Genomic DNA, 55,866 nt, shown 5'->3' on the forward strand with positions numbered 1-55,866 from the left:
CCGTGGACTACTCGCTGGCGGACGCCGAGGTACCGCACCTGCTGCTGCACCAGCGGCAGTCGTTGGTCGCGGTGGACCCCCGCTCCACCGAGCTGGAGGAGGCCCCGACCTCGGCCACCTCGGACCTGCCGCCCATCCCGGCGAGCTGGGAGCGGCTCGCCGCCAGCCGGTCGCTGGACGTCGTGGCCGGGGTGGACCAGCGCCAGCTGGCGATCTGGAACCGGGGCGTCATCACCACCCGGACCCTCGACGGTGCGCTGGCGACGCCGTCGACGGATCCCTTCGGGTTCGTGTGGACCGTCCGCGCCTACCAAGGGGGAGGGGAGGTGCTGCTGCTGGACACCGCGGACCCCATGGCCGAGCCGCAGGTCGTCGAGCACGACTGGGACACCGCGGCGGAGGTGGCGGAGGTGCGGCTGAGCCCGGAGGGAGCCCGTGCGCTGGTGGTGCTGCGCGAGGGGGACACCGAACGGATCGCCCTGGCGGGGGTCGAGCGCTCGGCGGACGGCACCCCCCGTCGCCTGGGCTCCCTCCGGGCGCTCCTGCCGGACGTGCAGGCCGTGGAGGATCTCGCCTGGGCCGACGCCGACAGCCTGGTGGTCCTCGGGGCGCCGCGGCAGGACGGCACGCAGCAGGTCTGGTCCACGGACATCGGGGGCTGGCCGCAGGATGAGGGAACGGTCGATCACGCCGCGGCGATCGCCGCCTACCCGGAAGAGCGGGGGGACGGGATCCTCGTGCGCACCCGCGGTGGGCGGGTGCTCAGCAAGGCGGGGGCGAGCTGGTTCGTGGCGAACGTGGCCAGCGACGTCGTCGTGCCCGGTCGCTGAGCTCGGTGACCCGCTCGTCCCCAGGCCCCGGCCGGCCGGGGCGCGGAGGGCCCCGGAGGTGGGCTTCGCTGGCCCCGTGGGTGATGGAGCGGGAGTGCGCGGGTGGCGGGCCCTGGCGGACCTGGCCCTGCCCCTGACCTGCGCCGGGTGCGGCGGGCCGGGCAGCCGGTGGTGCCCGGGGTGCGCCGACCTGCTGGCCCGGGAGCTGCTGCCAGGCGTCGTGACCGGGCGGCTCGAGGGAGTGCCGGTGCTCGCGGCGGGGGACCACACCGGAGCCCTGCGACGGCTGGTCACCGCGTACAAGGACGGCGAACGACGCGACCTGCGCCCGCTCGTGGCCCGGGTCCTGGTCCGGCCGCTCACGGTGGCCGTCGGGCCGCGGGAGGGGGTGCCCCTCGTCGTCGCCCCCTCCCGCGGCGCCACCCGCCGGCAGCGGGGCGACTCCCCGGTGGCTGATGCGGTGCGGGCCGCCACCCGGCTGCTCCCCGGGACGCGCTCGTCGGTGGCCGACGTGCTGCGGGTCTCCGGCGCGGTCCGGGACCAGACCGGGCTCGGACGTGCCGCCCGTGCCGCCAACCTGGCCGGGCGGGTGCGGGTCCGTCCGGGGTGGGAGCCACCGGCGGGCCCGGTGTGGCTCGTGGACGACGTGGTGACCACGGGGGCGACGGCCACTGCCTCGGTGGAGGCCCTGCGGGCGGTGGGCTGCACGGTGGCCGGTGTGGTGAGCGCGACGCGCGTCCTCTGAGGTTGCCCCGGGCCCGATCGGAAGGGGAGCCGACCCTTGTGGGGCGGGGTGTTCGGGCGTATCGTCGGGTCATGGAGCCCCGAGTTCGAGGGGGTGGTCCTCTGGAGCGGCGCTGAGCCCCGCAGACCACCCGTACCGGGCCGCCCGAGTGGAGCGGCCCCGACTCCTTGGGGAGGAAACCATGCAGGTCACCGTCACCGGACGCAAGACCGAGATCACCGACCGATTCCGCGACAAGCTCGACGAGAAGCTGGAGCGGGTCGCCGCCATCGCACCCTCCGTCGACCGCTGCGAGATCGTGTGGAGCCACGAGCCCAACCCGCGGCGGGCCGAGGGCAGCGAGCGGCTGGAGATCACCTGCTTCGACCGCCGGACCGTCGTGCGGGCCGAGGCGACCGCGGACCGGGAGTACGAGGCGCTCGACGCCGTGGTGGACAAGCTCAGCGAGCGGCTGCGTCGCCTGCACGACCGGCGCAAGGTCCACAAGGGGCGCCCGAAGGCCTCCGTGGCCGAGGCGACCGCGCCCCTGGAGCCCGTGGAGCCGGGCGGGTCGCTCGTCGAGGAGGCCCAGCGCCGGCAGCGCGAGGCCGAGCTGGTGGAGCAGGGCGTGGACCTGGAGATGCTCGCCTCCGACCCGGTGATCGCCGGGATGGGAGGCGACGCGAACTGCCCGATCAGCGTCCGCACGAAGGTCCACGAGGCCCAGCCGATGGCGCTCGACGAGGCGCTGGCCCGGATGGAGCTCGTGGGTCACGACTTCTTCCTCTTCGTGGACTCCGGGACCGGCCAGCCGTCGGTGGTCTACCGGCGCCGGGGGTGGAGCTACGGCGTGATCCGGCTCGACATGCAGACGGACGTGAGCCCGGAGGTCGAGGGAGCGGCGGAGCCCGCGGCCCGGGCGGCCGGCTGAGCGGGTCGACGACCCCGCCGTGGGCGTGACCCGGCGGGACCACCTGTCCGGTGAGGGGCACCCGGTCTACCGTGACCGGGTGCCCCTCACCCCTGGTCCCGCTCGTCTGACCCTCCGGCAGGCCCGCCGCATCGCCCTGCTCGCCCAGGGCTTCGGCCGGCGCCGCCCGGTGACGGTGACCCAGCAGCACCTGCTCGCGACCGCGCGGCGGACGGGGATCACGCAGATCGACTCGGTGAACGTGCTCTCCCGCAGCCACTACCTGCCCTCCTTCGCGCGGCTCGGCCCCTACGACCGGGCCCTGCTGGACGGGCTGCGCGACGGGCGCGGTCCGAGCGGGCGGCGCACCCGACACCGGCTGGTCGAGTACTGGGCGCACGAGGCCTCCCTGGTGCCGGTGGAGGACTGGGCGCTCTACGGCTTCCGGATGCGCCGGGCGCGCGACGAGGCCTGGGGCGGGATGCGCGCCGTGGCCCGCGAGCACCCCGGCCTGGTGGAGGCGGTGCAGGAGACCGTGCGGGCCCAGGGGCCCATGACCGCCGTGGAGGTGGAGGCGGCGCTGGAGCACGCTGAGGAGGTGGGCTCCGAGCAGTGGGGGTGGAACTGGTCGCTGGTGAAGGCCGCCTGCGAGCACCTCTTCTGGGCCGGGGAGCTGACGAGCGCGGGCCGGAACGCGCAGTTCGCGCGGCTGTACGCGGTGCCGGAGACGGTGCTGCCGGCCGAGGTGCTGGCCCGGGGGCCGGTGGGGGAGCGCCCGCTGCCGGACGAGGAGGCCTTCGTGGCGCTGGTGGAGGCCGGGGCGCGGGCGCACGGCATCGGGACGCTGCGCTGCTTCCGAGACCACGCGCGGCTGAAGGTGCGACAGGCTCGTCCGGCGCTGGAGCGGCTGGTGGCTGACGGCGTGCTGCGGGAGGTCGAGGTGCCCGGGTGGTCGCGGCCCGGGACGCCGGTCTACCTGCACCGGGACGCCCCGCGGCCCCGGCCGGTGGGGGTCCGGACGCTGCTCAGCCCCTTCGACCCGGTGGTCTGGCAGCGGGAGCGGGCGGAGGCGCTGTTCGGGTTCGCCTACCGGATCGGGATCTACACCCCGGCCGAGCAGCGGGTGCACGGGTACTACGTGCTGCCCTTCCTGCTGGGGGACGAGCTCGTGGCGCGGGTGGACCTCAAGGCCGACCGGCAGGCCGGGGTGCTGCGGGCGCCGACGGTGCACACCGAGCCGGGCGCTCCGGCCGAGACCGAGGCCGAGCTGCACGCGGCCCTGGCCGAGATGGCCGGCTGGCTGGGGCTGGACGCCGTGGACGCGGCCCCGGCCCGCCCCAACCCCGAGGCCTGAGCCGGCCGGGCCCGGGGCCTCGCGTCATCCCCGGCCCCGAGGCACCCCGGTCCGGTCCGCAACACCCGAGGTGCGCACCGGTACGCATCTCACCCGTCAGCCTTCACCCAAATGCGCACGGGTTCGCACGTGGACCGTTGAGATGCGGACCGGTGCCGTTCTGGGGGACCAGGCGATACCCACGACACCCGAGGTGCGGACCGGTACGCATCTCAGGTGTGTGTGAGCGGGGCCGCGACCGGGGCCTTCAGCAGGCCGGGAGGTCCTCGGGCAGCAGGTCGTAGAGCACGTCGTCCGCAAAGGTGCCGTCCCCGAGGTTCCCGGCCCGCCGGGCCAGGCCGATCCGCTGGAAGCCCGCGCCCTCGATGGCCCGCCGCGACCCGGCGTTGTCCGCCGCGTGCCGGATCGTCAGCCGTCGCAGCCCCATGCCGCCGGACCCAGCCGGGGTCAGCGCGTGCCGCACCAGCAGCTGCAGCGCCGCCGAGACCACGCCCCGTCCGCGGGCCTCGGGGTGCACCCAGTACCCGATCTCGCTGCGCTCCCCGGGCTCCTGGACGTCGATCATCCCCAGGAGCAGCCCGTCGGCATCGCGGATGGCCCAGCCGGCCCACGTCCCGTGCAGGCACCCCCGGGAGAGCGCCGCCACGAACGACCGTGCGTCCGCCTCGGTATACCCCGCGTGGATGCGCCCCGGCCCGCCCAGCCAGCGCACCGACTCCGGGTCCCGGCAGGCCTCCACGATGCGGGCCACATCGGCCGTCGAGTCCGTCACCGCGGCGAGGACCAGCCGCTCACCCTGGCGCGTGGAGCCCTGCAGCGTGGCCGGCAGCCGCCGCCGGGCCACCGTGGCCGCACCGACCTCCACCCGGTCCTCACCCACGGTCCACGCCCACCGGGTGATCGCGTGCCGCGCTCCGGTGGGCTCGGCGTCGTCCACGGGGTGGGCGGCCGGCTCGGTGCCCCACAGCGTGAACCCGGCCCGTTGCAGCACCGCCTGCGAGGCGAGATTGTCCTCGTGCGTCGTGGCCACCACCCGCGCCCGTCCCAGCCCGCCCTCGGCCACCGGGCGCGTCACGAAGTCCAGGACGGTGTCCAGCGCCCGCTGCAGCACGCCGCCGCCCCGGTGCGCCGGGTTCACCCAGTAGCCGACCTCGGCGGTGTCCGGGAAGTGCCGGTCGGCCAGCCCCAACAGGTTCATCGCGCCCAGCAGCTCGCCGGCCAGCTCCGTGCCCTCGGCCCCGACCACGGCATAGGTCAGGTCCGTCCCGGCCAGCCGACGCTGCTCGCGCTGCGCCACGTACTCGCGGGCCTCGGCCACGTTGCCCGGGGCGCCCATGAAGCGCCAGTGCTCCGTCTCGCTCGGCATCGCGGCCAGCGCCGGGACGTCGTCCGCCGTGAAGGCCCGCAGCACGATGCCGTCGCCCTCCAGCACCGGCTGGGGCAGCCCCGCCTCGGCCCGAGCCCGCGGAGCCACAGCCGGCCGCGCCGCCGGGGGAGTGCCGCGGGGCGTGCCCTCGGGCAGCCGCGCCTCGTGGAGCAGCTCGAAGGCCCAGGAGTCCTCCAGCTCCTCCCCGGCACCGGCGCTCGCCAGCGTCTGCCCGACCACCCGGAAGCCCGCCCGCAGGTGCGCCCCGATCGACGCCGTGTTGCTCGCCCGCGCCTCCGAGCCGATGCGGACGAGCCCCAGCCCGCCCTCGTCCTCGGGGGCGAAGGCGTGGTCCACCACCTGCAGCAGCCCGGCGTGGAGCAGCCCCCTGCCGCGCCCGGCCGGGTGCATCCAGAAGGAAAGCTGTGCGCTGGTGGGCTGGTAGGGGTTCCCGAGCCGGAACAGGCTGATGCCGCCCAGCGCCTCGTCGGTGGCCGGGTCGCACACCGCCCAGTGGATGCCGGTCCCGGTGGCCATCTGCTCCCGCAACCCGGTCAGCCAGGCGGTGAACTCCGCCTCCCCGGCCGGAGGCACGGAGGTGTGCATGTAGCGCAGTCCCTCGGCGTCAGGACCCTCGGCGGGCCGGTCGCCCTCGGTGAAGGCCCGCAGCCGCACCCCCGGGAGCTCGCGCCCGCGCCCGTCCACACCCGCCGCCCCCTCCAGGGTGACGGCCGCGCGCCAGGGGTGCACCGGTTCCATCGGCTCCCCGGCCCGCCAGGTACCCACCCAGCCGTCGAAGGTCTCCCGCTCCTGCGGCATGAGCCCACGCACCGCCGAGGAAAACCGGAAGCCCAGCCGCCACCCCGCCCGGCGCGAGGCCCAGTTGCCCACCGCCGTGCGCCAGTGGAGCGTCTCCAGCCCGCCGTGCTCGGTGGCCCACGCCATCGCCAGCCGGCAGGCCGCCGTCATGACCCCCTGCCCGCGCGCTTCCGGGTGCAGCACCAGGCCCAGCTCGCCCACCCCGCCGCCGATGGGGCGGATCTCCACCTGGCCGGCGAAGCGCCAGCCGCCCTCGTCGGTCGCCGAACGGTCATCCCTCGCCGCGCCCTCGTGCAGGTCGATCGCCCAGCCCATGACCGCGCGCTCGTCCCCGGTGGCCCGGGCCTCCCACCCCTCGCGCATGTGGCCGACCCACCACTGCGCCTCACCGGTGCCGTAGGGGGAGGGGACCGTCGTCCACCGCACCGCCTCGGGGTCGGTCGAGGTCTCCACGACGGCGGGGACGTCCCTCGCGTCGTGCAGTCGCAGGCGGACCCGGCCGTCGGTGAGCACGGGGCAGGCGGTCGAGGCGGGGGGCCCGGCAGGTGTCGCGTCGGTCATCGGCCCATCCAACACCAGCCGCGCCCCAGCGCTCCACCGCGTTCCGGCGCGGCCCCCGGAGCGCTCCGCCGGCGTCAACTAGGCTGTCCCAGCCGCCGGGCGGATCGTGCAGACCGCACCGGACACCGAGGACCACGAGGGAGACCACAGTCGTGCCGAAGATCTTGGATCGCGTGCTGCGTGCTGGCGAGGGACGCATGGTGCGTCGCCTCGAGGGCGTCGCCACGGCCGTGAACGCCCGCGAGGCCGAGATGCAGGCGCTCTCGGACACCGAGCTGTGCGAGCAGACCGACCGCCTCAAGGCCCGCCTGGCCGACGGCGAGTCGCTGGACGCGCTCATGCCCGAGGCCTTCGCGACCGTGCGCGAGGCGGCTGTCCGCACTCTGGGCAAGCGCCACTTCGACGTGCAGATCATGGGCGGGGCGGCGTTGCACCAGGGCGCCGTGGCCGAGATGAAGACGGGTGAGGGCAAGACCCTCGTGGCTACCCTCCCGAGCTATCTCAACGCGCTCACCGGCAAGGGCGTCCACGTCGTCACGGTCAACGACTACCTCGCCGAGTACCAGGCCGAGCTCATGGGGCGCGTGCACCGCTTCCTCGGCCTGGAGACCGGGGTGATCCTCTCCTCGCTGAACTCCACCCAGCGCCGCGAGCAGTACGCCAAGGACATCACCTACGGCACGAACAACGAGTTCGGCTTCGACTACCTGCGCGACAACATGGCCTGGTCGGTGGACGACCTCGTGCAGCGCGAGCACCACTTCGCGATCGTCGACGAGGTCGACTCGATCCTCATCGACGAGGCCCGCACGCCGCTCATCATCTCCGGGCCGGGCGACCAGGCCACCTCCTGGTACGGCACCTTCGCGGAGATCGCCCGGAAGCTCGAGAAGGGCGAGCCGGGGGACAAGCTGCGCGGCATCGAGCCGACCGGTGACTACGAGGTCGACATCAAGAAGCGCACCGTCGGCGTGCTGGAGTCCGGCATCGAGAAGGTCGAGGACCACCTCGGCATCACCAACCTCTACGAGGCCCGCAACACTCCGCTGATCGGCTACCTGAACAACGCCATCAAGGCCAAGGAGCTGTTCACCAAGGACAAGGACTACGTCGTCATGGACGGCGAGGTCCACATCGTCGACGAGCACACCGGCCGCCTCCTGAAGGGCCGCCGCTACAACGACGGGGTCCACCAGGCCATCGAGGCCAAGGAGGGCGTGGAGGTCAAGCAGGAGAACCAGACCCTGGCCACGGTCACCCTGCAGAACTACTTCCGCATGTACGACAAGCTCGCCGGCATGACCGGTACCGCCCAGACCGAGGCGGCCGAGCTCCACTCGATCTACAAGCTGGACGTCATCCCGATCCCGACGAACCGGCCGCTGGCCCGCGTGGACCAGCGCGACCTGGTCTTCGCCGACGCCAAGCACAAGTTCGACGCCGTGGTGGAGGACATCGTCGGGCGGCACACCAAGGGCCAGCCGGTCCTGGTCGGCACCACGAGCGTGGCCAAGTCCGAGTATCTCTCGGAGCAGCTCACGCAGCGCGGCGTGAAGCACGAGGTGCTCAACGCGAAGTACCACGAGCAGGAGGCCGCGATCGTGGCCGAGGCCGGCCGCAAGGGCGCGGTCACCGTGGCGACGAACATGGCCGGTCGAGGCACCGACATCATGCTCGGCGGCAACCCCGAGTTCATGGCCGTGGCCTCGTTGAAGAAGCGCGGGCTGGACCCGGACGAGAACCCGGAGGAGTACGAGGCCGCCTGGGACGACGCGCTGGCCCGGGCCGAGCGCGCGGTGGAGGCGGAGCACGAGGAGGTGCTCGAGCTCGGCGGCCTGTACGTGCTGGGCACCGAGCGCCACGACTCGCGCCGCATCGACAACCAGCTGCGCGGCCGGTCGGGCCGCCAGGGTGACCCGGGGGAGAGCCGGTTCTACCTCTCCCTCGAGGACGACCTCATGGTTCGCTTCAACTCCGGCCTCATGCAGCGGGCGATGGCCAGCGGCGACCCGTCCGAGCCCTTGGAGGCCGGCATGCTCACGAAGATGATCGAGCGTGCCCAGACCCAGGTGGAGAGCCAGAACTTCGAGTCGCGCAAGAACGTCCTGAAGTACGACGACGTGCTCAACCGGCAGCGCGAGGTGATCTACGCCGAGCGCAAGCGGGTGCTGGAGGGGGCCGACCTGGAGCAGCAGGTGCGGCACTTCATCAACGACGTGATCATCGACTACGTGAACGGTGCGACCGCCCACGGATATGCCGAGGACTGGGATCTCGACGAGCTGTGGGGCGCCCTGGAGGAGCTGTACCCGATCTCGCTGACGGTCGACGACATCGTCGAGGCCGCCGGGGGGATCGGCGGCGTGGACGCCGAGCTGCTCGTGGACGAGCTGACCTCCGACGCGCAGTACGCCTACGACGCCCGCGAGCGGGCCATGGGCGAGGAGGTCATGCGCCAGCTGGAGCGTCGCGTGCTCCTGGGCGTGATGGACCGCAAGTGGCGCGAGCACCTCTACGAGATGGACTACCTCAAGGAGGGCATCGGCCTGCGGTCGATGGCGCAGCGCGACCCGCTGGTGGAGTACCAGCGCGAGGGCTACCAGATGTTCGGTGTCATGGCCGACTCGATCAAGGAGGAGGCCGTCATGGGGCTCTTCCAGGTCGAGCCGAGCGCGCAGGGTGTGCAGGCGGTGGCCTCCGGCGAGGCCCGCCGCAAGCACGGTGGTGCGGTGGACGCGAACGAGGACCAGCAGCGCTGGCAGTACACCGCCCCGACCGCCGAGGGCACGGTGGAGCAGCGCACTGCCCGGGGGGCGCAGGGCAACCGTGCCCAGCGCCGGGCGGAGAAGCGCCGCCGCTGAGCGGAGAGCACACGCCACGACGGGGGCGGGTGGGCATCACGCCCGCCCGCCCCCGTCGCGCTCCCGGTGGGTTCAGCCGATCTCCAGGGCGGTGAGCATCCACCGCCCGTCGAGGCCCTCCAGCCGCAGGGCGATGGCACGCACCTGCCCGCGGACGACCACGACCGCCGAGGCCTCCACGATCCCGTCGCGGACGTGACAGGTCCGGACGCTGCGCACCCGGGTGCTGCCGGTCGCCGTCCCGTGGCGGCGGGCCAGGGTGCTGCGCCGGGCGAGCCGGTGGAGGATGTCCAGGGTCACCCAGCGGGTGAGCTGCTGCGCGGAACGCGAGCCGTCCATGACCTCCACGAGGGTCCGGCAGAGGTGGGCGGTCCACGGGGTGGCCGGGGGCAGGTCCGCGGTCGGGGTGGGCTGGCGGTCGAAGGTGACCTCGCTGCCGCGGGGGAGGGCCGTCGGCTGCGCGCTCATCGGACGTCCTCCGTCCCCGGCACACGCAGCTCGGTCCCGGGCTGCAGGAGATCGGGGTCCTCGCCGACGAGCTCGCGGTTCTCGGCGTACCAGCGGGGCCACTCGTGGGCGATCCGGGCCGGGCTCGCGTCCTCCCCCAGGTGACGGGCGGCCAGCTCCCACAGCGTGTCACCGGTGCGGACGGTGACCGTCTTCGGTGCCGGGCCCGCGCTCTCCGCGGTGCGCTCCTCGGTCTCTGTCAGGAGGGGGCGCAGGTCGAGCGGGTCGGCGGTCAACGAGCCGGCCACGCTGCTGCTCGTGCTCCCCGCCCTCGGTGCGGCGGCCTCACCGGGTCCGGCGTGGGCCGTGCCGGAGCTGGTGGCGAGTCCCACGACCAGCGAGAGCAGGGCACCACCGGCCCACGGCCCCAGGGCCCGCCGCGCCGAGCGGAAGGGGGCTCCGGCCATCCCCGGCACCCGGGCGAGGCCCTCGAGGGCGAGCACCCCGGCCAGCCAGGCGAGGACGACCGTCAGGCAGAGCTGGACACCCCAGGTGAGGGCAGCGGCGGGGTGCGTGGGGTCGAGGACGGCCTCGGCCCGGCGCGTGAGGCCGCGACCGAGCTCCACGGTCAGGGCGCTGAGGGCCAGGCCCACCGCCCCGGCGAGCAGGGCCGCCCACACGGGCACGCGACCTGGCGAGGAGTGCTTCTCCTCGCGGTGCAGGGCCCGGTGGGCCAGGGAGGGGACGGGGGCGTGCATGTGATCACCTGCTCGGTCGGTGTGTTGTCGATCACGAATATAGCCACATCATGTCGTTTGGTGTCGTTTGATGTCGAATCCTGTGGATGCGTGCGGATCCATGTCGAAGTGGTGGGGTGGGCTCGGCCGGCGACCGGGGTGGTCAGGGTGCTGCGACCTCCGGCCGGGGTCGGGCGGGGCTGGTTACGGTGACCGCATGACGGATCGCTGGGACGCGCTGTTCGCCGACGTCGCGGGGCGGCTGGCCGCGGAGCGCCGGGCCGAGCTGGAGGACGAGGTCGCCGAGCGGGTGCGCATCGAGCGTGCTCGGATCTCGCTGATGGACCGGCTCGACGCCCACCGGGGGCGAACCCTCGCCCTCGAGACGGTGGGCGGCGGGGTGGTGCAGGGGGAGGTGCGGGAGGTCGGTGAGGACTGGCTCCGTCTGAGCACCCGGGGCGGTGACCGGCTCGTGGGCCGGTGGGCCGTGGCCGGGGTCGCGGGCCTCACGGCCAGGGCCCGGCCCGCGGGGGAGTCGGTGGCCCGACGGGTCACCTGGGTCAGCGTGCTGCGGGAGCTCTCCCGGGACCGGTCATCGGTGCGGGTGGCCGGCTCGCAGGGCGGGCTCGTGGAGGGACGGGTCGACCGGGTGCTGGCCGATCACCTGGACCTGGCCGTGGGGCCCACCGCCCGCGAGGCCCGGTCCGTCCGGGTCATCCCCTTCGAGGCAGTCGCCTGGGTGGGTGGGCCCGGGGCCTGACCCGGGTTCAGGGCCGGTCGGCCTCGACGAGGGCCCGGGTGGCCTCGTACTGCCGGGCGATGTAGTTCTCCAGCTCGGAGATCTCCACCCGCCACTGACCGCGGCCACCGACCTTGATGGCGGGGAGGTCCCCGGAGCGCACGAGGGCGTAGGCCTGGGCGGCCGAGATGTCCAGCGTCTCGGCCACGTCGCTGAGAGCCATGAAGCGGCGGGGCACGTCTCCTCCTGGTCGCGCTCGTTCGACGTCCTCCGCGGCGCCTGGTGCCGCGGGGCGGGGCCGATCCAGACCGAATCCTGACCTGTTGGCCACCTGGTGTTCATCCTATGTCGGCACGCTCCTGCCCACCCGGTTCGTCCACAGGCCAGAGGAGACACGATGTTCGGGCGCAGCAGTCGGCAGGGCGGCGCGGAGCTGGAACGGCCGGAGAGCCCACCGGCGCACCGCCTCCGTCGCCCCCGGTGGACCGACGCGCGGCTGCTCGTCGGCGCGGCCCTGGTGCTGGGCTCCACGCTCACCGGCGCGGCGGTGGCCGGGGGTGATGCCGGGCCGCAGCACTGGGAGGCCGCCCGCGACCTCCCCACCGGGCACGTGCTCACGCGGGCGGACCTGAAGCCGGTCTCGGCCGGAGACCGCCCGGCCCACCTCTCGGGGACCGACCCGCTGGGCGCTGCCGGCGGGAAGGGTGCCGTCCTCGTGCAACCGCTCCGCAGCGGGGAGCTCGTGCCGCGCAGCGCCCTCGGCTCGCCGGGAGAGCTGGACCTGCGACGGGTGTCGGTGCCCGTCTCGGCCGGCAGCGCCTCGATGCTGGCCCCCGGTTCCGTGGTCGACCTGTGGACCGTCCCGGAGGGGGCGGCCGGTCAGGACGAGCGCCCGCGCCCCGAGCGGGTCCTGGAGTCCGTCGAGGTGGCCCGGGTGCAGTCCGTCGCCCAGTCCGCGGCCGCCGGGCGCCCGGTGGACGTCGACCTCCTCGTGCCGGAGAAGGGCGTGGCCGAGGTCCTCGCCGGGCTCGGCGACGGGGAGGCCCTGGCCGCGGTGCCAGTGGCCGGATCGCTCGTGGCCGGCGAGGGCGAGCAGTGACCCGCGATGTCCTCCTGGCCGTCGAACCCTCCTGGGACGCCCCGCTGGCGGCCACCCTCTCCCGGGTGCCGGGCCTGCGCGTGGTGCGACGCTGCGTCGACCTGCCCGATCTGCTCGGGGCGGCGGAGGCGGGGCTGGGGGAGCTCGCCGTCGTGTCGGCCGGGTTGCGGGACCTGGACCGGGAGTGCGTCGTGGGCCTGCAGGAGGCCGGGCTCCAGGTCGTCGGGGTCCATTCACCGGCTGACGAGGGGGCCGAGCGGCGCCTCGCCCAGTGGGGCGTCAGCGCGACCTGCTCCGTGGAGGACCCCCTGCCCCGCTGGGAGGAGGTCGTGGCGGGGCTGGGGGCAGCCCCCGGGCCCACCCCCGAGGAGGGTGCCGCGGTCGACGGACCGGCAGGTGGGAGGCTGGACCCGCTGCCCGAGCCCACCGGGCGGGTGGTCGCCGTCTGGGGCCCGCCGGGTGCGCCGGGACGCACGACCGTGGCCGTCGAGCTGGCCGCCCTCCTGGCCCGCCGTTCCGAGACGATGCTCGTCGACGCGGACACCCACGCCCCGGGGCTGGGGCAGCACCTGGCGCTGCTGGAGGAGGCGTCGGGGCTCATCGCCGCGGTGCGGGCCAGCGAGGAGGGTCGCCTCGACGCCCCGGCCCTGGCCGGCTGCGCCCGCCGGGTGGGGGAGCGGCTGCGGGTGCTCACCGGGATCGGCCGGGCCGACCGGTGGCCGGAGGTGCGGGCCGGCGCGCTGGAGGACGTCCTGGGGATGGCCCGGAGGCTCGTCGACCTCGTCGTGGTTGATCTCGCCAGCCCGGTGGAGGACGACGAGGTCCTCGCCTACGACACCCGTGCACCCCGCCGCAACGCCGCTGCCCTGACGGTGCTGGGCGCGGCCGACCTGGTGGTCGTGGTCGGGGGCGCCGACGCGGTGGCCCTGCAGCGCCTCATCCGCAGCACCGACGTGCTGGACCCGGTGCTCGCCGGGACGCCGCAGGTGCTCGTCCTCAACCGGACCCGACGCACCGCGGCCCGCGAGCCGGAGCTCCAGGAGACCGCCGAGCGGCACCTCGGGCGGCGGGCGGACCTCCTGCTCCCGGAGGACCGGGCCGTCGTCGACCGGGCGCTCCTGGCCGGGCGCCCGGTGGTGGAGGAGGCGCCACGCTCGGCGCTCGCCCGTCGGCTGGGTGATCTCGTCGGGCTGGTCGACACCCGTGCCACGATGGGTGCATGACCCACGACCTCCGTGCCTTCGCCGCCCTCTCGCTCGAGGAGCTCACCGCCCTCGTGGGGGGTGAGGAGGTGGCCCCGGTCCGCCCGTGGCGGGTGGTGGCGGTCCCGGCCGACCCCACCGCCGAGCCGTCGGAGGAGGAGGCCGAGGAGGCGATGGAGGCCGCCGCCGACGACGCCCTGGCCGCCGGGCTGCCGGTGGTGGTCCTGGCCGCCGACCTCCCGGCCGGCGTGCTGCGTGGCGACGCGGCACCGGTCACCCTGCGGCAGGCGGCTTCCTTCCACCTCGGGGACGACGTCGCCCTGGGCGAGCCGGAGGCCGTCGGTGCCCCCTGGGAGCTCTCCTGGTACGCGACGACCGAGGCCGCGGTCGTGCAGGACCTGCTGCGGGCGGCGCCGGAGCCGCACCCGGAGGGGTGACGGGAGCTCCCACCGGTGGTGGTCGCCGCCGTGCGTCCGTGACAGCATGGGGCAGAGGTCTGCCCGCCGCGCCGCTGGCGCGAGGTGGCCCGTTGAATCCCGCACCCCACGAAGGAGCACCTCCATGGATGCTGTGACGACCCCCCCGTACCCGGTGAACGAGCCGGTCAAGGACTACGCCCCCGGCAGCCCCGAGGCCGAGGAGCTGCAGGCCGCGCTCCGTGAGATCGCCGACAACCCGATTGACCTGCCGCACTGCATCGGTGGCGAGTGGGTCCAGGGTTCCGGCGCGGAGATCAAGGTCGTCCAGCCCCACGCCCACGCCAAGGTGCTGGGCACCGCTCGTGAGGGCACCGCCGAGGACGCCCGCGCTGCGATCGACGCCGCGAAGGCCGCCGCCCCGGCCTGGCAGGCCCTCTCCTTCGACGACCGCGCCGCCATCTTCCTGCGCGCCGCCGAGCTGCTCACCGGTCCGTGGCGCGCCCGCATGAACGCCGCCACCATGCTCGGCCAGAGCAAGTCGCCGCTGCAGGCCGAGATCGAGGCCGCCTGCGAGCTCGCCGACTTCTGGCGCTTCAACGTGCACTACGCCCGCGAGCTGCTCGCCGGCCAGCCGACCGTGAGCCCCAAGGGCAGCTGGAACCGGCAGGACCACCGCCCGCTGGACGGCTTCGTGTACGCGGTCTGCCCGTTCAACTTCACCGCCATCGCGGCCAACCTGCCCACCGCCCCGGCGCTCATGGGCAACACCGTGGTGTGGAAGCCGTCGACCACCCAGGCCCGCGCCGCCCACATGACCATGGAGCTCCTCAAGGAGGCCGGCCTCCCGGACGGCGTCATCAACCTGGTGCACGGCGTGGGCCAGGACATCTCTGACGTGGTGCTGGCCGACCGTGACTTCGCCGGCCTGCACTTCACCGGCTCCACCGCCACCTTCAAGATGCTGTGGAAGCAGATCGGGGAGAATCTCGACAGCTACCGCTCCTACCCGCGCATCGTGGGTGAGACCGGCGGCAAGGACTTCGTCGTGGCCCACCCGTCGGCCGACACCGCCGTCCTGAAGACCGCGCTGATCCGTGGTGCCTTCGAGTACCAGGGCCAGAAGTGCTCCGCCGCCTCCCGTGCGTACATCCCGGAGTCGGTCTGGGCCGAGATCAAGGACGACCTGGTCGAGCGCACCGAGGCGCTGACCATGGGTGACGTCACCGACTTCTCGAACTTCATGGGTGCCGTCATCGACGACCGCGCCTTCGCCCGCCACAAGGCCGCGATCGACGCGGCCCACGCGGACGACTCCGTGGAGATCATCGCCGGCGGCACCTACGACGACTCCGAGGGCTACTTCGTGCGTCCGACCATCGCCGTGGTCTCCGACCCGACCCACGAGATGGTCACCACCGAGTACTTCGGCCCGATCCTCGCGGTCTACGTGTACCCGGACGACCAGTTCGAGGAGACCCTCGAGCAGATGAAGGACGTCACCGACTACGCCCTGACCGGTGCGGTGATCTCCCGCGACCGGCAGGCCCTGGCGCACGCCACCGAGGTGCTGCGCTTCTCGGCCGGCAACTTCTACCTCAACGACAAGCCGACCGGTGCGGTCGTCGGCCAGCAGCCCTTCGGCGGCTCCGGCGCCTCGGGCACCAACGACAAGGCCGGCTCGATGGCGAACCTGCTGCGCTGGACCAGCACCCGCTCCATCAAGGAGACCTTCGTGGCCCCGACCACGGACGGCTACCCGCACATGGGCTGAGTGATCACCCCCTGAGCGAAGCGCTCACGCCGAAGGGCCCCACCGTGCGAGGTGGGGCCCTTCGGCGTGCTGCCCGTGCGGACGGCGCCCGGCGGCGGGGTCAGTGGGTGGCGAGCCACTCCCGGGACGCCTTCTCCTCCACGCCCAGCACCTTGCCCACGTAGGGCTCGGCCTGCTTCTCCAGCTGCTTGCCCAGGAAGGGCACCTTCACCGTGAAGTCGCCGGTGGTGCGGAAGACGGTCTCCTCCCCGCGCGGCTCGATCCGCAGGTCCGCCTCCAGACGGGCGGGCGCGTTGCCGGCGGTGACGGTGAGCTTCCCGGAGCGGGAGCCGTCGGCCTCGGGGGCGCCCCACTCCTGGTGCTCCTGGAGGGTCACGGTGTCGCCCACGACCTTCCGGGCCATGTCCGGCAGTCGGCCGGTGGGCATCTTCCGGGTGCTGCGCACCACCGGGCCGGGGCCGTCGGTGGTGACCTCCAGGGTGTGCTCCGTGGCCCCGGTGCGGCGGATCTTGTCCTCCACGTAGGCCGGGTCGCCGAGCATGGTGACCACCTCGTCGAGGGGCGCGGGCAGGGTGAACTCGTGATCGATCCTCATGGCTCCACGCTAGTCGGGATCGACGTGCTCACGTGCGCCTGCGCTGCCCGGCACCCGGCGACGAGCTGCTTGGCGGCCCGGATCTGTCCCAGTCGGGTGACTCCTCGGGCCGGTGCGCGGGGGATCTCCAGGAGCGCGTCGCCGTACTCCTGGAGGGCGGCCCGGAGCTCCCGGGCCGCGGCCGCCGGGCCGCTGGCGCCGGCCTCGTCGAGCTGCCGGGCGGCCCGGCCGAGGGCTGCCGCCGTCGCGGCGATGGCCCCGCGATCGGCCCTCCCGTCGGGGGCGATCAGCGCGGTGGGCAGGGGTTCGGCCTCCAGCGGCGGCCCGAGGGTGGCCTCGACGATCGCCAGGAGGGCTTCGTCGACCGCGTCCTGGGCGCCCGCGTGACCGACCCAGACGGGCAGGTCGAGGAGCGGGAGCACCGCGGCGGCGATGCGCTGTTCGGGAGTCGGTCCACCAGCCATGCGTGCACCCTAGGTCGACCTCCTCGGAGCGTGTCGGGTGCTGTGCACAGGGAGTGTGACGGGGGCTACAGTCGTCCCGGGCACGGAGTTGTGCCCGCCCTGCTCAGGAAGAGGATGATTCGCAGATGACGACCCAGTCCGGCATCGTGCCGAACGAGGACCGCTCGGCCGCCGAGGAGCACGCGGAGGAGGTGGCCGCGCAGCGCAAGCAGCTGATCGCCGCCGCGGGGGAGCGTGTCGGGAGCGGCGGGGGACTGCTGACCCCCGAGCTGGTGGACCACTACTGGAGCGCGGTGCACGACGCCGACGTGGTGGACCGCACCGTCGAGGAGATCATCGAGATCCCGACCCAGCACCTCGAGACCGGTGCCCGTCGTGACACGGCCACCGCGGTCGTGCGCGTGCTCGAGGGGGAGCACGGCTCCGGGGTCCAGGTCGTCACCGACGACATGCCCTTCCTGGTGGACTCGGTGACCTACGAGCTGCACCGGCTCGGCTGGGACGTCCACTCGGTGGTCCACCCGCAGGTCGTCGTCACCCGGGGGACGGACGGCGAGCTGCAGTCGCTGCGCCCCTGGGCCGCCGACGAGCAGCCGGCCGACGGCGAGCTCGTGGAGAGCTGGATCCACGTCGACGTGCGCCAGGCGGGTGTCGAGGCCGACGTCCAGGAGGTCTGCCCCGAGCTGGAGCGTGTCCTGGAGGACGTGCGCGTGGCGGTGGAGGACTGGGAGCCGATGCGCGAGCAGGCCGCGGAGCTCACCCGCTCCCTGCGCCAGGCACCCCCGCCGACCGTCGACGCCGAGGAGGCCGCCCAGGGGGCCGACCTCCTCGAGTGGCTCGTGGACGACCACTTCACCTTCCTCGGCATCCGTGAGTACGCGCTGGACACCGTGGACGGCGAGCTCGTCCTGCGGGCCGAGCAGGGCACCGGTCTGGGCATCCTGCGCGGCGACCGCCAGCGCTCCCACGACGTCTCCCGCCTGCGCCGCGAGGCCCGGGAGAAGGCGCACGAGCCGCGGCCGGTGACCCTGACCAAGGCCAACAGCCGCGCGACCGTGCACCGCAACGTCCACCTCGACTACGTGGGCGTGCGCACCTTCGACGAGCAGGGCGAGGTCACCGGTGAGATCCGCATCCTCGGTCTGCTGACCTCCACCGTCTACAACGCCTCGGTGCGCGAGATCCCGGTGGTGCGCGAGAAGGTCCAGGCCGTCCTCGACGCCTCCGGCTTCGGCTCCACCAGCCACTCCGGCAAGGACCTGCTGGCCACCCTCGAGGCGATGCCGCGGGACGACCTCTTCCAGACCGGGCCGGCCGAGCTGGAGGCCATCGCCCACGACATCCTGTGGATCCAGTCGCGCCGTCGCCCGTCGGTGCTGGTGCGCCGGGACGAGTTCGGCCGCTATGCCACCGTCACCGCCTTCCTGCCGCGCGACCGGTACAACACGGACGTCCGCACCACGATGACCCGGGAGCTGGCCGAGTACTTCGACACCGAGCTCATCGACTTCACCGCCCGCGTCACCGACCAGACCATGGCGCAGCTGCGCTTCGTGGTCCGGCTGCCGGACGGCCGCGACTTCGGCGAGATCGACCTGCCCGAGCTGGAGCGCCGCCTCATCGAGGCCACCCGGACCTGGGACGAGAAGGTCACGCACATCAGCGAGACCAACGGCATCGACGACGCCTACCTGCTCCCGCGCCTGGCGGCCCTGCCGCAGGTGTACCGCGACGACTTCGCGCCCGAGGAAGCCCTGGAGGACCTCGGCCGCCTGGACGGCCTGGACGGCGAGGACGACGTCGACGTGCGTCTCTACGCGGACGACGACGAGGAGACCGCGGCGACCGACCGTCGCCTCAAGGTCTACCGCCGGGGCCCGGCCACCCTGTCGGACATCCTCCCGGTGTTCTCGGACTTCGGGCTGGAGGTCGTCGACGAGCGCCCCTACGAGGTGCGCGACGAGAGCGACGCGACGCGGATCTACGACTTCGGCCTGCGCGCCGCCCGCCCCGAGCTGTGGGAGTCCGATGACTCCGAGGCGACCGCTCGCCGCTTCGAGGAGACCTTCAAGGCCGCCTGGAGCGGTCAGGCCGAGAGCGACTCGCTCAACGCGCTGAGCCTCACCGCCGGCCTGGACTGGCGCCAGATCGTCATCCTGCGTGCCTACGCCCGCTACCTGCGCCAGACCGGTTCGGCCTTCTCGCTGAACTACATCGAGGAGGCGCTCACGGCCAACCCGCGCCTGGCGGGCCTGTTCGTCGAGGCCTTCGAGATCCTCTTCGACCCGAGCCGCGAGGGCGAGCCCGAGGCCCGCCGGGCCGAGGCCGAGCCCGTGCTCCGGGAGTACGACACCCTGCTGGAGGAGGTGTCCAGCCTCGACCAGGACCGCATCCTGCGCGGTCTGCGCGAGGTGCTGGGCGGCACCCTGCGCACCAGCTTCTACGTGGAGGACCTCGACGGCTCGCCGAAGCCGTACGTGGCCCTCAAGCTCAGCCCGGTGGACATCGAGCTGCTCCCGGAGCCGCGACCGATGTTCGAGATCTTCGTCTACGGCCCGTCCGTGGAGGGCGTCCACCTGCGCTACGGCTCGGTCGCCCGCGGTGGCCTGCGCTGGTCGGACCGTCGGGAGGACTTCCGCACCGAGGTGCTCGGCCTGGTCAAGGCACAGATGGTGAAGAACGCCGTCATCGTGCCGACCGGCTCGAAGGGCGGCTTCTACGCCAAGCAGCTGCCGGACCCGTCGGTGGACCGTGGCGCCTGGATGGAGGAGGGCAAGCGCGCCTACACGCGCTTCATCTCCGGCATGCTCGACGTCACCGACAACCTGGTCGACGGCGAGGTCGTGCCGGCCCGTGACGTGGTCCGCCACGACGGCGACGACACCTACCTCGTGGTGGCGGCCGACAAGGGCACGGCGAAGTTCTCCGACCTGGCCAACTCCATCTCCGAGTCCTACGGCTTCTGGCTGGGCGACGCCTTCGCCTCCGGTGGCTCGGCCGGTTACGACCACAAGGCCATGGGCATCACCGCCCGCGGTGCGTGGGAGTCGGTGAAGCGCCACTTCCGTGAGCTGGGGCACGACACCCAGACCGAGGACTTCACCGTCGTCGGCATCGGTGACATGGGCGGTGACGTCTTCGGCAACGGCATGCTGCTCTCGGAGCACATCCGCCTGGTGGGTGCCTTCAACCACCTGCACGTCTTCGTCGACCCGAACCCGGACGCGGCGGCCACCCACCCGGAGCGCAAGCGTCTCTTCGAGACCCCCGGGACCACCTGGGCCGACTTCGACAGCTCGCTGATCAGCGAGGGCGGTGGCGTGTTCGAGCGCTCCGCCAAGAGCGTCCCGGTCTCCCCGCAGATGCGCGAGGCCCTCGGGCTCGAGGACGAGGTCGAGACGATGACGCCCAACGAGCTCATCCACGCCCTGCTCCAGGCCCCGGTCGACCTGGTGTGGAACGGCGGCATCGGCACCTACATCAAGGGTTCGGACGAGTCCGACGCCAGCGTGGGCGACCGCGCGAACGACGCCATCCGCATCACCGGGCAGCAGGTCCGGGCCGCGGTGGTGGGCGAGGGCGGCAACCTCGGCGCCACCCAGCTGGGTCGTATCGAGGCCGCCCGCAACGGGGTGCGCATCAACACCGACGCGATCGACAACTCGGCCGGTGTGGCCTCCTCCGACCAGGAGGTGAACATCAAGATCCCGCTGAACACGATGGTGCAGTCCGGTCAGCTGGACCTGGAGGAGCGCAACGAGTTCCTCGCCGCGATGACCGACGACGTCGCCCGGATCGTGCTGCGGGACAACTACGAGCAGAACGTGCTCCTGGGCAACGCCCGGGCCCGCTCGGCACAGATGGCCCCGGTGCACCAGCGCCTCATGCGCTTCCTGGAGCGCGAGGCCGGGCTGGACCGCGCGCTGGAGTTCCTGCCCTCGGCGGCCGAGCTGAACCGGCGGATCGAGAACGGCGAGGGCCTGAGCTCGCCGGAGTTCGCCGTCCTGGTCGCCTACGCCAAGCTGCAGCTCAAGGACGCCCTGCTGGAGAGCGACCTGCCGGACGACGAGTGGTTCACCTCCGCGCTGCTCGACTACCTGCCCCCGCAGATGGGCGAGAAGCACGCGGACCAGATCCTGGAGCACCCGCTGCGTCGCGAGATCATCGTGAACTCCGTGGTCAACTCGATGGTGAACCGTGGTGGCATCACCTTCGCCTTCCGGGCGCTGGAGGAGACCGGTGCCCAGGCGGCCCAGGTGGCCCGTGCCTACGTCGTCGCCCGCGAGGTCTTCGACCTGAAGGGCTTCGTCGAGCAGGTCGAGGCGCTGGACAACGCGGTGCCCACCGAGGCGCAGACGACCATGTACCTCGAGTTCCGTCGCCTGCTGGACCGCGCCGTGCGCTGGTTCGTGGGCAACCGCCCCGCGAAGCTCGACATCGGTGCCGAGATCGAGCGCTTCCGGGCGGCGGTCGCCGAGGTCGGGCCGAAGGTCCCGGAGATGCTGCGGCTCGAGGAGCTGGAGCGCTTCGAGGAGTTCCGCGACGGCCTGCTGGCCCAGGACGTGCCGGAGGAGCTGGCGGTCCGCTCGGCGGCCCTGCTGGACGTCTACTCGCTGCTCGACGTCGTCACCCTGGCCGGCGAGGTCGACCAGGACGTCGAGGAGCTGACGCGCCTGTACTTCGCGGCCTCGGAGGAGTTCGGCTTCGACGCCCTGCTCAACGAGGTGGCGCGCCTGCCGCAGTCCGACCGCTGGGGCTCGCTGGCCCGCGGCGCGCTGCGCGACGACCTGTACGCGGTGCACCTGGACCTCCTCCGCGCCATCGTCGCCTCCGGGCACGAGGGCACCCCGGAGGAGCGGGTCCAGGCCTGGGCCGAGGCCAACGGCGAGGCCTTCGCCCGCACCGAGGCGACCCTCCGCGACATCCAGGCGCTCGAGGAGCCGGGTGTGGCCCCGCTCAGCGTGGCCCTGCGCACGCTCCGCTCGGTGGTGCGGCTGGGAGCCAGCTCCTGACCCTGCACCCCGACGTCCTGCTGGCGGATCTCAGCGATGTCGATCTCGACTGGCTGCGGCTGCTGGTGGGGGACTGGCAGGTCCTGGCGGACCTGTCGCTGGCGGACCTGATCCTCTGGGTGCGCCGTCCCGGCCGGGACGGCGCACCCGAGGAGTGGTCGGCCGTGGCCCACGCGCGTCCCACGACGGCACCCCTGGTGTTCGTCGAGGATGTCGTGGGCCGTCGTCGTCCCGGTGACGAGCAGATGGACTGGGCGGCCGCCCGCGGGGGTCGGGTCCACGTGGGGGCCCGCGAGGTGCGCCCGGGCACGCTCGTGGACGAGGACGTCGTGGGGATCCGGACCTCGCGGCACGCGCGGCGCTGCGTGGCGGTCCTGACCCGCCACACGCCGGCGGCGGTGCTGCGCTCGCCGCACCGGCTGGAGCAGCAGTACCGGGTCATGGCCGACGACCTGCTGACGATGGTCTCCGAGGGGGAGTTCCCCACCGTGGCCGCTGCGACCGGCCGGCGTCGCGGGGCGCCGCGGGTGGGGGACGGGGTGATCCACCTCGACGCCGAGGGCACGATCACCTCGGCGAGCCCGAACGCGGTGTCGGCGCTGCACCGGACCGGTGTGGGGGAGGGGATCGTCGGGCAGCGGCTGCTGGACCTCGTCTCCGACCTGCCCCGCACGGCCTCGAGCTCCCTGAGCCCGGTGGACGAGGGCCTGCCGGTGGTCCTGGCCGGGCGGGCCGCCTGGTGGGCAGAGATCGACACGGGGGTGGTGCAGGTGGCGGTCCGGGCGATCCCGGTGGTCATCGGGGGGCGCCGGACCGGTGCGGTGGTGCTGCTGCGGGATGTCACGAGCCTGCGCCGGGGTGAGGAGGCGCTGCTCTCCCACGAGGCGTCCGTCCGGGAGGTCCACCACCGGGTGAAGAACAGCCTGCAGACGGTGACCGCCCTCCTGCGCCTGCAGGTCCGGCGGGTGGAGGACCCGGCGGCCCGGGAGGCGCTGGAGACCGCGATGCACCGGCTCGGGGCGATCAGCGTGGTCCACGAGAGCCTCGCCCAGACGGCGGAGGAGGAGGTGGACCTCGACCCGGTGGTGGACCGGGTCGTGCGTTCGGTCACCGAGCTGGCCCGTGAGGTGGGGGAGGGCGGCGGGATGGGCTACCAGCGGCGCGGCTCGCTGGGGCGGATGCCCTCGGAGCGGGCCTCGGCGGTGGCGATGGTGGTCAGCGAGCTGGCGCAGAACGTCGTGACGCACGCCGCGGCCTCGCAGGTGGTCGTCGAGGCGCGCCGGGCGCGGGTCGGGGAGCACCGGGTGCTGGAGGTGTCCGTCGAGGACGACGGGGCCGGCATGACCGGGGACCGCGCGGCCTCGGGCACCGGGTTGGGGCGGCAGATCGTGGAGGCGCTCGTGGCTGACCTCGGGGGCACCATCCGGTGGGAATCGGCCCGCCCGCAGGGAACGCGGGCGGTCTTCACCGTGGCGCTCTGACGTGCGGCGAGGGGAGGGGTCGGGTGGGGGCGGGGGATCAGCTGGCGCGGCGGGCGCGGGCGTTGCGGCGCTTGAGGGCGCGACGCTCGTCCTCGGAGAGTCCGCCCCAGACACCGGCGTCCTGTCCGCTCTCGATGGCCCACTGCAGACAGGTGTCCACGACCTCGCAGCGTGCACAGACCTTCTTGGCCTGCTCGATCTGCTCCAGGGCGGGACCGGTGTTGCCGATGGGGAAGAAGAGCTCGGGGTCTTCCTCGAGGCAGGCTGCCTTGCTCCGCCAGTCCATGTTCACACCTTTCACGGGCGCCGGGGCGCCGGATCTACGTCGTGCCGTCGGTGGCCGGAGCTCGGGTCGTCCGGCCCCTCGTCTGCAGTCCACGCTGCGCCGGCCTCGTGCCATCCTCACAGCGGTCACCCTGCTTGGCAAGAGTCTGCGTGCTGTGCGAGGCCAACTGTGGCGGTCATCACGCGGAACCCTGCGTGACAGGGTGTGGTCCGTACACACCGGAGAGCCCCGGCCGTGGCCGGGGCTCTCCGTCGAAGTGCGCCAACAGGGACTCGAACCCCGAACCCGCTGATTAAGAGTCAGCTGCTCTGCCAATTGAGCTATTGGCGCAACGAGGGAGTACATTACAGCCGCTCTGGAGATCGTGCAAACCGGGCCTGGCTGACCTCGCGTGGCCCCGGTCGGACGTGCACGATGGGGCTGGACACGTGACCTCCGCCAGGGCTCCAGCGGGCTCGGGCGGTCTGACCGGACGACGAGATGACGAGGAACGATGACCCCCACTGAAGACGATTTCTGGACCACCCGGGAGACCGCGGACGAGGCCCGGCAGCGCGTGGCCGCCGAGCGTGCCGACCGCCGTCGACGCCAGGTGGCCGACTGGGAGACGGGGGACCCTGCGGGTCGTGCCCCGGGCGAGGGTGCGACCGACGGGTCCCGGGGCCGGCGGACAGCTGGCCCCAGCGAGGCGGTGGCCCGTGCAGCGGACGACGGCCCCGCGGACACGCGCGGTCACGGCGACGCGGCGGGTCGCCGCCACGGTCGTGAGCTGGACGCCCCGTTGGCTGCGCGTGACCCCGAGACGAAGCTGAAGGAGCTCGGGGGAGCGGGCTGGAAGCTGGTGGCCAAGCGCACCCTGCACTCGTTCACCGAGGACAAGTGCACCGACCTCGCCGCCGGCCTGACCTACTACGCCGTGCTCTCGATCTTCCCGGCCCTCATCGCGCTGGTCTCGCTGCTCGGCGTGTTCGGGCAGGGGCAGGCCACCACCGACCAGTTCATCGGCATCGCCCAGGACCTCGGTGCGCCCGAGGAGGCCCTCACCTTCGTCGAGGACTTCCTCGCGAAGCAGCAGCAGAGCGCCGGCGCCGGGCTCGGTCTGGCCATCGGTGTGCTCGGTGCCCTGTGGTCGGCGTCCAACTACACCAACGCCTTCAGCCGCACCATGAACAGCATCTACGAGGTGAAGGAGGGGCGGCCGATCTGGGTGGCGCGACCGCTCATGGTGCTCATCACCGCCATCATGCTCGTGGCCGTCGTGGCGCTCGCGCTGTCCTTCGTCCTCAGCGGCCCGGTCGCCGACGCCGTGCTCGGCCGCGTCGGGCTGGGTGACACCGCCATCACCGTGTGGGGCTGGGCCAAGTGGCCCGTTGCCGCGCTCGTGGTGATCCTCCTGATCCGGCTGCTCTACTGGGCCACCCCCAACGTCAAGCTGCCGCGCCGCGTCCTGACCCCCGGGGCGGTCGTCGCCTTCGTGGTGACGGTGCTGGCCTCCGTCGGGCTGGTGCTCTACCTGGGCCCCGGGGGCGGCCTCGAGAGCTACGGCGCCACCTACGGCTCCATGGCCGTGGTCATCGCCTTCCTGCTCTGGCTCTGGCTGACCAACACGGTCGTCCTGCTGGGTGCCGAGCTGGACGCCGCGGTGCTGCGCGTGCGCAATCTCGGTGACGGGGCCCACGTGGAGGACGAGTTCGACCTCCCGGTGCGCTCGGAGAAGAACATCGCCAAGGCGCAGGAGAAGTACGACGCGCTGCTGGAGGACTCGCGGGCCTACCGGACCGGCCAGCGAGCCTGACGCACGCGCAGAAAGGCCCCGGACTCCGAGGAGTCCGGGGCCTTTCACATGGGGTGAGCGACGGGATTTGAACCCGCGACAACCGCGACCACAACGCGGTGCTCTACCAACTGAGCTACGCCCACCATCGCCGCCGGCAGCCTGCTGGCTGGACAGCGGAGAGCATCTTAACCCATGTGCGGGGTGAAGCGTGCATCGAGGGTGTCAGGCCTCGCGCGAGACCTCCGCGGCCACGGCTCGAGCCTCGTCGGTGCTGGGCCCCGGGGCGTCCACGAAGACGGCCCGGCGGTAGTAGTCCATCTCGCGGATCGACTCCCGGATGTCGGCCAGGGCGCGGTGGCCGCCGTCCTTGTCCGGGGAGTTGAAGTAGGCCCGCGGGTACCAGCGCTTGGACAGCTCCTTCACCGAGGAGACGTCGATCATCCGGTAGTGGAGGAAGCCGTCCAGCTCGGGCATCTCGGCGGCCAGGAAGCGGCGGTCGGTGGCGATCGAGTTCCCCGCCAGCGGGGCGGTGCCGGGGGCCGAGACGTGCTGACGCAGGTACTCGAGCACCTTCTGCTCGGCCTCCGCGGCGGTCACGCCCTCCGGGATCTCCTCCAGCAGCCCGCTGGTCGTGTGCATCTTCCGCACCACCGGGTTGAGGCTCTCCAGCACGCTCAGGTCGTCGGGGCGGATCACCAGGTCCACCCCCTCGCCGAGGACGTTGAGTTCGAAGTCGGTCACCAGCGCCGCGATCTCCACGAGGACGTCGTCGGACTCCAGCCCGGTCATCTCGCAGTCGATCCACACGATGCGGTCGCTCAGCGCGCGCGGGTTCCCGCTCGGGTTGGGGAGGGGGCCCGCAGGGGGAGTCGCATCCGGCGTGGGGTGGGGGGTGTTTCCGGGAGAAGTCACCCGAACAGCGTAGCCACGGGGGGTTCGGGCCCACCTATCGTGGTCGCGTGACCAGTCACCCCGCCCCGCAGCCGCCCCCGCACCTGCCGCCCCGGCCCGGCCCGGTCGTGGCGCCGAAGCCACCCCGGAACTGGGTCCTCATCGCGGTGGCGGGGGTGGCGCTGGCCGTGCTCTTCGGGATCGGCGCGCTGCTGCTCGTGCTCGTGCTCGGGAGCTCCTTCCCGCTGCTGGCGATCCTGCTCTTCGGCCTGCTGGCGCTCGTGCCGGTCTGCATCGTGCTCCCGGTCTTCCTGTGGCTGGACTCCTTCGAGCGGGAGCCCGGCTGGCTGCTCGCCGCCGCCTTCGCCTGGGGGCCGTGGTGGCCACCGGGTTCGCCATGCTGGGCAACGAGATCGGGTACGCCCTGGCCGCGGCGCTGGCGATGGACCCCGAGTTCGTCACCCCGGTCTTCGTCGCGCCCTTCGTGGAGGAGTCCCTCAAGGGCATCCTCCTCCTGGGGCTGTGGTGGTTGCGCCCCCGCACGATCGACGGGGTGGTCGATGGCATCGTCTACGCGGGGGTCACGGCGGCCGGGTTCGCCTTCGTGGAGAACATCCTGTACTTCGGGATGGCCGGTGCGGAGGCCGGTGCCGGGGGTGTGACCGCCACCTTCGTCCTGCGTGGCCTGTTCAGCCCGTTCGCGCACCCCCTCTTCACGGTGTGCATCGGCATCGGGGTGGGGCGCGCGGTCCGGTCCGGAGCGGCGGGCTCCTGGGCGCTGCCCTTCCTGGGCTGGGTCGGGGCCGTGTCGCTGCACGCCATCTGGAACTTCTCGACCACCCTCGGGGCGGTGGGGCTGGCGGTCTACTTCCTCTTCGAGGTGCCGGTCTTCGTCGGCTTCCTGTGGCTCATCTGGTGGGTGCGGGGGCGGGAGCTGCGGCAGGTGAGCCACCACCTTGCGCCGTACGTGCGCTCCGGGCGCATCTCCCCGGCGGAGGCGCGGATGCTCGGTGACCGTGCCGAGCGCCGGCGGGCCAAGGAGTGGGCCCGTCACGCGCGGGGAGCGTCCGGGGAGCGGGCCATGCGGGACTTCCAGTCCTCGGCCACGCGGCTGGCCCACCTGCGGGCGCGGCTCGACCACCGACACCGCGCCAAGGGGGCGGTGGGGACGCGCGCGACCCCGCACTGGGAGACCTACGACGTGCTCCGGCAGGAGGAGTTCCTCGGCCACCTGGACCAGCTGCGGCAGGGATTCGGGCCGGTCGCCCCGACCGTCCGCACCATCCCTCCGGGGGCACCCGGACCGTAAGCTCCCCGCTGAGCGACCGGGGCCCGGTGGTCGGGCGAGCACCTACACTGTGCGCCGCCGGCCCCCGTAGCTCAACGGATAGAGCACCGGCCTTCTAATCCGTAGGTTGCAGGTTCGAGTCCTGCCGGGGGCGCTCTCAAAAGTCCCGCCATTCCAACGAATCTGTTGGGATCGGCGGGACTTTCTCGCTTCCCGTGCAACATGCGTGCGGTAGGCGCGCGCATAGAACGGCCCCGCAGGTGTTGGAGCACCCCGGGGCCCGACGACTGGATAGGAGGTCCAGCCGTGGACCGAATGCTACCCGTTTTGGAAGCCGTGGCCGCGTGGATCGCCGCTGCGGCGGAGGACGCTCCCGACGCCTGACGGCCCCACAGCGGGGCTGGAAAGCGCCTCCCCCGCGCCCGAGACAGGGCACACAAGATGCGCGCCCGGTGATCGCTTCCGAGGTCTCTGAACCGGCAGGGACCGCCCCTCACATGTCGTGCACAGCATGTCTGGGGTCCGACGATGAAGCCCGTTGCCCCCGAAGGCAGCGGGCCAAGAGTCGTGCCCGGGCGGACAGGGTGAAGCGGTTTCTTTGGGGAGGGTTCGCCAGCAGTCTCTCTGCCTTCAGGCAGTCCGCGCCTTCCCCGACCCCGCACCCGCAGCAGCGCCCCCACCCGGCCAGTCCAGGTGGGGGCGCTCTTGTGTTCGCGCACCTCGCCGGTGGAGCGATCCACGGCGGGGGTTGGGGTGGGAGCAGGTGGGACAAATGTCCCACCTCATCGCGGAGGTCTGAGTCGCAGGGCGCTCACGTCCGTCTGCCGAAGTTCGACTGGTAAAACTTTCCAGTTGCCCCTTGGACTCCAGTGAGGATCGAGCCTGCGCCACTGTCGGATGCGTGGTCCCGGTCCGCTCGGCGTGCTGGCGGTCCGACAGGTGCGGAAAGTTCCGCACCTCATCGCGGAGGTCTGAGTCGCAGGGCCGACTCGACCATCGGAAGAGGCTCGGGTGGCCGACTGGGGAAATTCCCCAGTCGCTCACCTCGACGGGGCAGGTGACCCAAATGGGTCACCTGTTCATTTCTGAACACCTGCCGGTCCGCATGCACCTGCCGGGCTCTGGGCTCCGATCGGATGATCGGAAACCACGGCGTCGGCCACGACGTCGTTGGTGGAGGTGGGAGTGGAGGCTTCCTGCTCAAATGAGCAGGAAGCCTCCCGGCCCGCCGCCTCGCCGCTGCCTACGGCGTCACTGACGACGGCGGAAGTTCGGTTGCGCCCGGATAAGGTTGCGGCACCTGCCGCACCCTTATCGCTCGACCATCGCTCCGAGTTCGTGACGGTTGCGCCCGGAGGCTTCTGCGGCATGTGACGCAGAAGCCTCGCACGGTCGGTTCTGCGGCATGTGACGCAGAACCGACGCCTGCGAGTTCATTGGTGGTGGGGGTGGACTGGTTGGGCTCCGTGGAGCCAGACCATTCACCGGCCCGTGCCCTGGGACTTCTGCGGCATGTGCCGCAGAAGTCTCCAGCCGCCTACGACATCACTGACGACGGCGGACGGTGGGCCTACGGGGCCGCGAAATCTTCAGATCTGAAGATTCTCGACAGCCACCGCTCCTACCTCGGCATCATCGCTGACCACGCCCCCGCCATCACAGCACGACGGCGCGGCGCCCGGACTCGCCCGGCTTCCTCACCGTGGGCCGCTTCACCGAGTCAGCCTGCACGCCCCACAAGGCCAGCGACGCCGCGATCAACGCAGACGAACCGGGCGCTTTCCGATCCCATGCGAAGGCCTGCCCGCCCCGCATGGGTCGGGTCCTGGCATCCAGCACGCCACGAGACAACTCCACCTGGCCGCGATGACGCAGCTTGCGGTCATGCACCGCGTCCCACATGCCACCGGCGGCCTCAGACACATCCCGCGAACCGGCCAGAGTGAGACGCACCCCAGCGGCCCTCCAGTCGAGTTCCGCCAACGGGGACCGCTCATCGATCACGACAGCACGGACACCACGGACCATCCGCACGGCGACCCATTCCGGAAGCCACGAGATGCCCTCCTCGGTGGTGTACCACTCAACATGGTTCAGCCCGTCCTCACGGATCGCAGCGAGGCACACCGTGGCTTTATCCCGGGACGGGGGCGCGTCCAACCCAACCACGATCCGCTGGTGGGGCTCGGACTGCCGGTCTTCCAGGTCGGCCCAGACACTGTGGTCAAACACGGCATGGTCGCTGATCTGGTGCGGCGCCCACATCGACAAGCGCTCGGCCTTAAACTGGTCCACCGGCAGGACCGACCGGTCGTTGCGGACGGCCTCCAGCGGGACACGCCCCGAGGCAACAGCCGGATTCACCGCCCGCCACAACTCCTCGTCGTCCACGTCGGCGCCCCACTCCGCGCACCACTCAAACCATGCCAATCGAGGGTTGGTCCCGTCATGGGCCGACTGCCGCATCGTGCGGAAACTCTCGGCGTCGTGCATCGGTCCCGGCGCCGTCCCAAAATAGAGCGACTGGGCGTGCGGGCGGGAAAACACGGTCGGGGCCAGTGCGCCCACCTCGGCCGCAGGCAGGTCTTCGGCCTCGTCCACCACCAATCGGTCGACGGACAGGCCGCGTCCAGCCGACGCACTCCGAGTCGTGAAGGCGATGCGGCCACCACTCGACAAGGCAATGTACTCCGCGCCGATCATTTGAGAATGGCGCTCCACGAGGCGGGACAGGTCATCGTGAGCCTGAATCACCGACCAAAGCCGGCGGAATGCGTCGGAGGACGTCTTTACGGCGTGCGCGGTGTGCAGAATGTTCTCACCCAGGACACACAGCCCATACAACTCCAATGCGGCCAGGATTTGTCCCTTCCCGTTTTGGCGACCGACCACGAGGCCAGCCACGGATGCAGACCAAGTGCCCCCGGACTCGCGGAGGATGCCGCGCACCACCTCGGCCTGCCAATCATCCAGACCGATCCCGTACGCGCGGGCCAGGGCCGCGCACTCGTTGCCGGTCGTCTCATCACCCTCCGGGACACGGGAGAACGTCGGCTCGGTCATCATGCGCCCTTCCGCTTCCGACGGGCAGCTGCAATCTCATCCAAGGGCGACGACTTGCCAGCAGCAGGGGCAGTCTCCGCCAATTTCGTGACGAGGATGCGGTACTCACGCGCCACCGTCGCAAGGTCGCGAGGGGTGGTCTCAGGGTCGCTCAGAACAGCCTCAAGGCGGCCCCTCAAGGCCTCCAGGCGGGCTACATCGTCAGGGGGAAGGTGCTGGGTCATTCAGGGCCTCCAGATCTATTCCTACGCCAAGAGCGGCGGGGCGAGGGGGGAGGGGCGGTGGAGTTCCCCTCCCCCTCTCGATTGTTGGTCAGCCGAGCGCGCCGCTGTTGGTTCCGACTGTGCCGTCGGGTCCGTCGCTGCGTGTTCGGTTGCAGCTCGCGTGCGCGGGGCGCAGCGACGTGTAGTCATCGCTGCCGCCGCGTGCAGTCGGGATGATGTGGTCAACCACGAACGAGCGCGGATCCGGGTATCGCAATCCCAGGTCGATGGGCTCGCCGCACAGCCCGCATGGCTCACCGGCTCGGACTCGGGCTGCGATGCGCTTCCGCGCGCGGTCCCGGATCGCTGACGTCTGAAAGGGCATGTCAGCCGTGAAGCCCAATCACGAACGTGCCCTTCTTGGGGCGCGGCTGGCCGAAGTTGTCCGTGTTGGCGGCGTGCTCGGCGGCGGCCTTCTCGCGCTCGTCGCGCAGCTTCTGCAGGCGCTGCGCGTATCCGGTGAGCGTCACGAAGTCGACGTCGTGGCCGTCGAAGATCGGCTCCCACAGTGCGGTGCTTCCGTGATACTCCGTCACCTGCGTGTGGTCGAGATCGTAGAACGGGAGCAGGTGTCCGAGCCTGCCGCCGAGGGTCGGCAGCCCGTCCACCTGGCCGAGGGACCGCACTCCGGTCAGGGCGTGGCGCATCACTGTCACGGCGTCGCGGGCGTCTGCCCAGGTGCGGACGTGCTGTGCCGGGATGCGTCCCCCGTGGCCGGCGTCGGCCGGGTCGAAGGGGCCGAGGGCGTCTCGGGCCTTGGCGATGGTGGCCCCTGCCGCGTTGACCACGGGTACCCATGCCTTGACGATGGCCTGGTGGTGCTCTCGGAGGAGGGCCCCGTCGAGTTGCGCGGCGTGGGCGCGCATGTTGCCGGTCACCCCCTCGTTGTCCAGGACGCGGAGGGTGGCGAGGCGCTGCACGTCGGGGTCGGTGGCGGGGTCTCGGTCGGCCAGGAGGGCCTCGGCGACGGCGGCGGCCAGGTCTTCGCGGGAGACGGTGAGGGCGCGGGCCTTGTCGATGGATGCGTGGGCATCCTTGCGGGCCTTCGCGTACTTCGTGGGCAGGCTCACGCCGAGGTTGTCTGCGGCGCGCCGAACGTTGTTCGCGGCGGTGGTGTACAGAGAATAAGTGACCATTTGGGTTCTCCTCATGTTCGGTGGGATTGAAGGGGGGGTGGGTGTTTGTAGGGGGTGGGGGGTGTTTTTCGGGGGGCCGCGTGCCGGGGGCATGGGGTCACTCCTTCCGACGGGCGGCTCGTCGGGCTGCGGCGGCGGCTTCACGGTCCACTCCCGCCCAGACGTTCCAGGTCTCGTGCTGGCCGACGGCGTCGCACTCCACGAGGGCGGGGCAGCCGGTGCAGAGCTCTGCGGCCAGGGCGCGATCCTCGGCGGAGTCCGACACCCAGAGCAGGCCGTCACGGCCACGACACGGGACGTGCTCACCACGGGCCGCAGCACGAGCCAGGGCGACGGCCAGGGCGGCGTGAGCCTCAGCAGGTGACATCACAGGGCGGCCCCCCATTCGGCCACGGCGGCTCGGCAGGCTGTCGCTGCCGCCGTCCCGCCGACGGTCGCGACGTAGTCGAGCACCGTCACGGGGTGGTCATCGGCGGGGCCTACCGGGTCGGCGGTCAGGTCACGGGCGATGTCGCCCACGGGGTCGTCCCGGTAGGTCTGCGACCGCAGCCAGTCGGTGAACTTCGCGCGGTTCATCGCACCCCCTCGGCCCGAGCGTTCGCCGCCGCGATCCGCTGGCAATGCGTGCACCGCCCAGCGTCGAGCTCTCGCTGTCCGGCGAGGTGGCGGTCCCCGCAGGGGCACATCGGCCGGTCGTCCGTACCAGAAATGTAGGTACCTGGGCGTGAGGTCTCGTTGCTGACGCTCTTCTTCCCTCCTCCTTCAAGGGGGTTGGGGGTGGGTACTGACATTTCTGGTACACGGAGGGGGCGCAGGGCATCGGGGTCGATGCCCTCGGCCAATCGGTAGGACCACCGGGTGCCGGGCTTGCCTGCCACGTGGGTCTCCTCCTCGTCGCAGTCCAGAACCCCCAGCATGTGCAGGGCCTGCAGTTGACGGTCCACCGTGGCTCGGGGCTTGCCGATCCGCTTGCGCACCTCGGTCGTGGTGGAGTCCGGGTGGGCGGCCAGATCGTCAATGATCGCCAACCGCATCGGCGGCAGGGAGTCCCGTGCCGACCGCACCGCCAACCGCATCGCCTCGGCACGGTCCACGCCGATGGCGACCGCACCCCGCACCACCTGGGCGAGTTGCTTGGCGAACCGGGTGGGCATCTCCGGTGCGTGGGCGTCGATGACGTCGCCCCGGTAGTCGAACTCGACACCGGTGCGGGCGAGCGTCACGAGGTCGGCGGCGGCTAGCAGCCGGTCGGACTCCTCGTCGGTGACGTTCACGCCGTCGGTGGGCTTCACCCTGGCCAGGACTCCGGCGACCGCCTCGGAGAGCTCGGCGCGCATCTGCACCTCGCTGCCGGTGTTGCCGATGGCGCGGCGCCCTGCAGCCTGCCGTCCGGTGGTGGAGTCCATGCGGATGAGCACGAACCGGTCGCCCATCGAGGCGATCACCGCATGCGCCTTGTCCCACGCGGTGGTGACGGCGCCGACCACGACGACCCGCCCGGCCCAGGACAGGGATTGTCCACCGTCGGTGCCGACGTGCCGGGTCCACGACCCGTCGTAGACCTCACGGAGGGCTCCGAGCACTTCGGCTCGGGCGTCGCGCTGCATGGACAGAATCGAGGTCACGTCCTTGATGACCAGCACGCCCCGGTCGCCGATCTCCCGCAGCAGGCCACCAGTAGCGGCCTTGGACCGCTCCCGCTTCGACGTGGCCGACAACAGGGCACCCTCGGAGCGGATGGTGCTCGTCAGGAGTGCCCCGGCCCCGGCGAGGGCCTGCACGGTCTCAGTCTTGGCGTTGCCCGAACCGGAGATGACCAGCAGCCAGAGCGGGTCACCGTCGAGCCGCTCCACCGCAGCAGCGGCCAGCGTCACGTCGAGCGCGTCCAGGTCGTAGTCGGCCCCGAGCCACCGGGTGAACACGGAGTGGCACTCCGCCAGGGTGACCGGCTCGACCGGGGGCTTGGTCGGGTCGGTCGGGTCATCCACAGGGATGAGCTCGTCCAGGGTGTGACCGGCCATGAGGTGATCGGTCACGTCCGCGCCCTCGTGGTCCACGGCGGGGCGGGTGAGGTCCACGGTCGCCCCGACGGCGGCCAGGCCTTCGGTGAGGGTCTGGGCCCACTTCTGCCCGGTCGGGTCGTTGTCCATCACGGCGATGACGTGCGCCCCGGCCAGCGGAGTCAGGTCGGCGCCGCCGACGCTCCCGCCGCCTTGCCGTGCGGTGGTGGCCGTGGCCCCGTGGTGGGCCAGCGCGTGCACGTCTGACTCGCCCTCCACGAAGTAGACGGGCTCACCGTTGGCGACGGCCTGGGCGACGGCGGTGAGGTTGTAGAGCACCGTGGAGGACTTCACCTTGACGTTTTGCTTGAAGCCCTTGGCCTTCTTGCCGGGCTTGGCGTCCGGCTTGTAGTGCCGGGACACCAGGGCTTCGACCTCGCCTGTGCTGGCCCGGTACTCGTAGCGGGACTCGCGCCGGTTGTCGAACAGGTCGGCCACGCCCAGGCCGATGGCCTCGAGCATGTCTTCGTCGTGGCACCCGTGCGAGAAGCACTTGAGCCGGGCGCGCTCGTGGTCGGGGTAGAGCGAGGCGTTGCGGTCGCCGCCGTCGTGGGCGGGACAGCGGAACCTGTACCCGACACCGCGCTTCACCGGGCCCCAGCCGCCCGCCTCTAGGGCGTCGTGGATGCGCTGCATGGCGGTGTCGGTCATCGGCCATCACCGCCGGACTCGAACTCGGCGTTCTGCAGGCGCTCCAGGGCCTCGGTGTGGCCGTGGGTGACCTTGAGCTCGCAGGTGAGCATGACCGCTTCGAGGCCGTTGCGCCGGGCCTTGAGATACCGGTTCCTCGCCCCGGTCAGGGACAGGAACGGCTCGCGGCGCCACCGTCCGGCACGGTTCCGAACAGCCACGAGCACGAGGACGTCCGAGCGCCAGGCGTAGTCGGCCAGGGCTAGCAGATCGGCCTCGGAGGCGGTATCATCGTGGTGGGTGAGCGGGCCGGACGCGGCGCCAAGAATGTTCTCCTCCACAGCCCCTCGGTTTTCTCCGTTTCCGGGGGGCGCACCCATGTCAGCAGTCATTGGCACCACCGCCTCGGCGGTCGGCGCGACGGGCAGCAGTCTCCCCGGTGGGGTCCGCGTAGGTCAGTCGGTAGTAGAGGGCATCGAAGCGGCGGGCCTCGTGAGCCTGCATGGCGATGCTGTTTGCCAGGAAGTCGCCGAAAGACGGTCCACGGCCAGCGACCCGGTTCACGTAGGTGCGGCACAGCTTGTGCAGCTTCGCGGGTCGCACGGGCATCCCGGCGTTCTGCAACAGGGCGGCGGCCTCACGAATCAGCGACTCGACGCCGGGCACGCTCCGGCCCTGGTCTCCCGTCTCGTGCTTCCCGGGGGTGTTCTGGGTGAGGGTGGGAGCACTCATCGGGCACCGCCCCCAACCGTGGGGATAGGGCGAAGGGCAGCGTCGAGGTCGGCGACGTCGAAGCGGATGAGACGCGGGCCCAGTCGGTAGGCGGGGATGCGCCCCTCGGAGACCATGCGGCGCAGGGTGCGGGGTGAGACGTTCAGGTGCTCGGCGGCGGCATCGGGGGCCAGCCAGTCGCGGCTAGGGGTGGGGATCTGGGTAGACAAAACTCCGGCTCCATCTCGGTTGAGATGAACTCCGGAGTTAGAGTTCGTTCGTGTGCGTTTCCCGGCGCCCCGTTATCCTCCGTTGGCCTTTCGGCCCTTGGCTTCTCAGCCATCCTGTGGCGGTTCATGCGCCCTGAGGTCTGAGCGCGGCCACAGTGTGCCCTCGGTTTGAATCGTAGCACGTCTGGTCATGTCTGGCCATGAGGTTCTATTTGGATGGGTTTGCAAGGCGGCTCAACGCCTCGGCAATCTCAGCGTCTCGGCCCTGGGCGGCGTGTTGGTAACGGAGGGCAGCGGCGGGAGTGCTGTGCCCGATGCGGGTCATCAGTTCGGGCACCGTGGCGCCGGCAATCGCCGCCAGCGTCGCGCCGGTGTGGCGCAGGTCGTGCCAGCGGGTGCCCGGTGCCCCTGCAGCCTCAGCGGCGCGTGCCCACTGGGGGGCGAGCGTGGACTGCGACAGGTGCGCCTCGGGGTCACGCGCGGCGGGCCACAGCAGGGCCTCGGCATCCGGGCCGGTGTGCTCGGCCAGGTGGTGCGTCAGCGTGTCGGTGACGTGCGGTGGCACGGCCACGTCACGCAGGCCGGCGTCCGTCTTGGGTAGGCCCACCCGCAGGTCGCCCCGCACGCGCCCCACGGCCCGCCGCACGTGGATGACGTAGGTGCCGCCGGGCAGGCGCTCAACGTCCTTGCGTCGCAGCTCCAGTGCCTCGCCTTGCCGAAGGCCGCACCACGCCGTGACGAGCACGAGCGCGCGGAAACGTGGCTGTATCGCCTGCGCAGCGGCATCCACTTGTTCTGGGGTGAGGACGTGTGCCTTGCGAGCCGACTTGGCGGTGCCGGCGCCGCGAATGCGGGTCGGGACGCGCTCTATGAGTTCGTCGTCCATGGCAGAGCGCAGGATCGTCCGCAGCAGGCTGTAGGCGTGGGCCTTTGCGGTGGGGCCGGTGTTCACGCGGTTGTGCCAGTGGCGCACGCGGGCGGGAGAGATTGCGGTCAGGGGGAGGTCTCCGAGTGAGGGGAGTAGGTGGCGGTCCAGCAGTCCCTCGTAGAGAACGCGGGTCCGAGGGCGCAGGTCGCGGTGTTGCATCCACGAGGCCGCGTACTCCGCGAACGTCGGCACGCGCACGGTGTTCCGGGAGTGGGGTGCCGTCCATGACTCGGTTTCGATGAGGCGTCGCTCGGCGTTGAGCCAGGCTTCGGCGTCTCCCTTTGCGGTGAAGGTGTGGGGCGCGTTGTGTCGCACGCCGTCCGGCCCCGTGTAGGACGCTTGCCATCGCCTCGAGGGCAGCTTCCGTAGGGCACCGAAGGCCCGTCGCTGTCGCTTGGGTGCCACGCCGTGCCCCTCTCCTTGTGCGCCTACCGTGCAACAGTTAGAGTGTACCTGTTGCCGCTCGTGGCCACCTATGACCACGAGCCGAAGGCAGAATCGCTGGGAAGTGGGGGAAATTTGGCCCCACGGCTGGGCTGCGAGAGTGCAGACGTTGCAGGTTCGAGTCCTGCCGGGGGCGCCACACGGTCGGGTGCGACGAGGGTCGCCTCCTCGCCCGCCGCACACGGTGCGGTCCACCGCCTAGGGTGGCACCGTGACCGATCGCCTCGACCCTGCCCTCATCGATGCCGTGAGCGAGCTCCGCGGCGCCGTCGCCGACGCGCGCTTCCCGCTGGAGACGCCTGACGCGCAGGAGGTCCGCGACCAGCGCGGGCAGCTGCTGCGCCAGCTCGACGACTACGCCCTCCCGCGCCTCCGTGATCTCGACGCGCCGCTGCTCTGCGTGGTCGGGGGGTCGACCGGTGCGGGCAAGTCGACGCTCGTGAACTCCCTGCTGGGGGACGTGCTGACCACCTCCGGCGTGCTGCGCCCGACCACGCGCGCCTCGGTGCTGATCCACCACCCGGCCGACGCGGGCTGGTTCACCACCGACCGGGTCCTGCCCGAGCTGGCCCGCCTCACCGGCGGGCCGGCCGGCCTGGGGGACGCCTCCGCCGTCCGGCTCGTGGAGTCCCGCGCCCTGCGCCCGGGGCTGGCGCTGCTCGACGCCCCGGACATCGACTCCGTCGTCGAGGCCAACCGTGACCTGGCGCGCCAGCTGCTGGGCGCCGCCGACCTCTGGATCTTCGTGACCACCGCCGCCCGCTACGCCGACGCCGTGCCCTGGCAGATGCTGCTGCAGGCCGCCGAGCGGGGCACCTCCGTGGCCCTCGTGCTCGACCGGGTGCCGGCCGGGGCGATGGACGAGGTGCTCACCGACTTCTCGGCGATGCTGCGCGAGCAGGGCCTGGGAGACGCGCCGGTCTTCGCGGTGCCGGAGTCCCAGCTCACCGAGGACGGGCTGCTCCCGCCGGAGGAGGTCGGCGACGTGCGCGGGTGGCTGCACAACCTGGCCGACGACGCCGACGCCCGGCAGGTCGTCATCCGGCGCACCCTGGCCGGCACGCTGGCCTCCCTGGACCGTCGCTCCCACGCGGTGGCGCAGGGGGTGGACTCGCAGGTGGCGGTGCTCGACGCGCTCCGCGAGGACGCCCGGCTCGGCCACGCCGACGCCCGGGAGCGGGTGGAGGAGTCCATGAGCGACGGCACGCTGCTGCGCGGCGAGGTGCTGGCCCGCTGGCAGGAGCTCGTGGGGACCGGCGAGATCTTCAAGCAGCTCGACGCCGGCGTGGGGCGTCTGCGGGACCGCGTGGCGGGCTTCTTCACCGGCCGCCGCCCGACCGCCGCCACCGAGGACCTCGGGGAGGCCCTGGAGGAGGGGGTGGCGCAGCTCCTGGAGTCGCAGCTGGAGGCGGCCGCAGCCGTGACCGCCCGGGCCTGGCGGGCCGACCCGGCCGGCGCCGCCCTCCTGGAGCGCCACCCCGAGCTCAGCCGCCCGGGCGCCGGCGTGCGGGAGCGCACCCAGGCGCTGGTGCACGACTGGCAGTCCGACCTGCTGGAGATGGTTCGCCGGCAGGCCGGGAGCAAGCGCACCACGGCCCGCTACCTGGCCATCGGGGTGAACGGCCTGGGCGTACTGCTCATGCTGCTCGCCTTCGCCTCGACCGGTGGCGCCCTGCTGGGCAGCGAGGTCGCCATCGCCGGCGGCTCGGCCGTGGTGGCCCAGCGCATCCTGGAGGCGATCTTCGGCGACCAGGCGGTCCGCTCGCTGGCCGCTGCCGCCCGCGTCCGCCTCATGGAGCGGGTGGAGGACCTGCTCGCGCAGGAGCGCGGGCGCTTCGACGCCGTGCTCGACGAGGTGGGGGTCTCCGCCCAGGTGGCCCAGCGCCTCCGGGAGGCCGCTGCCCGCGTGGAGGCCCACCGATGAGCCGCCGCCTGGCCGACGAGATGGACGGCCGCGGGCGCCTGCGGGAGAGCGCCCAGGAGCTGCGACAGGCCGTCCTGAGCGGTGGTCGCGAGCTGGAGCCGGTGGCCGCGGGGCGGGCCGAGGACATCTCCGCGAAGGTGGACGAGCGCACCGCCCTGGCCGGTGACCACACCATCGTGGCGCTGGCCGGTGCGACCGGCTCGGGCAAGAGCTCGCTGACCAACGCCCTGGCCGGGGCGCACGTCACCGAGCCGGGGATCCGTCGCCCGACGACCTCGACCACCTCGGCCGTGGTGTGGGGGCCCGACCCGGCCACGGAGGTGCTCGACTGGATCGGGGTGCACCGCCGCCACCACGCGGACTCCGAGGTGGAGCGCGGGGCCGGCCTGGACGGGCTGGTGCTGCTGGACCTCCCGGACTTCGACTCCCGGGAGACCGCCCATCACGCCGAGGCCGACCGGGTGCTGGAGATGGCCGACCTCTTCCTCTGGGTGACCGACCCGCAGAAGTACGCCGACGCGCGCATGCACGACGACTACATCCGGGCGCGGCGCCACCACGGCACGGTGATGGTGGTGGTGCTCAACCAGGCCGACCTGCTCTCGCCGGCCGACCGGGAGGCCGTCGTCAGCGACCTGCGCGGGCTGCTGGAGCGCGACGGAGTCGGTGACGTGGAGGTCCTGCCGATCTCGGCGAAGACCGGGCTGGGGCTGGAGTCCCTGCGCTCGCTGCTGGCCCGGATCGTGGCTGAGAAGGAGGCCGTCCGGGCCCGCCTGCTGGGCGACGTGCGCACCTCGGCCGAGGCCCTGCTGGACTCCGTGGCCGAGCACGACCCGGACCCGGCGGGGATCCTCGACTCCCGGCTGGTGCCGGCGCTGAGCCGTGCCGCCGGGGTGCCGACCGTGCTCAAGGCCGTGGAGGCCGACCACCTGCGCCGCGCGAACGCCGCCACCGGCTGGCCGGTCACGCGGTGGGTGCGGCACCTGACCCCGGACCCGCTGAAGCGCCTTCACCTGGACGGTGGGCGGGATGGCTCCGGCGGTCTGGGGCCGAGCTCGATCCCGCAGGCCACCCCGGCCGCCCGGTCCGCGGTGGACCTCGCCTGCCGAGAGGTGGGCGACGCCGCCGGTGAGGGCCTGCCCCGCCGCTGGGCCGAGGCCGTGATGGAAGCCGCCGTGCCCCCCGCCGAGCAGCTCTCGGCCGAGCTGGACGGCTCCGTGCGCCGGACCGGGGTCCAGCAGCGGTCGAGCTGGTGGTGGCCGGTGGTTGGCATCCTCCAGTGGCTGCTCCTCGCCTGCGCGGTGGCCGGGCTGCTCTGGCTGGTGGCCACCTTCGTCCTGGAGAGCTTCCTGGCCTTCCCGCTGGCCGACGTGCCCACCTGGTACGGGGTGCCCTGGCCGGTGATCCTCCTGGCCGGTGGCGTGGCCGGTGGCCTGCTCGTGGCGATGATCAGTCGCTTCCTCGCCGGGTTCAGCGCCCGGCGGCGACGCCGGCAGGTCGCCCGGGAGATGGAGCAGGCGATCTCCGGCGTGGCGCAGGAGAGCATCGTCCAGCCGGTGCGCGAGGTGCTCGACCGGCACCGCAGCACCCGGGAGCACCTGCAGCGCGCGCTGGCCTGAGCCGCGGCGCTGTGAGGACCTCTCCGAGGGCCTCGGCCCACCCACAGGGTGGCCGGGGCCCTCGCTCGTCCCCGGGGGTCGCCGGGCCACGGTGTGGGGGAGCCGACCACCGGGGTCGGCCGAGGGGAGAGAGATGAGTGAGACCTACGTGACCGTCACCGGGAACGTCGCCACCCAGCCCGTGCTGCGGGTGGGGCGGACCGGGACGCCCTTCCTGACCTTCCGGCTGGCGCAGAACGTCAACCGGCTGGACCGGACGACGGGCGTCGTGGAGACCATCGCCACCAACTGGATGACCGTGTGCGCCTTCCGCGCCCACGCGGTGAACCTGTACCGCTCGTTGGCCAAGGGGCAGCCGGTCATCGTCCACGGGCGCCTGCGCGTCCAGGACTGGGCCACCGACGAGCGCAGCGGCACCACCGTGGAGCTGGAGGCCACCGCGGTGGGGCACGACCTGGCCCGGGGGCAGGCGTGCTTCGTGAAGGTGGCCCAGCCGCCGCTGCCGCAGTCCACCGACACCGCGGCCGACCGGCGGCAGCTGCGGGAGCTGGCGGCCAGCGCGGCCCGGGAGGCGGCTCCGGAGGTGCTGCCGGTGTTCATCCCGCCGGAGCCGGGCTCGGAGGAGCAGGCGGAGCACAGCGAGCAGTCCGTGTCCGCCGTGGGTTCCGAGCCCGGCCGGGCCCCGGTCTGAGTGTGGCCCGGCGGGGTCTGCGGGGAGGGCAGGGACCAGCCCCTGCTCTCCCCGCGTGGGATGCGAGGCCCGTAGCACAAGTGCTACGTTGAGGAGGTGGAGCTGATCGGGTTGAGAGAGTTGCGTCAGGACGCCTCTGCGCTGGTGCGGCGCGTGGAGGCGGGGGAGTCGATCGTCATCACGGTGGCCGGCCGCCCCAGCGCCCGGCTGGTTCCTGTGGTCCCGAGGCGGTGGGCGCGGTGGAGCGCTGTGCAGGACGCCCTGCACGGTCCCGCCGACCCCCACTGGACCGAGGACCGTGACCTGGTCGACCAGTCCCTCGTGGACCCCTGGGAGGGACGGTGACCCCACCCCGCGGCGCGGAGGAGCGGGGAGTTCTCGACACCAGTGTGGTGATCGCCGGTGACCTGTCACCGCTCCCGGGTCTGCTGGCCATCAGTGCCGCGACCATCGCCGAGCTCCATTTCGGCGTCCTGGTGGCCCGGACTCCTGCGGTCAGGGCGGACCGTCTCCGTCGGTTGACTCTCCTGCAGGCCCGCTTCGACCCGCTGCCCGTGGATGACGCAGTGGCTGCGAGCTATGGGCAGCTGGCGTCCACCGTCCACGCGGCGGGGCGGCAGCCCCGGGCGCGGGTCATGGACCTGCTCATCGCGGCTACGGCCCACGCCCACGGTGCTGTGCTCTACACCCGGAACGCCCGGGACCTCGCCGGGTTGGAGGAGCTCCTCGAGGTGAGGGCGGTCTGAGGGGGCGCACCGCCTAGACTCCGGCCCATGGCGGAGTTCATTTACACCATGTCCAAGGCCCGCAAGGCCGTCGGTGACAAGGTCATCCTCGATGACGTCACGATGGCCTTCTACCCCGGCGCCAAGATCGGTGTCGTCGGCCCGAACGGTGCCGGTAAGTCGACCATCCTGAAGATCATGGCCGGCCTCGACCAGCCGTCCAACGGTGAGGCCCGGCTGACCCCCGGCTACTCCGTCGGCATCCTGCTGCAGGAGCCCCCGCTCAACGAGGAGAAGACGGTTCGCGAGAACGTCGAGGAGGGGATGGGCCAGATCAAGGCGGATCTGGACCGGTACAACGAGATCTCGGCGCAGATGGCCGACCCGGACGCGGACTTCGACGCGCTCATGGAGGAGATGGGCAAGCTCCAGGAGAAGATCGACAACGCCGACGCGTGGGATCTCGACTCCCAGCTGGAGCAGGCCATGGACGCCCTGCGCTGCCCCCCGGCCGACGAGCCGGTCACCCACCTCTCCGGTGGTGAGCGCCGACGCGTGGCCCTGTGCAAGCTGCTGCTCAGCAAGCCCGACCTGCTGCTCCTCGACGAGCCCACCAACCACCTCGACGCCGAGAGCGTGCTCTGGCTCGAGCAGCACCTGGCCGAGTACCACGGCGCCGTCCTGGCCGTGACCCACGATCGCTACTTCCTCGACAACGTCGCCCAGTGGATCTGCGAGGTCGACCGCGGCCGTCTGTACCCCTACGAGGGCAACTACTCCACCTACCTGGAGAAGAAGCAGGAGCGCCTGGCCGTCCAGGGCAAGAAGGACGCCAAGCTGAAGAAGCGCCTCGCCGAGGAGCTCGAGTGGGTGCGCTCGAACGCCAAGGGCCGGCAGACCAAGTCGAAGTCGCGACTGGCCCGCTACGAGGAGATGGCGGCCGAGGCCGAGAAGATGCGCAAGCTCGACTTCGAGGAGATCACCATTCCGCCGGGCCCGCGCCTCGGCTCCACCGTGATCGAGGTCGAGAACCTCACCAAGGGTTTCGGCGACCGCACCCTCATCAAGGACCTGTCCTTCTCCCTGCCGCGCAACGGCATCGTCGGTGTCATCGGCCCGAACGGTGTCGGCAAGTCGACCCTGTTCAAGACCATCGTCGGCTTCGAGGAGCCGGACTCCGGCACCGTGAAGATCGGTGAGACGGTCAAGATCAGCTATGTCGACCAGGGCCGCGAGAACATCGACCCGGAGAAGACTCTCTGGGAGGTCGTCTCCGACGGACTGGACTACATCAAGGTCGGCCAGGTGGAGATCCCGAGCCGTGCCTACGTCTCGCAGTTCGGCTTCAAGGGCCCGGACCAGCAGAAGAAGGCCGGTGTGCTCTCCGGTGGTGAGCGCAACCGCCTGAACCTGGCCCTCACCCTGAAGGCCGGCGGCAACCTGCTGCTCCTCGACGAGCCCACCAACGACCTCGACGTCGAGACCCTCGGTTCGCTGGAGAACGCCCTGCTGGAGTTCCCGGGCTGCGCCGTGGTCATCAGCCACGACCGCTGGTTCCTGGACCGCGTGGCCACGCACATCCTCGCCTACGAGGGCACCGAGGAGGAGCCGGCCAACTGGTACTGGTTCGAGGGCAACTTCGACGCCTACGAGGAGAACAAGGTCGAGCGCCTCGGGGAGGACGCGGCGCGTCCGCACCGTGTCACCCACCGTCGCCTGACCCGCGACTGACGCTCCGCACCTGACCGGCTGCCTCCGCTGAGCCGTTCCCGCCGCCGACGCCCGTCCCCTCTGCCTCCGCGGGAGGGGATGGGCGTCGCGCGTGTGCGCATCCCGCCGGGCGGCCCGTGGGCGACCGTCGCCGAGGCGCTCGCGGAGGTGACCGGGCAGCCGGAGCTCGTGGCGGCCGGCGTCGCGGCGGGCGAGGTGGTCGTCGACGACGGGGTGCCCGGCTCGCGGGGGCTGGTGGTGGATGCGGCCACGGAGTACCTGCCGACCGGGCCGCGGCGGCGGGTGGCCTGGCTCTACCGGCCGTACCCGACCGAGCCCGAGGTGCCTGGCGGGCTGCCGGTTCTCCAGGCTGACGAGCACTGCGTGGTGGTGGACAAGCCGCCCTTCCTGGCGACGATCCCGCGTGGGGTGCACGTGCAGCAGACGGTGGTCGCACGCGTGCGCGAGGACTTCCCCGAGGCCGTGCCGGTGCACCGGCTGGACCGACTCACCTCCGGGGTGCTGCTGTGCGCCCGCACCCCCGACGCGCGGCGGCCCCTGCAGCAGCTCTTCGAGCAGCGCCGGGTGACCAAGGCCTACGAGGCCGTGGTGTCGCTCCCCGCCCAGGACACGTCCGGTGCCTTCCGGGTGTCACCGGGAGTGGCAGGCCTGGGGCTCGGGGAGCGCGTCGAGCGGGCGGTCGGCGAGCAGGAGCACCAGCTGGTGAAGAAGCGGGGGAACCAGCAGGTGGCCGTGGTGCCCGGTCCGCCCAACGCGCTCACCCGCATCGAGGCCGTGGAGGTGGACGAGGCGGCCGGCCGGGCCCGGCTGCGGCTCCACCCGCATACCGGGCGCACCCACCAGCTGCGGGTGCAGCTGGCGCACCTGGGGCTGCCGATCGTCGGCGACCCGCTCTACCCGGTGCAGACCGAGCAGGTCACCGGGGACTTCTCGAAGCCGCTGCAGCTGCTGGCCACCCGGCTGGAGTGGACCGACCCGTGGACGGGGGAGGCCCGGCGGGCGGAGTCGCGCTCTCCTCTGCTTGGCTGACCCGCATGCGCATCGAACGAGTTGTGCCGATCCTGACGGTGGCGGACCTGCAAGCCACGACCGCGCATCATGAAGAGGTCCTCGGGATGCAGCGGGTCATGGATCACGGATGGATCGTCACTCTGGCGGACGGCGCGGGGCACCAGCTGAGCCTGATGACGAAGGACGCGACCGCACCGGTCAACCCGGTGCTCTCGGTCTTCGTGGACGACGTCCAGGAGGCCCACGATCGGGCTGTCGAGGCCGGCCTCGAGATCGTGCATCCGCTGACCGACGAGCCGTGGGGCGTGACCCGTTTCTTCTACCGGGGCCCAGATGGGCAGGTGGTCAACGTGGGAAGTCACACTCCCTGACGGCAGGAAGGCGTCACCGTGCCGTTGGTCACAGGGGCCTCCGCAGGCGTGGGGGCGGATCGGCGTGCAGCCACCCGCGCGTGCTGCTGGGGAGTCGCGCCCGCCGTGCGCAGCCAGTGCTCGGAGCGGTCAACCGTGACGACCCACCCTGGCCGCCCCCAGGCCCTCCACGCCGATGCGGCGGTTCCACTCGGCGAGGTCCATGAGCGCGATCCCTGTCACGCTGCCGTGCCGCCCGGAAACGGCAGCCGCACCAGGCGCCTCAGGCCGATCCGGCATCGCGGATCGTTGTCATCGCAGCCCGGCAGCCAGCCGCCCAGCGTTGGTAGGAGGGGCGCATGCGGAGCGCGAAGTCGTTGTCGGCACAGGCCGCCTTGACCTCGTAGGACATCCCGACAGCCGCGAAGAGGCTGAGGACGGCGCGGGCGGGGAGGCCGGACCTGGCGAAGAAGGCGGCGAGGTCGAGATCTGCGCCGTTCGTGGCGGCATCCAGGAAGAGGAGTGCGCGATCGATCCACGGAGCTCCCATCTTCGCCTGTCCCCAGTCCACCACCAGGACCCGATCCGCGGTGCACACCAAGTTGTCGGAACGGATGTCCCAGTGGCAGAGATCCGCTCCCTGAACCTGGGCAACCGCGTCGGCGGCCAGCCCGCTCACCCACTCCTGCAACCACCAAGGATCCACACTGCCCTCGAGCGAGGGAAGGTGCTGCCAGGTGCTTCTGATGCTGTTGGAGGACTCAGCGACCGTCGGGACACTTGGCGGCCGGACGCCCTGGAGCGATTGCGACAGGCTGCCGAGGGTGTGGAAGCAGGTCCGGAAGACCCTCTCGTCCCACGGGGCGGCCGGCTGCGTTCCGGGGACGAACTCACGCAGCAGGTACCGGTACCCCTGATGCACACCACCACCGAGGAACGCGGGCACGGCGTCGACAGCGGGCAGGGCGCGGCTCACCTGTGTCTCGTGGAGGAGGAGATCGGCGCTGCCGTACGGGGCGTCCAGAGGGCACACCTTCCCGAGGACCGGGCGCCCGGCCGCGTCCTCGGCCACGAACACCGGCCCCGGGGATGCACCTCCTGCCAAGTCCGTGGCGCCCGCCAGATCCAGCCCGAACCTCGCTTCCAACCGCGCACGAAAGCCCTCTGGAAGGTCCTGGGCCTTCATCCGGCCCTGCTGCGTCGTGCTGCTCATGTGCTGACATCCTTCCGTGGTGCATCGCTCGCTGCCAGCGTAGTCCCGAATGTCTCGATCGCGGTGACAAGAGCCTCCACGCCCTCGTCCGGCACCGCGTTGAACAGGCACGCCCGTAGATGGCCACAAAGGCGGTATCCCGCGAGCCCATGAAGGCCGAGAGTGCGCGCGTGCTCTGTGAAGGCCTGTTCCTGCGCCTCGTTCTCCAGCCGAAACGTGATGCTGACCCGCGAACGAGAGTCGGGGCGGGCCAGACCTGCGAAGGTCGCGGCATGGGTATCCAGTGCCGTGTACACACGATCCGCCCTGATCCGGCTGCGCTCTTCCAGGGCGGCCAAACCGCCCATGCTCAGGCACCACTGCAACATCAGGCGAAGCACGTGAACCGCTCCGGTGACCGGTGTGTTGAGCATGGATTCCGCCTCACGCCAAGCGTCGAGGCTGGCAAAGGAAGGAAGATGCCTGGCGCAGGGTCGCAAGTCACGCCTCATCACTACGACGCACACGCCGGCCGTGCCCAGGTTCTTGTGAGACGTGGCGTAGAGGAGCGACACCTTGTCCCACTCCACTGCCCGGGTGAGGAAGTCGCTCGAGGCGTCGACGAACAACGGGACACCCGATCGCATTTGGGGCAGCGTGGAGAACTGCGTCCCTCTGTCCGTGTTGCTGGAGGTGATGTGGACGTAGTCCATGCCCTTGTCCGTAAGCCTCTCGCCAGACCGGCACGCTGAACGGGGGAGCGGACTCGCCGCCGTACTCGACGATCCTGCCGAACACCCGTGCTTCAGCCGCCGCGAAGGACGAGAAGGAACCTGTCATGCAGTACCGGGCTGTTCCACCGGGAGGGAGGAAGTTCGCAGGCAAGACGCGAACATCCGTCGGGCACCCCCGGGGAGCAGAAGCACGTCGAACTCGTCCGGGATGGACATGACATCCCGCAGCAAGGCCACCGTGAGAGCGAACTCCTCGCGGAAGGCTGGCGTGCGGTGCCCCACCTCCAGGATCCCCAGAGAGCTCCCCCGACAGTCGCAGTCACGCCGCGTGTGCGCGCGTGGTTCGTGATCAGCTCGTACTCGATCGGGGTCAACCGGCCCGCTCGGTCCCGTCGGCGGCGGTGTTACGTCCTCTCGATCCAGGTAATGATCCTGGCCCGCAGCCCCTCTCGGAGGGCCCAGCCTGGCCGGGCCGGGACGTTCTTCTGCAGCAACGCGAAGGAGGACTCCATCGCTGCGTTGTCCCCAGCGGCCCCCATCTGGCGCATCGATCCGATCAGTCCGTGGCGAGTGAGCGCTCCTGGACCAGCCGCTCGGAATGCTGGCCGGTCAGCGTCTGCGTCGTGGTGATGCGCAGAGCGCCGCCCACCACTTCCTGCTGCCAGGTGCGCAACATCGTGGAGCGTCCGCTGCGGTGGGTGGTGCGCTTGGTCTCGGCCGTCACGTCCTTGGTGCGTGGCCCCAGGTGGGTGTCCACCCGCCTGGACCCGCCTCCACTGAGCTGTTCGACCTGCCAGCGGACGAACGCCTCCTGCTGTGGAGTCGGGATCTGACACACCACGTGGCGCGAGATGGCGAGGTCGAACCAGCCCTTCAGACCTTCGGCCGCCGGCAGCTCCGTGGCCGCCTGGGAGCAGGCGCCCCGGGGAAGGACTGTGACACTGCCGCTCACCCCCGCATCGACCAGACGTCACGCCAGTACTGCGCGTGCGGTGGGGTCAGGTTCCAGGTCGATGATCTCGGCCCCCCGGGGTAGGTCCGGGCCAGGAGCAGTGTCCCCTGTCCGATGCCGGGGCCGCACTCCAGAATCGTCGAGACCGTCTCCGCAGGGGTGCGTTCAGCGAGGTCGGCGGGGTGGATGACGTGGTTGGGGGCAGGGCCCACGTAGGCGTAGAACTCTTGGCTCGCGGACGGCTCGCCGTGGACCTGCTCGTGCAGGACTGCCATGCGCGGTCAGCCTTCCTTGAGCCGGACCATCCCCTCCTGCGCCACCGAGGCCATGAGCGTGCCGTCCTCGTGGAACAGGCGGCCGACGCCGAGACCGCGGCCGGACTGCGCCGAGGGGGAGGACTGGGTGTAGAGCATCCACTCGCCGACCCGCGGCACGCGGTGGAACCACATGGCGTGGTCGAGGCTCGCCGGGCGCAGGCGCGGGTCGGACCAGGAGATGCCGTGACGGCGCAGCACCGGCTCCAGCAGCGTGTAGTCGGACATGTAGGCGGTCGCGGCGGCGTTGAGCAGCGGGTCCGTGGGCATCTCGCCGGTGAAGCGCACCCACACGCTCTGCCGGTCGTTGCGCGCGAACTCCTTGCCGTACAGCGGCGAGTCCACCCAGCGCATGTCGACCGGGCGGCCGCGCACCAGGAAGGCCACGCGCGGGTCGTCGACGTCCTTGAGCAGCTCGGCGATGGAGGGCAGCTCCTCCGGGCGCGGCACGTTCGGCATCTGCTCCTGGTGGTCCAACCCGCCAGCCGGCTCCTGGAAGGAGGTGATCATCGACAGCAGCACCCGGTCGTCCTGGTAGGCGTGCACCCGGCGGGCGGAGAAGGAGCGGCCGTCACGCATGCGCTCCACCTCGAAGCGGATCTCGCGGCTGGAGTCCGCCGGGCGCAGGAAGTAGCCGTGCAGGGAGTGGATGTGGCGTTCGCCCTCGCCGTGGATCTCGTCGACCGTGCGGCCGGCGGCCATGATGCACTGGGCGAGCACCTGCCCCCCGAAGGCGCGACCGTTCGGCTGCGGTTGGCTCTGCCCCATGAAGGTGTTGGCCCCCAGCGCCCGGATGTCGAGCACCTCGAGCAGCTGGCCGAAGGGATCCTCCGGCAGCTGGTACCCGGAGCGGTGCCCCAGATCCGAGGTGATGCCGGAGCTCTCCTCGCGGGGAGCGGCGTTCTGGTCGGGCTTCTGCTGCGCGTTGTCCGTCACGAGGCCACACTCAATCACGACCACCACGGCCGTGCCCACCCCTGTCCGCTCGGGAATCGCCTGAGACGATGGCACGCATGGTCGACAACCCCACCCCGCAGCCCGACCGCCGTGGTCCGGGCCAGCTCACCACCCACCACTCCACCACGCAGGGGCCCCGCCCGTACCGGCTCAACGTGCCGCTGCGCTGGTCGGACATGGACGCCTACGGGCACGTGAACAACGTGGTCTTCCTGCAGCTCCTGGAGGACGCCCGGGTGCAGGGGATGCGCGAGTGGTTCACCGGGTCCAGCCCGTTGGACACCGGTCTGCTCGTGGCCTCCCACAAGGTGGAGTACCTCCGCCCGGTGGAGTTCCGCTACGCCCCGGTCGTCGTCGACATGTGGATCGGCACCGTCTCGGGGGGCAGCTTCAGCGTGGAGTACGAGCTCTGCGAGCACCCCCTGGCCCACGCCGCGGAACCGGCCGCGCTCGACGCCCCGGTGCCCACCGAGGACGGCCTGCCGGTCGCGCTTCGGGCCAGCACCGTGATCGTCACCTACGACTTCGCCACCGCCCGCCCGCGCCGCCTCACCGCCGACGAGCGCGCCGTGCTCACCTGGTACCAGGACGACCCGGTGGAGTTCCGCCGGTGAGCCGTGTGGGTGGCGCGCAGCCGGTCATCGAGCTCCCCGCCGCGGAGCACCTGCAGGACCTCGCCACCTTCGTCGGCCGGGCCAAGCGGATCGACCCCGAGGGGGCGATCCGCCTCGTGGCCGAGGGCGGGCGCCTCACCACCTGGGTGTGCGCCGTGCCGGGCGCGGGCCTCACTGGGCAGGGGACCGTGCTCGGGATGCGCGCTGTGGAGGCCGAGGTGAGCGAGCCGGTCGACCTCGTCGTGCCGCTGGCCGCGCTCACCGACCGCTTCGCCGCCCACGAGCCGGGCGCCCGCACCCTCTCGGTGCCGCCCTCGGAGGTGCGGGCCGCCTGGGCGAGCGTCACCCCGCCCCGCACCGGCTGGGAGCCGGTGGCCCGGGTGGACGTCGCCGATCTGGAGGAGCTCGCCCGGCAGGGCGCCGCCGAGGTGGCCGCCGGCGCTCCGGAGGGTTCCGGCGCCGCCGCCGTGGCCGACCTGCGCCGCCGCGTGTGGTCGCGCCCCGTGGGCAGCGGGTGGCCGCAGGGGCTGGCCTTCGCTGCCAGCACCCTCGGGCTGCTCGCCGACGCCACCGAGACGGTCGTGCTCCGCAGCGGCCCGTGGTGGCGTTGCTCCGCGCCGCACGGCCACGCTCTGGCACGCTGAGGGCGACGACGGGCACGAGCTGAGCCCGGACCACGAGGAGGAGTCCATGTCGTTGCTGTGGAGTGTCGGCGGAATGTTGGCCCTGGTGCTGATCGCCTGGTTGTTCTCGGTGGACCGGTCAGCCGTCCGCTGGCGCACCGTGGCAGCGGCGCTCGCCCTGCAGGTGGGCTTCGGGGTGATCACCCTCTTCTGGGGCCCCGGTCAGCGCGCGCTGGAGGCGGTCTCCCGCGGCGTCTCGGCGGTGATCGGCTCGGCCAACGCGGGTATCGAGTTCGTCTTCGGGCCGGTGCTCCCCGAGGAGGGGTCGGTCTTCGCCTTCCAGGTGCTCCCGGTCATCATCTTCTTCGCCTCGCTGACCGCCGTGCTCTTCCACCTGGGGATCATGCAGAAGGTGGTCAACCTCCTCGGCAACGGGCTCGGGTTCCTGCTGGGCACCGGGCGGTACGAGTCGGTGAACGCCGCCGCCAACATCCTCGTCGGCCAGACCGAGGCTCCGCTGGTCATCAAGCCCTACCTGCGCCGACTGGACGAGTCCGCGCTCTTCGCGGTGATGGTCGGGGGCCTGGCCACGGTGGCCGGCTCGGTGCTGGCCGGCTACGCCCTGCTGGGGGCGAAGATGGAGTACCTCATCGCCGCCTCCTTCATGGCGGCCCCCGGTGCCCTGCTCATGGCCAAGATCATGGTGCCCGAGGGGGTCTCCGCCCCGGTCCGGGCCGGGGTCGGATCCGCCGCCGCGGTGGCGCCCGGTGCGGGCTCCACCCGTGCCGAGGATCGGCTCGAGGCCCCGGAGGAGGTCGACCCCGCCGAGGAGCCGGCCGTCGAGGACGAGCGGGCCGACAATGTCATCGAGGCCGCCGCCCAAGGAGCGCAGGACGGTCTGAAGCTCGCGCTGACCGTGGGCGCCATGCTGCTGGCCTTCATCTCCCTCATCGAGCTCATGAACCTCCTGCTCGGCACCGTCGGCGGTTGGTTCGGGCAGCCCGAGCTCTCCTTCGAGCAGCTGCTCGGCTGGGTCTTCGCCCCGGTGATGCTCCTGGTCGGCGTGCCCTGGGCCGAGGCGGGCTCCTCCGGGTCCTTCCTGGGGCAGAAGATCGTGCTCAACGAGTTCGTCGCCTTCGCCAACTTCACCTCGACCACCGAGGGGATGAGCGAGCGGACGCAGGCCATCACCACCTTCGCCCTCACCGGCTTCGCCAACCTCGGCTCGCTGGGCATCCTCCTGGGCGGGCTCGGCGGACTGGTCCCCGAGCGCCGCGGGGACATCGCCCGGCTCGGGCTGCGCGCGATCCTGGCCGCCACCCTGGCCAATCTCATGAGCGCCGCCATCGCCGGCCTGCTCATCGGCTGACGGAGGGCGACCCGGGGCCCCGAGCGGGGGAGGTGCTGGCACCATGAGGAGCATGCGCATCGGACTGCTCACCGCTGGCGGGGACTGCCCCGGACTCAACGCCGTCATCCGGGGCGTCGTGCTCAAGGGCACGCGCCTGCACGACCACGAGTTCATGGGGGTGCGCGGTGGGTGGCGCGGCCTCGTGGAGGATGACATCGAGCTCCTCACCCGCCACCAGATCCGGGGCCTGAGCAAGCAGGGGGGCACCATCCTCGGCACCTCCCGCGTCGGCCCCTACGGGGAGGGCAACGGGGGAGCGGCCCGGGTCAAGGAGACGATGGCCAGGCACGGCCTCGACGCCCTCGTGGCCATCGGGGGCGACGGCACGCTGACCGTCGCCCGGATGCTCCACGAGGAGGGCGTCCCGGTCGTCGGCGTGCCCAAGACCATCGACAACGACCTGGCCGCCACCGACGTGACCTTCGGCTTCGACACCGCGGTGCAGATCGCCACCGAGGCCATCGACCGCCTCCGCACCACCGGCGACAGCCACCAGCGGTGCATGGTCGTGGAGGTCATGGGGCGCCACGCCGGGTGGATCGCCCTGCACGCCGGGATCGCCGGGGGTGCGCACGCGATCCTCGTGCCGGAGGTGCCGCTGCGCTGGGAGCAGGTGGCCGACTGGGCGCAGCAGACCGCCGACCGTGGCCGTGCCCCGCTGGTCGTGGTGGCCGAGGGTTTCACCCCCGAGGGCGGCGAGGAGGTGACCACCGGTGGGGTGGACGGCTTCGGCCGCCCGCTGCTCGGCGGGATCGGGGTGCAGGCCGCCGCGAATCTCCAGGAGCTCACCGGCATCGAGACCCGCTGCACGACGCTCGGTCACCTCCAGCGTGGTGGCTCGCCGTCGGCCTACGACCGGGTGCTCGCCACCCGCTTCGGCACCGCGGCGCTCGACGCCGTCCACGAGCACGACTACGGGCAGATGGTGGCCCTGCGCGGAACCGAGGTGGTCCGCGTCCCGCTGGCCGAGGCCACCATGCAGACCAAGGCTGTCCCGCGCGAGCAGTGGGAGGAGGCGGCCATCCTCTTCGGCTGATTCGGAAGGGTGGCCGACCAGAGAGCAGCTGACTGCGGCGGTATTGCTTGCAGAGTGCTAGCATCGGTGCATGAAGACCCTCTACGTCCGGGACGTCCCCGACGACGTGGCTGAGCGCCTCAAGGAGCGGGCCGCTGCCGCGGGTCAGTCCCTGTCCGCCTATGTGGCCGGCCAGCTCACGACACTCGCCTCGCGCCCCACGAACGCCGAGGTGGCGCAGCGGCTGCACGCGCGCCAGCGCGACGAGGGACTCTCGCGCGAGGAGGTCGTGGAGCGGGTGGCGGCGAGCCGTCGATGATCGTCGTCGATGCGTCGGCGGTGGTGGAGGCGCTCGTGGGGCAGCGACCCGCCCCGGGGCTCCTGGAGCTGCTCGCCGGGGAGCTCCACGCCCCGCACCTGCTCGACGTGGAGGTCTCCTCCGTCCTCCGCGGACTGTCGCTGGGCCGCCGGCTCACCGACGGTGTGCTCGAGGAGGCCCGGAGCGACTACGCAGCGCTCACGATCACCCGGTACGAGCACCAGGCCCTGGCCGACCGCTGCTGGGATCTGCAGCACCAGTTCACGACCTACGACGCGAGCTATCTCGCCCTGGCCGAGGCACTCGGTGCCCCGCTCGTCACCTGCGACGCGAAGCTGGCCGCCCCTGGGCACCGGGCCGCGGTGCACGTGCTGCCCCTCATGGGCTGAGTGCGCACACGTAGCGGGCCCCGCACCTGGAGGTGCGGGGCCCGCTGCGCGGGGGAGGTCGCTCAGGCGGTCAGGGAGCCGCGCAGCCAGACGGTGTGGTCCCGCTCCACGCGCGTGGCCTGCGAGGGGCCGCCGGTGAGGCTGTCCAGGAGCACCTCGGCGCCCTCGGGGAGCTCGACGCCCTCGCCGGCGGTCACCGTCACGACGGTCACCGGGGCGTCGGCCGGACCGGCCTGGAAGGCCAGGACGTCCTCACCGAAGCCGTCCACGAAGGACAACCCGCCGGTGGCGGTGCCCAGCTCGTGGCGCAGCGTGAGCATCCGCCGGTAGAGCTCCAGCGTGGAACCCTCGGCGCCGGTCTGCTGGTCCACCGCGAGGCGGCCGTAGGACTCCGGCTGGGGCAGCCAGGTCTCCCCGGTCGGCCCGAAGCCGTGGCCGGGCGCCTCGGCCTCCCACGGCATCGGCACGCGGCAGCCGTCGCGGCCCACCTGCTCCTCGGCCGTGCCGCGGGTGCGGTGCCAGGCCGGGTCCTGCCGGGCGTCGGGGTCCATCGTCGTGTGCTCCGGCAGACCCAGCTCCTCGCCGTAGTACAGGTAGGACGAGCCGGGCAGGGCCAGCATCATCGCGGTGGCCGCCCGGGCCCGGCGCAGACCCAGCTCGGCGTCCGGCTGCGGGTCGTCGGCGCCGATGCCCTGCGGGCGCGGGGTACCCACCGGCAGGGCCAGCCGGGTGGCGTGGCGGATGACGTCGTGGTTGCTCAGCACCCAGGTGGTCGGGGCACCGACCCCGTCGTTCGTCTGGAGCGAGCGCTCGATGCAGGCGCGCAGGTCCGCCGCCCGCCACGGGGTCTCCAGGAAGTCGAAGTTGAACGCCTGGTGCATCTCGTCGGGGCGCACGTAGCGGGCCAGGCGGGAGGTCTCCGGCACCCAGGCCTCGGCGCACAGCACCCGGTCGCCCTCGTACTCGGCGAGCACCTCGTGCCAGCGGCGGTAGATCTCGTGCACCTCGTCCTGGTCCCACATCGGTCCCTGGTTCGACGCGGTGTTCGCCCCGGCCATCGTGGCCACGGCGGAGAAGTCCGGCAGACCCTCGGCCTTCACCAGGCTGTGCGCCACGTCCACCCGGAAGCCGTCGACGCCACGGTCGAGCCAGAAGCGCAGCACGCCCTCGAAGTACTCCCGGACCTCCGGGTTGCGCCAGTTGAAGTCCGGCTGCGAGGAGTCGAACAGGTGCAGGTACCACTGGCCGTCCTCCACCCGGGTCCAGGCGGCGCCGCCGAAGACCGAGCCCCAGTCGTTCGGCGGCTCCTCGCCGTTCTCACCCTTCCCGTCGCGGAACATGTAGCGCTCGCGCTCCGGGGAGCCGGGGCCGGCGGCCAGGGCAGCCCGGAACCACTCGTGCTGGTCCGAGGAGTGGTTCGGCACCAGGTCCACGATGACGCGCAGGTCCAGCTCGTGGGCGCGCGCGATGAAGGCGTCGGCATCGGCCAGGGTGCCGAAGATCGGGTCGATGTCGCAGTAGTCGGTGACGTCGTAGCCCGCGTCCTTCATGGGGGAGACGTAGAAGGGGCTCACCCAGACGGCGTCGACACCGAGGGCGGCCAGGTGGTCCAGGCGGGCGGTCGTGCCCGGCAGGTCGCCCAGGCCGTCGCCGTCCGAGTCGGCCCAAGAGCGCGGATAGATCTGGTAGATCACCGCGCTGCGCCACCACTCGGAGGCGGTGGCGGGGGCGTGGACGAGGGGACCGGTGGTCAGGAGGTTCTCAGTCACACGTCCCATTGTGGGCCAGTCGTCCCGCGGAGGGGCCACCTGGCCTCGGGTGTGACCAGTTCCTCACGGATCCCGCGCCGGGGCTCAGTCCTCGAGGCGGCGGACGCTCAGCCGGGGACGCGGCACCTCGGTGCTCGAGCGCACCGGCGGGGACTCCGGGGTGGCCTCCGGGTCCTCCAGGGTGTTCACCATCGCCTGGGCCGAGCGCAGGAAGTAGCTGCGCATCATCCCCGCAGCCGGCTCCGGCAGGTCGAGCTGCTCCATCGCACCGAGCATGTGCCGCAGCCAGCGGTCCCGCTGGGTGGGAGTCACCGCGAAGTCGACGTGCCGCATGCGCAGGCGCGGGTGGCCCCGCAGCTGCGAGTAGGTGGTGGGCCCGCCGAAGAACTGCTCGAGGAACATGCGCAGCCGCTCCTCGGCCGGGCCGA

The 55,866-nt window shown here is 72.1% G+C and carries 53 protein-coding genes and 3 tRNA genes (2 of these 56 running past the window's edge); 29 read left to right on the top strand and 27 right to left on the bottom strand.

Going from position 1 to position 55,866, the window contains the following annotated elements; genetic code table 11:
• The 4 genes from CFT82_RS07485 to CFT82_RS07500 form a co-directional block, all read left to right on the top strand.
• Nucleotides 1–830 carry the end of an LpqB family beta-propeller domain-containing protein gene (locus CFT82_RS07485; RefSeq protein WP_088818469.1) on the top strand. The gene continues 913 nt to the left of window position 1, outside the view, so 830 of the gene's 1,743 nt are visible here — the last part of the coding sequence; its start codon lies off the left edge, out of view; the stop codon is at nt 828–830.
• Nucleotides 831–906: 76 nt separating this feature from the next.
• Nucleotides 907–1,575, top strand: coding sequence for a ComF family protein (locus tag CFT82_RS07490; RefSeq protein WP_200815095.1), 669 nt, complete (start codon nt 907–909; stop codon nt 1,573–1,575).
• Nucleotides 1,576–1,756: 181 nt separating this feature from the next.
• Nucleotides 1,757–2,485 (top strand): ribosome hibernation-promoting factor, HPF/YfiA family, encoded by a 729-nt coding sequence (hpf, locus tag CFT82_RS07495; RefSeq protein WP_088818470.1) that lies wholly within the window; start codon nt 1,757–1,759, stop codon nt 2,483–2,485.
• Between the two features lie 79 nt (nt 2,486–2,564).
• The gene (locus CFT82_RS07500; RefSeq protein WP_088818831.1) at nt 2,565–3,818 is read left to right on the top strand and encodes a winged helix-turn-helix domain-containing protein; all 1,254 of its coding nucleotides are present in this window, start codon (nt 2,565–2,567) and stop codon (nt 3,816–3,818) included.
• 247 nt (nt 3,819–4,065) lie between these two features.
• Here the strand turns inward: CFT82_RS07500 and CFT82_RS07505 are convergent, their stop codons facing one another.
• Complete coding sequence (locus tag CFT82_RS07505; protein WP_088818471.1) at nt 4,066–6,564, bottom strand: GNAT family N-acetyltransferase; 2,499 nt, start codon at nt 6,562–6,564, stop codon at nt 4,066–4,068.
• Between the two features lie 152 nt (nt 6,565–6,716).
• On the opposite strand from CFT82_RS07505, the gene secA reads away from it, so the two are divergent.
• Nucleotides 6,717–9,425 carry a preprotein translocase subunit SecA gene (secA, locus tag CFT82_RS07510; protein ID WP_088818472.1) on the top strand — a complete coding sequence of 903 codons (2,709 nt, stop codon included), beginning with the start codon at nt 6,717–6,719 and terminating at the stop codon, nt 9,423–9,425.
• Between the two features lie 72 nt (nt 9,426–9,497).
• Here secA and CFT82_RS07515 read toward each other — a convergent pair whose 3' ends face one another.
• Nucleotides 9,498–9,893 (bottom strand): Rv3235 family protein, encoded by a 396-nt coding sequence (locus tag CFT82_RS07515; protein WP_088818473.1) that lies wholly within the window; start codon nt 9,891–9,893, stop codon nt 9,498–9,500.
• A complete protein-coding gene (locus tag CFT82_RS07520) occupies nt 9,890–10,630 on the bottom strand; it encodes a LysM peptidoglycan-binding domain-containing protein (protein WP_088818474.1) in 741 nt (246 codons plus the stop codon). Before CFT82_RS07520 ends, CFT82_RS07515 begins: the two co-directional genes overlap by 4 nt.
• A 196-nt stretch (nt 10,631–10,826) precedes the next feature.
• Here CFT82_RS07520 and CFT82_RS07525 point away from each other — a divergent pair, with 196 nt between their 5' ends.
• Nucleotides 10,827–11,369, top strand: coding sequence for a hypothetical protein (locus CFT82_RS07525; protein ID WP_088818475.1), 543 nt, complete (start codon nt 10,827–10,829; stop codon nt 11,367–11,369).
• A gap of 7 nt (nt 11,370–11,376) precedes the next feature.
• Here CFT82_RS07525 and CFT82_RS07530 read toward each other — a convergent pair whose 3' ends face one another.
• A complete protein-coding gene (locus CFT82_RS07530; protein ID WP_088818476.1) occupies nt 11,377–11,586 on the bottom strand; it encodes a helix-turn-helix domain-containing protein in 210 nt (69 codons plus the stop codon).
• A 159-nt stretch (nt 11,587–11,745) separates the two neighbouring features.
• Here CFT82_RS07530 and CFT82_RS07535 point away from each other — a divergent pair, with 159 nt between their 5' ends.
• The 4 genes from CFT82_RS07535 to pruA all read left to right on the top strand — a co-directional run bounded on the left by CFT82_RS07535 (nt 11,746) and on the right by pruA (nt 15,839).
• The gene (locus tag CFT82_RS07535; RefSeq protein ID WP_088818477.1) at nt 11,746–12,447 is read left to right on the top strand and encodes a CpaB family protein; all 702 of its coding nucleotides are present in this window, start codon (nt 11,746–11,748) and stop codon (nt 12,445–12,447) included.
• Entirely contained in the window at nt 12,444–13,670 is a 1,227-nt protein-coding gene (locus CFT82_RS07540; RefSeq protein WP_088818478.1) for an AAA family ATPase, read from the top strand. Before CFT82_RS07535 ends, CFT82_RS07540 begins: the two co-directional genes overlap by 4 nt.
• The gene (locus tag CFT82_RS07545) at nt 13,667–14,086 is read left to right on the top strand and encodes a hypothetical protein (RefSeq protein WP_088818479.1); all 420 of its coding nucleotides are present in this window, start codon (nt 13,667–13,669) and stop codon (nt 14,084–14,086) included. Before CFT82_RS07540 ends, CFT82_RS07545 begins: the two co-directional genes overlap by 4 nt.
• 124 nt (nt 14,087–14,210) lie before the next feature.
• The gene (pruA, locus tag CFT82_RS07550) at nt 14,211–15,839 is read left to right on the top strand and encodes an L-glutamate gamma-semialdehyde dehydrogenase (RefSeq protein WP_088818480.1); all 1,629 of its coding nucleotides are present in this window, start codon (nt 14,211–14,213) and stop codon (nt 15,837–15,839) included.
• Between the two features lie 100 nt (nt 15,840–15,939).
• Here the strand turns inward: pruA and CFT82_RS07555 are convergent, their stop codons facing one another.
• Nucleotides 15,940–16,434 (bottom strand): DUF2505 domain-containing protein, encoded by a 495-nt coding sequence (locus tag CFT82_RS07555; protein ID WP_088818481.1) that lies wholly within the window; start codon nt 16,432–16,434, stop codon nt 15,940–15,942.
• A complete protein-coding gene (locus CFT82_RS07560) occupies nt 16,431–16,898 on the bottom strand; it encodes a hypothetical protein (RefSeq protein WP_088818482.1) in 468 nt (155 codons plus the stop codon). The genes CFT82_RS07555 and CFT82_RS07560 overlap by 4 nt, the downstream gene beginning before the upstream one ends.
• Nucleotides 16,899–17,023: 125 nt before the next feature.
• Between CFT82_RS07560 and CFT82_RS07565 the strand changes: the two genes are divergently transcribed.
• Nucleotides 17,024–21,910, top strand: a complete 4,887-nt coding sequence (locus tag CFT82_RS07565) for an NAD-glutamate dehydrogenase (RefSeq protein WP_088818483.1) — start codon at nt 17,024–17,026, stop codon at nt 21,908–21,910.
• A 65-nt stretch (nt 21,911–21,975) separates the two neighbouring features.
• Nucleotides 21,976–23,391: a sensor histidine kinase gene (locus CFT82_RS07570; RefSeq protein WP_234994348.1), complete on the top strand. Its 1,416-nt coding sequence runs from the start codon at nt 21,976–21,978 to the stop codon at nt 23,389–23,391.
• Nucleotides 23,392–23,428: 37 nt separating this feature from the next.
• Here the strand turns inward: CFT82_RS07570 and CFT82_RS07575 are convergent, their stop codons facing one another.
• The gene (locus CFT82_RS07575) at nt 23,429–23,677 is read right to left on the bottom strand and encodes a WhiB family transcriptional regulator (RefSeq protein ID WP_159461891.1); all 249 of its coding nucleotides are present in this window, start codon (nt 23,675–23,677) and stop codon (nt 23,429–23,431) included.
• A gap of 257 nt (nt 23,678–23,934) precedes the next feature.
• A tRNA-Lys gene (locus CFT82_RS07580) sits at nt 23,935–24,007 on the bottom strand.
• A 163-nt stretch (nt 24,008–24,170) separates the two neighbouring features.
• Between CFT82_RS07580 and CFT82_RS07585 the strand changes: the two genes are divergently transcribed.
• Nucleotides 24,171–25,472, top strand: a complete 1,302-nt coding sequence (locus CFT82_RS07585; RefSeq protein WP_088818485.1) for a YihY/virulence factor BrkB family protein — start codon at nt 24,171–24,173, stop codon at nt 25,470–25,472.
• 49 nt (nt 25,473–25,521) lie between these two features.
• Here CFT82_RS07585 and CFT82_RS07590 read toward each other — a convergent pair.
• Together CFT82_RS07590 and orn are read right to left on the bottom strand one after the other, a co-directional pair.
• A tRNA-His gene (locus CFT82_RS07590) sits at nt 25,522–25,597 on the bottom strand.
• A 79-nt stretch (nt 25,598–25,676) separates the two neighbouring features.
• A complete protein-coding gene (orn, locus tag CFT82_RS07595) occupies nt 25,677–26,366 on the bottom strand; it encodes an oligoribonuclease (RefSeq protein WP_407656029.1) in 690 nt (229 codons plus the stop codon).
• Between the two features lie 358 nt (nt 26,367–26,724).
• On the opposite strand from orn, the gene CFT82_RS07605 reads away from it, so the two are divergent.
• Both CFT82_RS07605 and CFT82_RS07610 read left to right on the top strand, forming a co-directional pair.
• Nucleotides 26,725–27,654, top strand: a complete 930-nt coding sequence (locus CFT82_RS07605; RefSeq protein ID WP_088818487.1) for a PrsW family intramembrane metalloprotease — start codon at nt 26,725–26,727, stop codon at nt 27,652–27,654.
• A gap of 60 nt (nt 27,655–27,714) precedes the next feature.
• A tRNA-Arg gene (locus CFT82_RS07610) sits at nt 27,715–27,787 on the top strand.
• 1,502 nt (nt 27,788–29,289) lie between these two features.
• Here the strand turns inward: CFT82_RS07610 and CFT82_RS07615 are convergent.
• From CFT82_RS07615 to CFT82_RS07665, 10 genes are all read right to left on the bottom strand, one after another.
• Complete coding sequence (locus tag CFT82_RS07615) at nt 29,290–30,699, bottom strand: hypothetical protein (RefSeq protein WP_088818488.1); 1,410 nt, start codon at nt 30,697–30,699, stop codon at nt 29,290–29,292.
• A 309-nt stretch (nt 30,700–31,008) separates the two neighbouring features.
• Nucleotides 31,009–31,284: an HNH endonuclease signature motif containing protein gene (locus CFT82_RS12355; RefSeq protein ID WP_088818490.1), complete on the bottom strand. Its 276-nt coding sequence runs from the start codon at nt 31,282–31,284 to the stop codon at nt 31,009–31,011.
• A gap of 1 nt (nt 31,285) precedes the next feature.
• On the bottom strand, nt 31,286–32,095 hold the full coding sequence (locus tag CFT82_RS12210) for a hypothetical protein (protein WP_088818491.1): 810 nt from the start codon (nt 32,093–32,095) through the stop codon (nt 31,286–31,288).
• Nucleotides 32,096–32,192: 97 nt separating this feature from the next.
• Nucleotides 32,193–32,462 (bottom strand): hypothetical protein, encoded by a 270-nt coding sequence (locus CFT82_RS07635; RefSeq protein WP_088818492.1) that lies wholly within the window; start codon nt 32,460–32,462, stop codon nt 32,193–32,195.
• A complete protein-coding gene (locus CFT82_RS07640) occupies nt 32,462–32,671 on the bottom strand; it encodes a hypothetical protein (protein ID WP_088818493.1) in 210 nt (69 codons plus the stop codon). Before CFT82_RS07640 ends, CFT82_RS07635 begins: the two co-directional genes overlap by 1 nt.
• The gene (locus CFT82_RS11895) at nt 32,668–34,806 is read right to left on the bottom strand and encodes a hypothetical protein (protein WP_200815096.1); all 2,139 of its coding nucleotides are present in this window, start codon (nt 34,804–34,806) and stop codon (nt 32,668–32,670) included. The genes CFT82_RS07640 and CFT82_RS11895 overlap by 4 nt, the downstream gene beginning before the upstream one ends.
• Nucleotides 34,803–35,126 carry a hypothetical protein gene (locus CFT82_RS07650; RefSeq protein WP_088818494.1) on the bottom strand — a complete coding sequence of 108 codons (324 nt, stop codon included), beginning with the start codon at nt 35,124–35,126 and terminating at the stop codon, nt 34,803–34,805. Before CFT82_RS07650 ends, CFT82_RS11895 begins: the two co-directional genes overlap by 4 nt.
• A 40-nt stretch (nt 35,127–35,166) precedes the next feature.
• The gene (locus tag CFT82_RS07655; RefSeq protein ID WP_088818495.1) at nt 35,167–35,517 is read right to left on the bottom strand and encodes a hypothetical protein; all 351 of its coding nucleotides are present in this window, start codon (nt 35,515–35,517) and stop codon (nt 35,167–35,169) included.
• Nucleotides 35,514–35,726 carry a helix-turn-helix domain-containing protein gene (locus tag CFT82_RS07660; RefSeq protein ID WP_234994349.1) on the bottom strand — a complete coding sequence of 71 codons (213 nt, stop codon included), beginning with the start codon at nt 35,724–35,726 and terminating at the stop codon, nt 35,514–35,516. The genes CFT82_RS07655 and CFT82_RS07660 overlap by 4 nt, the downstream gene beginning before the upstream one ends.
• A gap of 208 nt (nt 35,727–35,934) precedes the next feature.
• Nucleotides 35,935–36,969 carry a tyrosine-type recombinase/integrase gene (locus CFT82_RS07665; RefSeq protein WP_234994350.1) on the bottom strand — a complete coding sequence of 345 codons (1,035 nt, stop codon included), beginning with the start codon at nt 36,967–36,969 and terminating at the stop codon, nt 35,935–35,937.
• A 340-nt stretch (nt 36,970–37,309) separates the two neighbouring features.
• On the opposite strand from CFT82_RS07665, the gene CFT82_RS07670 reads away from it, so the two are divergent.
• The 8 genes from CFT82_RS07670 (at nt 37,310) to CFT82_RS07705 (ending at nt 45,170) form a co-directional block, all read left to right on the top strand.
• Entirely contained in the window at nt 37,310–39,022 is a 1,713-nt protein-coding gene (locus CFT82_RS07670) for a P-loop NTPase family protein (protein ID WP_088818497.1), read from the top strand.
• Nucleotides 39,019–40,641: a GTPase gene (locus CFT82_RS07675; protein ID WP_234994351.1), complete on the top strand. Its 1,623-nt coding sequence runs from the start codon at nt 39,019–39,021 to the stop codon at nt 40,639–40,641. The genes CFT82_RS07670 and CFT82_RS07675 overlap by 4 nt, the downstream gene beginning before the upstream one ends.
• Nucleotides 40,642–40,774: 133 nt before the next feature.
• Nucleotides 40,775–41,332, top strand: a complete 558-nt coding sequence (locus CFT82_RS07680) for a single-stranded DNA-binding protein (RefSeq protein ID WP_088818498.1) — start codon at nt 40,775–40,777, stop codon at nt 41,330–41,332.
• 96 nt (nt 41,333–41,428) lie between these two features.
• Entirely contained in the window at nt 41,429–41,677 is a 249-nt protein-coding gene (locus tag CFT82_RS07685; protein WP_088818499.1) for a type II toxin-antitoxin system Phd/YefM family antitoxin, read from the top strand.
• Complete coding sequence (locus CFT82_RS07690) at nt 41,674–42,078, top strand: type II toxin-antitoxin system VapC family toxin (protein ID WP_088818500.1); 405 nt, start codon at nt 41,674–41,676, stop codon at nt 42,076–42,078. Before CFT82_RS07685 ends, CFT82_RS07690 begins: the two co-directional genes overlap by 4 nt.
• Before the next feature lie 27 nt (nt 42,079–42,105).
• Nucleotides 42,106–43,788 (top strand): energy-dependent translational throttle protein EttA, encoded by a 1,683-nt coding sequence (gene ettA / locus CFT82_RS07695; protein ID WP_088818501.1) that lies wholly within the window; start codon nt 42,106–42,108, stop codon nt 43,786–43,788.
• Between the two features lie 78 nt (nt 43,789–43,866).
• Nucleotides 43,867–44,817: a pseudouridine synthase gene (locus tag CFT82_RS07700; protein ID WP_088818502.1), complete on the top strand. Its 951-nt coding sequence runs from the start codon at nt 43,867–43,869 to the stop codon at nt 44,815–44,817.
• A gap of 5 nt (nt 44,818–44,822) precedes the next feature.
• The gene (locus CFT82_RS07705; RefSeq protein ID WP_088818503.1) at nt 44,823–45,170 is read left to right on the top strand and encodes a VOC family protein; all 348 of its coding nucleotides are present in this window, start codon (nt 44,823–44,825) and stop codon (nt 45,168–45,170) included.
• 262 nt (nt 45,171–45,432) lie between these two features.
• Here the strand turns inward: CFT82_RS07705 and CFT82_RS07710 are convergent, their stop codons facing one another.
• The 5 genes from CFT82_RS07710 to CFT82_RS07735 all read right to left on the bottom strand — a co-directional run bounded on the left by CFT82_RS07710 (nt 45,433) and on the right by CFT82_RS07735 (nt 49,277).
• Complete coding sequence (locus CFT82_RS07710; RefSeq protein WP_088818504.1) at nt 45,433–46,362, bottom strand: aminoglycoside phosphotransferase family protein; 930 nt, start codon at nt 46,360–46,362, stop codon at nt 45,433–45,435.
• Complete coding sequence (locus CFT82_RS07715) at nt 46,359–47,150, bottom strand: aminotransferase class V-fold PLP-dependent enzyme (protein WP_268807427.1); 792 nt, start codon at nt 47,148–47,150, stop codon at nt 46,359–46,361. Before CFT82_RS07715 ends, CFT82_RS07710 begins: the two co-directional genes overlap by 4 nt.
• A gap of 481 nt (nt 47,151–47,631) precedes the next feature.
• Entirely contained in the window at nt 47,632–48,027 is a 396-nt protein-coding gene (locus tag CFT82_RS07725; RefSeq protein ID WP_088818507.1) for a hypothetical protein, read from the bottom strand.
• Complete coding sequence (locus CFT82_RS07730; protein WP_088818508.1) at nt 48,024–48,302, bottom strand: hypothetical protein; 279 nt, start codon at nt 48,300–48,302, stop codon at nt 48,024–48,026. The genes CFT82_RS07725 and CFT82_RS07730 overlap by 4 nt, the downstream gene beginning before the upstream one ends.
• Nucleotides 48,303–48,308: 6 nt before the next feature.
• Nucleotides 48,309–49,277, bottom strand: coding sequence for an acyl-CoA thioesterase (locus CFT82_RS07735; protein WP_088818836.1), 969 nt, complete (start codon nt 49,275–49,277; stop codon nt 48,309–48,311).
• Nucleotides 49,278–49,354: 77 nt separating this feature from the next.
• Between CFT82_RS07735 and CFT82_RS07740 the strand changes: the two genes are divergently transcribed.
• The 6 genes from CFT82_RS07740 (at nt 49,355) to CFT82_RS07765 (ending at nt 53,669) form a co-directional block, all read left to right on the top strand.
• On the top strand, nt 49,355–49,912 hold the full coding sequence (locus tag CFT82_RS07740; RefSeq protein WP_088818509.1) for an acyl-CoA thioesterase: 558 nt from the start codon (nt 49,355–49,357) through the stop codon (nt 49,910–49,912).
• Nucleotides 49,909–50,556, top strand: a complete 648-nt coding sequence (locus CFT82_RS07745) for a hypothetical protein (protein ID WP_143469568.1) — start codon at nt 49,909–49,911, stop codon at nt 50,554–50,556. Before CFT82_RS07740 ends, CFT82_RS07745 begins: the two co-directional genes overlap by 4 nt.
• A 46-nt stretch (nt 50,557–50,602) precedes the next feature.
• Entirely contained in the window at nt 50,603–51,904 is a 1,302-nt protein-coding gene (locus tag CFT82_RS07750) for a NupC/NupG family nucleoside CNT transporter (protein WP_088818511.1), read from the top strand.
• Nucleotides 51,905–51,956: 52 nt separating this feature from the next.
• On the top strand, nt 51,957–52,982 hold the full coding sequence (locus tag CFT82_RS07755; protein WP_088818512.1) for a 6-phosphofructokinase: 1,026 nt from the start codon (nt 51,957–51,959) through the stop codon (nt 52,980–52,982).
• 70 nt (nt 52,983–53,052) lie between these two features.
• A complete protein-coding gene (locus CFT82_RS07760) occupies nt 53,053–53,280 on the top strand; it encodes a FitA-like ribbon-helix-helix domain-containing protein (RefSeq protein WP_088818513.1) in 228 nt (75 codons plus the stop codon).
• Nucleotides 53,277–53,669, top strand: a complete 393-nt coding sequence (locus tag CFT82_RS07765; RefSeq protein ID WP_088818514.1) for a type II toxin-antitoxin system VapC family toxin — start codon at nt 53,277–53,279, stop codon at nt 53,667–53,669. Before CFT82_RS07760 ends, CFT82_RS07765 begins: the two co-directional genes overlap by 4 nt.
• Nucleotides 53,670–53,731: 62 nt before the next feature.
• Here CFT82_RS07765 and CFT82_RS07770 read toward each other — a convergent pair whose 3' ends face one another.
• Both CFT82_RS07770 and CFT82_RS07775 read right to left on the bottom strand, forming a co-directional pair.
• The gene (locus tag CFT82_RS07770; RefSeq protein WP_088818515.1) at nt 53,732–55,447 is read right to left on the bottom strand and encodes a glycoside hydrolase family 13 protein; all 1,716 of its coding nucleotides are present in this window, start codon (nt 55,445–55,447) and stop codon (nt 53,732–53,734) included.
• A 75-nt stretch (nt 55,448–55,522) separates the two neighbouring features.
• Nucleotides 55,523–55,866, bottom strand: partial view of a globin gene (locus CFT82_RS07775; RefSeq protein ID WP_088818516.1) — the 3' portion only. Its footprint extends 199 nt past the window's final position; 344 of the gene's 543 nt are visible here — the last part of the coding sequence; its start codon lies off the right edge, out of view; it ends in the stop codon at nt 55,523–55,525.

This window comes from Kytococcus aerolatus (assembly GCF_900187395.1).
Classification (GTDB): Bacteria; Actinomycetota; Actinomycetes; order Actinomycetales; family Dermatophilaceae; genus Kytococcus; species Kytococcus aerolatus.

What these genes read in the sequence shown, in the direction of transcription:
- CFT82_RS07525 (WP_088818475.1), top strand. Translation starts at nt 10,827, where the DNA reads ATGACGGATCGCTGGGACGCGCTGTTCGCCGACGTCGCGGGGCGGCTG.
- CFT82_RS07515 (WP_088818473.1), bottom strand. Translation starts at nt 9,893, where the DNA reads ATGAGCGCGCAGCCGACGGCCCTCCCCCGCGGCAGCGAGGTCACCTTC.
- CFT82_RS07555 (WP_088818481.1), bottom strand. Translation starts at nt 16,434, where the DNA reads ATGAGGATCGATCACGAGTTCACCCTGCCCGCGCCCCTCGACGAGGTG.
- CFT82_RS07740 (WP_088818509.1), top strand. Translation starts at nt 49,355, where the DNA reads ATGGTCGACAACCCCACCCCGCAGCCCGACCGCCGTGGTCCGGGCCAG.
- CFT82_RS07700 (WP_088818502.1), top strand. Translation starts at nt 43,867, where the DNA reads ATGGGCGTCGCGCGTGTGCGCATCCCGCCGGGCGGCCCGTGGGCGACC.
- CFT82_RS12355 (WP_088818490.1), bottom strand. Translation starts at nt 31,284, where the DNA reads ATGCCCTTTCAGACGTCAGCGATCCGGGACCGCGCGCGGAAGCGCATC.
- hpf (WP_088818470.1), top strand. Translation starts at nt 1,757, where the DNA reads ATGCAGGTCACCGTCACCGGACGCAAGACCGAGATCACCGACCGATTC.
- CFT82_RS07585 (WP_088818485.1), top strand. Translation starts at nt 24,171, where the DNA reads ATGACCCCCACTGAAGACGATTTCTGGACCACCCGGGAGACCGCGGAC.
- CFT82_RS07655 (WP_088818495.1), bottom strand. Translation starts at nt 35,517, where the DNA reads ATGAGTGCTCCCACCCTCACCCAGAACACCCCCGGGAAGCACGAGACG.
- CFT82_RS07565 (WP_088818483.1), top strand. Translation starts at nt 17,024, where the DNA reads ATGACGACCCAGTCCGGCATCGTGCCGAACGAGGACCGCTCGGCCGCC.
- CFT82_RS07760 (WP_088818513.1), top strand. Translation starts at nt 53,053, where the DNA reads ATGAAGACCCTCTACGTCCGGGACGTCCCCGACGACGTGGCTGAGCGC.
- CFT82_RS07750 (WP_088818511.1), top strand. Translation starts at nt 50,603, where the DNA reads ATGTCGTTGCTGTGGAGTGTCGGCGGAATGTTGGCCCTGGTGCTGATC.
- CFT82_RS07770 (WP_088818515.1), bottom strand. Translation starts at nt 55,447, where the DNA reads ATGGGACGTGTGACTGAGAACCTCCTGACCACCGGTCCCCTCGTCCAC.
- CFT82_RS07535 (WP_088818477.1), top strand. Translation starts at nt 11,746, where the DNA reads ATGTTCGGGCGCAGCAGTCGGCAGGGCGGCGCGGAGCTGGAACGGCCG.
- CFT82_RS07505 (WP_088818471.1), bottom strand. Translation starts at nt 6,564, where the DNA reads ATGACCGACGCGACACCTGCCGGGCCCCCCGCCTCGACCGCCTGCCCC.
- CFT82_RS07730 (WP_088818508.1), bottom strand. Translation starts at nt 48,302, where the DNA reads ATGGCAGTCCTGCACGAGCAGGTCCACGGCGAGCCGTCCGCGAGCCAA.
- CFT82_RS07635 (WP_088818492.1), bottom strand. Translation starts at nt 32,462, where the DNA reads ATGTCACCTGCTGAGGCTCACGCCGCCCTGGCCGTCGCCCTGGCTCGT.
- CFT82_RS07765 (WP_088818514.1), top strand. Translation starts at nt 53,277, where the DNA reads ATGATCGTCGTCGATGCGTCGGCGGTGGTGGAGGCGCTCGTGGGGCAG.
- CFT82_RS07575 (WP_159461891.1), bottom strand. Translation starts at nt 23,677, where the DNA reads ATGGACTGGCGGAGCAAGGCAGCCTGCCTCGAGGAAGACCCCGAGCTC.
- CFT82_RS07560 (WP_088818482.1), bottom strand. Translation starts at nt 16,898, where the DNA reads ATGGCTGGTGGACCGACTCCCGAACAGCGCATCGCCGCCGCGGTGCTC.
- CFT82_RS07520 (WP_088818474.1), bottom strand. Translation starts at nt 10,630, where the DNA reads ATGCACGCCCCCGTCCCCTCCCTGGCCCACCGGGCCCTGCACCGCGAG.
- CFT82_RS11895 (WP_200815096.1), bottom strand. Translation starts at nt 34,806, where the DNA reads ATGACCGACACCGCCATGCAGCGCATCCACGACGCCCTAGAGGCGGGC.
- CFT82_RS07615 (WP_088818488.1), bottom strand. Translation starts at nt 30,699, where the DNA reads ATGATGACCGAGCCGACGTTCTCCCGTGTCCCGGAGGGTGATGAGACG.
- CFT82_RS12210 (WP_088818491.1), bottom strand. Translation starts at nt 32,095, where the DNA reads ATGGTCACTTATTCTCTGTACACCACCGCCGCGAACAACGTTCGGCGC.
- CFT82_RS07680 (WP_088818498.1), top strand. Translation starts at nt 40,775, where the DNA reads ATGAGTGAGACCTACGTGACCGTCACCGGGAACGTCGCCACCCAGCCC.
- pruA (WP_088818480.1), top strand. Translation starts at nt 14,211, where the DNA reads ATGGATGCTGTGACGACCCCCCCGTACCCGGTGAACGAGCCGGTCAAG.
- CFT82_RS07705 (WP_088818503.1), top strand. Translation starts at nt 44,823, where the DNA reads ATGCGCATCGAACGAGTTGTGCCGATCCTGACGGTGGCGGACCTGCAA.
- ettA (WP_088818501.1), top strand. Translation starts at nt 42,106, where the DNA reads ATGGCGGAGTTCATTTACACCATGTCCAAGGCCCGCAAGGCCGTCGGT.
- CFT82_RS07545 (WP_088818479.1), top strand. Translation starts at nt 13,667, where the DNA reads ATGACCCACGACCTCCGTGCCTTCGCCGCCCTCTCGCTCGAGGAGCTC.
- CFT82_RS07710 (WP_088818504.1), bottom strand. Translation starts at nt 46,362, where the DNA reads ATGAGCAGCACGACGCAGCAGGGCCGGATGAAGGCCCAGGACCTTCCA.
- CFT82_RS07640 (WP_088818493.1), bottom strand. Translation starts at nt 32,671, where the DNA reads ATGAACCGCGCGAAGTTCACCGACTGGCTGCGGTCGCAGACCTACCGG.
- CFT82_RS07755 (WP_088818512.1), top strand. Translation starts at nt 51,957, where the DNA reads ATGCGCATCGGACTGCTCACCGCTGGCGGGGACTGCCCCGGACTCAAC.
- CFT82_RS07675 (WP_234994351.1), top strand. Translation starts at nt 39,019, where the DNA reads ATGAGCCGCCGCCTGGCCGACGAGATGGACGGCCGCGGGCGCCTGCGG.